42 protein-coding genes (1 of these 42 running past the window's edge) are annotated in these 57,671 nt (G+C 39.9%); 35 read left to right on the top strand and 7 right to left on the bottom strand.

Translation table 11 applies throughout. The features are described 5' to 3' along the window. Window positions 1-30, top strand: the final stretch of a protein-coding gene (locus tag FYJ25_RS08430) for a DUF1858 domain-containing protein (protein ID WP_021908344.1). It extends 183 nt beyond the left edge of the window; only the last 30 of its 213 coding nucleotides appear in the window; its start codon lies beyond the left edge, outside the window; it ends in the stop codon at window positions 28-30. A gap of 112 nt (window positions 31-142) precedes the next feature. On the opposite strand, the gene FYJ25_RS08425 is transcribed toward FYJ25_RS08430, so the two are convergent. Both FYJ25_RS08425 and FYJ25_RS08420 read right to left on the bottom strand, forming a co-directional pair. Continuing rightward, window positions 143-1,027: an adaptor protein MecA gene (locus tag FYJ25_RS08425; protein ID WP_154581044.1), complete on the bottom strand. Its 885-nt coding sequence runs from the start codon at window positions 1,025-1,027 to the stop codon at window positions 143-145. A gap of 548 nt (window positions 1,028-1,575) precedes the next feature. Beyond that, a complete protein-coding gene (locus FYJ25_RS08420; RefSeq protein ID WP_154581043.1) occupies window positions 1,576-2,301 on the bottom strand; it encodes an N-acetylmuramoyl-L-alanine amidase in 726 nt (241 codons plus the stop codon). A 249-nt stretch (window positions 2,302-2,550) separates the two neighbouring features. Between FYJ25_RS08420 and FYJ25_RS08415 the strand changes: the two genes are divergently transcribed. The 19 genes from FYJ25_RS08415 (at window position 2,551) to FYJ25_RS08325 (ending at window position 26,178) form a co-directional block, all read left to right on the top strand. Next, entirely contained in the window at window positions 2,551-3,612 is a 1,062-nt protein-coding gene (locus FYJ25_RS08415) for an L-threonylcarbamoyladenylate synthase (RefSeq protein ID WP_330578317.1), read from the top strand. Window positions 3,613-3,623: 11 nt separating this feature from the next. Then, the gene (locus FYJ25_RS08410; protein WP_154581042.1) at window positions 3,624-4,106 is read left to right on the top strand and encodes an arsenate reductase/protein-tyrosine-phosphatase family protein; all 483 of its coding nucleotides are present in this window, start codon (window positions 3,624-3,626) and stop codon (window positions 4,104-4,106) included. Then, the gene (locus FYJ25_RS08405) at window positions 4,103-4,321 is read left to right on the top strand and encodes an AtpZ/AtpI family protein (RefSeq protein ID WP_021908339.1); all 219 of its coding nucleotides are present in this window, start codon (window positions 4,103-4,105) and stop codon (window positions 4,319-4,321) included. The genes FYJ25_RS08410 and FYJ25_RS08405 overlap by 4 nt, the downstream gene beginning before the upstream one ends. 70 nt (window positions 4,322-4,391) lie before the next feature. Then, window positions 4,392-4,808: an ATP synthase subunit I gene (locus FYJ25_RS08400; protein WP_167513796.1), complete on the top strand. Its 417-nt coding sequence runs from the start codon at window positions 4,392-4,394 to the stop codon at window positions 4,806-4,808. 4 nt (window positions 4,809-4,812) lie between these two features. After that, window positions 4,813-5,505, top strand: a complete 693-nt coding sequence (gene atpB / locus FYJ25_RS08395) for a F0F1 ATP synthase subunit A (RefSeq protein ID WP_021908337.1) — start codon at window positions 4,813-4,815, stop codon at window positions 5,503-5,505. Window positions 5,506-5,565: 60 nt separating this feature from the next. Continuing rightward, window positions 5,566-5,832, top strand: a complete 267-nt coding sequence (gene atpE, locus FYJ25_RS08390; RefSeq protein WP_021908336.1) for an ATP synthase F0 subunit C — start codon at window positions 5,566-5,568, stop codon at window positions 5,830-5,832. A gap of 35 nt (window positions 5,833-5,867) precedes the next feature. Next, a complete protein-coding gene (gene atpF / locus FYJ25_RS08385) occupies window positions 5,868-6,410 on the top strand; it encodes a F0F1 ATP synthase subunit B (RefSeq protein ID WP_021908335.1) in 543 nt (180 codons plus the stop codon). Beyond that, the gene (gene atpH, locus FYJ25_RS08380; RefSeq protein ID WP_021908334.1) at window positions 6,395-6,967 is read left to right on the top strand and encodes an ATP synthase F1 subunit delta; all 573 of its coding nucleotides are present in this window, start codon (window positions 6,395-6,397) and stop codon (window positions 6,965-6,967) included. Before atpF ends, atpH begins: the two co-directional genes overlap by 16 nt. Further along, window positions 6,960-8,465, top strand: a complete 1,506-nt coding sequence (atpA, locus tag FYJ25_RS08375) for a F0F1 ATP synthase subunit alpha (RefSeq protein ID WP_096241393.1) — start codon at window positions 6,960-6,962, stop codon at window positions 8,463-8,465. The genes atpH and atpA overlap by 8 nt, the downstream gene beginning before the upstream one ends. 15 nt (window positions 8,466-8,480) lie before the next feature. Next, window positions 8,481-9,338, top strand: a complete 858-nt coding sequence (gene atpG / locus FYJ25_RS08370; protein ID WP_021908332.1) for an ATP synthase F1 subunit gamma — start codon at window positions 8,481-8,483, stop codon at window positions 9,336-9,338. Between the two features lie 94 nt (window positions 9,339-9,432). After that, window positions 9,433-10,827 (top strand): F0F1 ATP synthase subunit beta, encoded by a 1,395-nt coding sequence (atpD, locus tag FYJ25_RS08365; RefSeq protein ID WP_147607939.1) that lies wholly within the window; start codon window positions 9,433-9,435, stop codon window positions 10,825-10,827. An 8-nt stretch (window positions 10,828-10,835) separates the two neighbouring features. Then, on the top strand, window positions 10,836-11,240 hold the full coding sequence (gene atpC / locus FYJ25_RS08360; protein ID WP_021908330.1) for an ATP synthase F1 subunit epsilon: 405 nt from the start codon (window positions 10,836-10,838) through the stop codon (window positions 11,238-11,240). A gap of 361 nt (window positions 11,241-11,601) precedes the next feature. Continuing rightward, a complete protein-coding gene (locus FYJ25_RS08355; RefSeq protein WP_330578316.1) occupies window positions 11,602-12,105 on the top strand; it encodes a GNAT family N-acetyltransferase in 504 nt (167 codons plus the stop codon). A 131-nt stretch (window positions 12,106-12,236) separates the two neighbouring features. Further along, window positions 12,237-13,145: a hypothetical protein gene (locus tag FYJ25_RS08350; RefSeq protein ID WP_154581040.1), complete on the top strand. Its 909-nt coding sequence runs from the start codon at window positions 12,237-12,239 to the stop codon at window positions 13,143-13,145. 290 nt (window positions 13,146-13,435) lie between these two features. Beyond that, window positions 13,436-20,899 (top strand): SpaA isopeptide-forming pilin-related protein, encoded by a 7,464-nt coding sequence (locus FYJ25_RS08345; RefSeq protein ID WP_154581039.1) that lies wholly within the window; start codon window positions 13,436-13,438, stop codon window positions 20,897-20,899. Window positions 20,900-21,134: 235 nt separating this feature from the next. After that, window positions 21,135-21,788 (top strand): HAD family hydrolase, encoded by a 654-nt coding sequence (locus tag FYJ25_RS08340; RefSeq protein ID WP_154581038.1) that lies wholly within the window; start codon window positions 21,135-21,137, stop codon window positions 21,786-21,788. Window positions 21,789-21,854: 66 nt separating this feature from the next. Beyond that, window positions 21,855-22,370, top strand: coding sequence for a hypothetical protein (locus FYJ25_RS08335; RefSeq protein WP_096241386.1), 516 nt, complete (start codon window positions 21,855-21,857; stop codon window positions 22,368-22,370). A gap of 60 nt (window positions 22,371-22,430) precedes the next feature. Then, window positions 22,431-23,633, top strand: a complete 1,203-nt coding sequence (locus FYJ25_RS08330; protein WP_154581037.1) for a class I SAM-dependent methyltransferase — start codon at window positions 22,431-22,433, stop codon at window positions 23,631-23,633. Beyond that, window positions 23,626-26,178, top strand: a complete 2,553-nt coding sequence (locus FYJ25_RS08325; protein ID WP_154581036.1) for a hypothetical protein — start codon at window positions 23,626-23,628, stop codon at window positions 26,176-26,178. Before FYJ25_RS08330 ends, FYJ25_RS08325 begins: the two co-directional genes overlap by 8 nt. 569 nt (window positions 26,179-26,747) lie before the next feature. Here FYJ25_RS08325 and FYJ25_RS15160 read toward each other — a convergent pair. Continuing rightward, a complete protein-coding gene (locus FYJ25_RS15160) occupies window positions 26,748-27,449 on the bottom strand; it encodes a TraX family protein (RefSeq protein ID WP_408608962.1) in 702 nt (233 codons plus the stop codon). 336 nt (window positions 27,450-27,785) lie between these two features. Here FYJ25_RS15160 and FYJ25_RS08315 point away from each other — a divergent pair, with 336 nt between their 5' ends. After that, window positions 27,786-30,110 (top strand): transglycosylase domain-containing protein, encoded by a 2,325-nt coding sequence (locus FYJ25_RS08315; protein WP_154581034.1) that lies wholly within the window; start codon window positions 27,786-27,788, stop codon window positions 30,108-30,110. Between the two features lie 956 nt (window positions 30,111-31,066). On the opposite strand, the gene FYJ25_RS08310 is transcribed toward FYJ25_RS08315, so the two are convergent. The 4 genes from FYJ25_RS08310 to murC form a co-directional block, all read right to left on the bottom strand. Then, complete coding sequence (locus FYJ25_RS08310; protein WP_147607948.1) at window positions 31,067-32,260, bottom strand: ribose-phosphate pyrophosphokinase; 1,194 nt, start codon at window positions 32,258-32,260, stop codon at window positions 31,067-31,069. 75 nt (window positions 32,261-32,335) lie between these two features. Beyond that, window positions 32,336-33,337: an ATP-binding protein gene (locus FYJ25_RS08305; protein ID WP_096241380.1), complete on the bottom strand. Its 1,002-nt coding sequence runs from the start codon at window positions 33,335-33,337 to the stop codon at window positions 32,336-32,338. 2 nt (window positions 33,338-33,339) lie between these two features. Further along, entirely contained in the window at window positions 33,340-34,437 is a 1,098-nt protein-coding gene (locus tag FYJ25_RS08300) for a DnaD domain-containing protein (RefSeq protein WP_162290871.1), read from the bottom strand. Between the two features lie 558 nt (window positions 34,438-34,995). Then, window positions 34,996-36,378, bottom strand: coding sequence for a UDP-N-acetylmuramate--L-alanine ligase (murC, locus tag FYJ25_RS08295; protein ID WP_154581033.1), 1,383 nt, complete (start codon window positions 36,376-36,378; stop codon window positions 34,996-34,998). A gap of 424 nt (window positions 36,379-36,802) precedes the next feature. On the opposite strand from murC, the gene FYJ25_RS08290 reads away from it, so the two are divergent. The 14 genes from FYJ25_RS08290 to FYJ25_RS08225 all read left to right on the top strand — a co-directional run bounded on the left by FYJ25_RS08290 (window position 36,803) and on the right by FYJ25_RS08225 (window position 57,555). Then, a complete protein-coding gene (locus FYJ25_RS08290) occupies window positions 36,803-38,062 on the top strand; it encodes a glucose-1-phosphate adenylyltransferase (protein WP_154581032.1) in 1,260 nt (419 codons plus the stop codon). 19 nt (window positions 38,063-38,081) lie between these two features. Further along, entirely contained in the window at window positions 38,082-39,206 is a 1,125-nt protein-coding gene (glgD, locus tag FYJ25_RS08285; RefSeq protein ID WP_147607955.1) for a glucose-1-phosphate adenylyltransferase subunit GlgD, read from the top strand. A gap of 30 nt (window positions 39,207-39,236) precedes the next feature. Further along, a complete protein-coding gene (gene spoVG / locus FYJ25_RS08280; protein ID WP_021906930.1) occupies window positions 39,237-39,536 on the top strand; it encodes a septation regulator SpoVG in 300 nt (99 codons plus the stop codon). A 230-nt stretch (window positions 39,537-39,766) separates the two neighbouring features. Further along, a complete protein-coding gene (locus tag FYJ25_RS08275) occupies window positions 39,767-40,951 on the top strand; it encodes a CDP-glycerol glycerophosphotransferase family protein (protein WP_167513795.1) in 1,185 nt (394 codons plus the stop codon). 283 nt (window positions 40,952-41,234) lie between these two features. Further along, window positions 41,235-41,825 carry an aminoacyl-tRNA hydrolase gene (gene pth, locus FYJ25_RS15155; RefSeq protein ID WP_154581054.1) on the top strand — a complete coding sequence of 197 codons (591 nt, stop codon included), beginning with the start codon at window positions 41,235-41,237 and terminating at the stop codon, window positions 41,823-41,825. A gap of 90 nt (window positions 41,826-41,915) precedes the next feature. Then, window positions 41,916-45,431, top strand: a complete 3,516-nt coding sequence (gene mfd / locus FYJ25_RS08265; protein ID WP_243145716.1) for a transcription-repair coupling factor — start codon at window positions 41,916-41,918, stop codon at window positions 45,429-45,431. A 513-nt stretch (window positions 45,432-45,944) separates the two neighbouring features. Continuing rightward, on the top strand, window positions 45,945-46,421 hold the full coding sequence (locus tag FYJ25_RS08260; protein WP_096241374.1) for a CBS domain-containing protein: 477 nt from the start codon (window positions 45,945-45,947) through the stop codon (window positions 46,419-46,421). An 84-nt stretch (window positions 46,422-46,505) separates the two neighbouring features. Next, window positions 46,506-47,927 carry an RsmF rRNA methyltransferase first C-terminal domain-containing protein gene (locus tag FYJ25_RS08255; RefSeq protein ID WP_096241373.1) on the top strand — a complete coding sequence of 474 codons (1,422 nt, stop codon included), beginning with the start codon at window positions 46,506-46,508 and terminating at the stop codon, window positions 47,925-47,927. Between the two features lie 705 nt (window positions 47,928-48,632). Continuing rightward, complete coding sequence (locus FYJ25_RS08250) at window positions 48,633-50,306, top strand: ammonium transporter (RefSeq protein WP_154581029.1); 1,674 nt, start codon at window positions 48,633-48,635, stop codon at window positions 50,304-50,306. A 764-nt stretch (window positions 50,307-51,070) separates the two neighbouring features. Beyond that, window positions 51,071-51,607, top strand: a complete 537-nt coding sequence (locus FYJ25_RS08245) for a restriction endonuclease (protein ID WP_096241371.1) — start codon at window positions 51,071-51,073, stop codon at window positions 51,605-51,607. Window positions 51,608-53,116: 1,509 nt separating this feature from the next. After that, a complete protein-coding gene (locus tag FYJ25_RS08240) occupies window positions 53,117-54,838 on the top strand; it encodes a histidine kinase N-terminal 7TM domain-containing protein (RefSeq protein WP_243145715.1) in 1,722 nt (573 codons plus the stop codon). Next, on the top strand, window positions 54,838-56,127 hold the full coding sequence (locus tag FYJ25_RS08235; protein WP_154581028.1) for a sensor histidine kinase: 1,290 nt from the start codon (window positions 54,838-54,840) through the stop codon (window positions 56,125-56,127). Before FYJ25_RS08240 ends, FYJ25_RS08235 begins: the two co-directional genes overlap by 1 nt. Then, complete coding sequence (locus tag FYJ25_RS08230) at window positions 56,124-56,771, top strand: response regulator transcription factor (protein ID WP_021906771.1); 648 nt, start codon at window positions 56,124-56,126, stop codon at window positions 56,769-56,771. The genes FYJ25_RS08235 and FYJ25_RS08230 overlap by 4 nt, the downstream gene beginning before the upstream one ends. A gap of 124 nt (window positions 56,772-56,895) precedes the next feature. After that, the gene (locus FYJ25_RS08225; RefSeq protein WP_154581027.1) at window positions 56,896-57,555 is read left to right on the top strand and encodes a hypothetical protein; all 660 of its coding nucleotides are present in this window, start codon (window positions 56,896-56,898) and stop codon (window positions 57,553-57,555) included. The last annotated feature ends 116 nt before the right edge of the window (window positions 57,556-57,671 follow it).

Here is a 57,671-nt window from a genome sequence, read left to right as displayed (position 1 = left end):
AATGATTACCTTGCAAATAAAGACAAATAATCTCTAAGTTGTAGATTTAAATTGTAAATTTAGTACAGACGAAAATGACCTATTCCGGATACAGCTTCGAAGCATCTGGGGTAGGTCATTTTTTAGCATATGTGATGAAATCTTAAACCAGCTCACAGAGCATTTCAATGGCATTCTCTGCGAGTATCGTCTGAAAATGCTCTCTGAAATATGCTGGTGTCGCATAAGATGCGGAGATTCTCACACCAAAGTCTGCGGCAATATTGCAGGCGCGGTGGAAGGCATCTTCCTGACTTTCTGCCTTCCGCAGGATCATATAGTAATTATTAGAAACAGAATCTTTATACAGGGAACTTTCTCCTTCATAGAATGGAGCCAGGAAAGAACCAAGCTGGGATGCCTGGGAGAAGTTACGGAAAGAGTAATACTGACAGTCGTGAGCGGCTGTTTTCTTTTCGTTCTTTTTCTTGAGGGCATCTTTTTTAGCCTGGGCAATCGCCTGTGTGAAAGGTGCGATCAAATCCAGTGCTTCATCGATGGCAGAGCGTTCCTTGGAAGAGTCTGCTTTAGAAGAGCTGGTCTGATAGGAATCAGAACTGTCTAAATCTTCTGAAGAAGAGAAGGGAAGAGGTTCATCATCTATCTCGTCGTCATCTTCTTCGTCATCGAGAAAATCGATGGTATCGAAATCATCATCGTCTATCTCAGAAAAGTCTTCGTCAAATGAGTCATCCATATTTATTTTAGAGAATCTTGAAAATCGAGTATCAAGTTCGTCAGGGTCTTCTACTTTAGTAACTACCAGAACGAGGCAGTCATTAGATATTGGGATTGCTTCGATCATAAGTGGGATATTCTCTGCTTCAAATCCAAGCTCAGCGGATGCCTGCTGCATCATGTCGCGGAATAACTCTTTCGCTTTTTCGGAACCATAGGCAAGCTCGGAAAGATGAAGCTGTCTCTGGGTTAAATCTTCTTTACTTAAAGTGCAGCGTATCTGGGTGTCACTTAATTTCTCTAATTTCATAAAATCACTTCCTTTTTCAAAAAATAATCTGTCAGCAGGTACGGATAGGCAATGCTGTGATATGCCACAGATGCCGGCTTTTTCTAAAATATGTGCAGATATATGCTGACAGATATCTGTGTGTGTATAGTATAAACATTATTCCCCAAACTGTAAAGTGTTAAAATGTGCCGCAGATAGCGGAATATTGCACTTTAAGAAAAAGGAAAGAAAATACACAAGGAAAATATTGTAAAATAAAAACAAAAATGGTATACTGTGCTTGCGCTGGTATTTCCGGCGGTGAAGAGAGGATACAGAGCAAACAGGCAGTAACATAGTTAGTAATATAGCTAGTAACAGATGAATACAGGATGATCAGTCAGCTGGTAACAGGTAAGTGAGATATCAGTTTCGGAATAGGAACGTATTTTGCAGTAAGAATGTGAGGTATTCTTGCGTATATCCATAGTCATATCAAAAGATACTTTATATCAGAAGATATTTTATTCAGATGGTACTTTTGACAAAAGAGAAGGCTTTAGAGAAGACGATGCATTCTTGAATAGTTAGGTTTCGGATAATATCGATGGTGAATTCGTCGGATGAACGTGCAGAAACTGCATAATTCCCATAGCAATTTGAAAGGCTGCCTTTTCCTGTATCGTCTCTTCTGCAATCATAGCAGCTTCAGATGGATTCGAGAGGAAACAGACTTCAGCAATCACAGTCGGAGTATCATTATCCCGAAGAAGATAATAGTCAGTATTTGCTTTAATTTTCCGGTGGTTTTCTATTCCTGTAAGGCTGTGCATCTGTGCTTGTATCAGACCGGCGAGACGTTTGCTTTCGGGATAATTTGGGTGATAGAATACCTGGGCTCCGCAGGAAGAAGAATCAGGGAAGCTGTTTTGATGTATACTTACTGCACAGTTTATTTTACTTTCTCTGATAAGCGCTTTTCTTTTTTTTAGATCACTGGATTTTTTATTGGAGGAACTGCCATCTTCGAGGCTTCGGTCTTCACTCCGGGTCAGGATAACCTTAATACCATTCTGTTCCAGGACAGATTTACATTTTAGAGTAATAGCAAGATTAATATCTTTTTCTTTAATACCGGAAGCACTTACTTTCCCCGGGTCAGCTCCGCCATGTCCGGCATCAAGAAGAACATAGAAGTTTTCTGTTGCCTGGAACGTAGCATAAGAAAGAGCCATATGACCGACAAAGAATGCGCCGGCAGCAAAACAAAACAGCAATATAGATAGAATAATGGGATGCGTATGTATCTTCATAATGCAGATCCTTAATTATTATATATATCATTATATATATGAGAAAAAAAGAGAGTACATAACCGGTAGGGAGTGTAAAAGTGCTGAAAAATACAGACGTAAAGGTGGCTTTTTTGACTTTATAGCCAAAACGTGATATGATGCAAAAGTCAGTTAATATATTTTTAGATAGTCGATTTTATAATGTGCTAAGTGCAGGAACGCGGTCGTTTAGGCAGCGTTTGATCAATATATCAGAGGTGAACATTTGTGGAGACAGAATTATTAAATATAGAGAGTGTGTCGTCAGAACAGAAGACGGCAGCACTGAGAAAGGCCGGAGAGATTATCCGGGAAGGTGGTCTGGTGGCTTTTCCAACAGAAACAGTATATGGTCTTGGAGCAGATGCCCTGAATGCAGAGGCGGCAGCTAAGATCTATGCGGCGAAGGGAAGACCTTCGGACAATCCTCTTATCGTGCATATCCACGATATCAGCCAGGTGTATGAGATTGCAGAAGAAGTTCCGGATGAGGCGAAGGCAGTCATGGAGAAGTTCTGGCCGGGACCTTTGACAATTATTTTAAATAAAAAGAGTTGTGTACCGGACGGGACAACCGGAGGACTTCATACGGTCGCGATTCGTATGCCGTCTCATCCGATCGCAAGAGATTTTATCCGAGAGAGTGGAAGAATGATCGCAGCTCCGAGTGCGAATACATCGGGAAGACCGAGTCCGACACTTGCATCCCATGTATATGAGGATATGCAGGGCAGAATTCCTCTTATTCTTGACGGAGGAGCTGTCGGAATAGGGATTGAATCCACGATCATTGATATGAGTACAGGTATTCCGACCATTTTAAGACCGGGATATATTACGAAGGATATGTTAGAAGAAGTTTTGCCGGAGGTGAAGATTGATCCGGCAGTTTCCGGACGTACTATGAAGAAGGACGTTGTAGCTAAGGCACCGGGAATGAAGTATCGTCATTATGCGCCTAAAGGCCAGCTTACTCTGGTAGAAGGTGATAAGGATAAAGTGATCGCTAAGATTAATGAACTTGTCAGAGAGAAGAAGGAAGAGGGATATAAAGTAGGTGTGATAGGAACTGACGAAACGTTGGATGCTTATCATGCGGATATTTTAAGAAGTATTGGAAGCAGACAGAAGCCGGAATCTGTTGCGGCAAATCTGTACCGCATTCTCAGGGAATTTGATGATCTGGAATGTGATTATATGTATTCAGAGAGTTTTTTTGAGCAAGGTTTGGGGAATGCTATTATGAACCGTATGCTAAAGGCAGCCGGCTATCATCTGATTACACTATAGGAGGGATTAGTTTGGATTATCGCAAGATTATTATAGTGGGAGAGACTAATATAGGCCGGAGCTTTATGGCAGAATGTATTTTACGAGGTATATTGCAGAAGAGAAACTGCCAGAATATAGAGGTAGTGTCAAGAGGACTGGTTGTACTTTTCTCAGAGCCGGTTGCTCCGGGAGCAGCAAAGATCTTAAGAGAAAAGGGTTATAGCATAGAGAATTTCCGGTCTGCTCAGCTTACGGAAGAAGATCTTGTATCAGCAGATCTGGTGCTGACTATTACAAAAGGACTGGCAGAACAGATCAAAGAATCTTTTGATGTACAGACAGCCAGCTATATGTCAATAGGAACATTCATAGATATAGACAGTACAGAAGCAGAGGAGAAGATTCCGAAGGTGACAGAAGAAGACCCAGAGACATATCAGCAGTGTTTTGACATACTAGAGCCGTTGATGGAAGCGGTTGCAGACAGAATTATCGGAGAACTTCTTGTATGATACGAAGAAAGAAGGACTATACTTTTTTAAGGATGCTTGCGTTGATCACTCAGTTGGGAATCAGTATGCTGACCTGTATATTCCTTTGTATGATCATTGGAAAGTTTTTATCTGAGAGACTGCAGATCAGCTGGATTTTTCCGCTGTTTCTTCTGTTGGGAATATTAGCGGGATTCCGTTCCTGCTATATGATGATCATGCGTTTTATAAAGTAAAGATTTGTGTGCAGCTGGCAAAGATTTTTCACTTGCATCAGTGGGAGAAGGAAAGGAGAATCAGATAAAGGTGAACTGGAGAAGATGGATAAATAAAGACAATGAGACTTTATTTGATTTGATTTTCGGATGTATTGTATACAGTATTGTTTTTGAAGTAATAGGACTTCTTGTCGTGGAGAATAAAGGCAGCTACAGTATGGGACTTTTGCTTGGAACAGCTGTAGCGGTCGGACTTAGTGTGAGCATGTACAAAAGCCTGAACCGTTGTCTTGTGATGACAGAACAGAAGGCGGGAAGAAGTATGGCACTTGGCTCACTTTTCAGATCAGCGGTTATATTGTTGGCTGCATGGATCGGAATGCGCTCAGGATATTTTAGTTTTCCGGGAATCATCATTGGAATCCTTGGGTTGAAGATATCTGCACATTTCCATGCATATACTAATGTATATATAACAAAAAAATTATATAAGAAAGGAAGGTAAAGGTATGGGAAGCAGCGATGTGGATTTTTTTATCCATAGTTATTATGAATTTAAGCTGTTTGGGACTACCCTCTCTATTAATACTACTATGGTTACAACAGTGATCGTCTGTCTGATATTACTGGCATTGATATTGTTCGCCAGACATGAGATCATGAAAAATTATGACGAACCGAATGTTGTACAGAATGTAGTAGAGATGATCGTAGAGAAGATGGATGCCATGGTTGAGAACAACATGGGTATTCATGCGAAGAAGTACCTGAATTACGTAGAGGCGCTGATGGCGTTTATCTTTTTATCCAATATTTCAGGACTTTTCGGACTACGGCCGCCAACAGCAGATTTTGGAACCACATTCGGTCTGGCGCTGATCACATTTGTGATGATTGAATATGCGTGGATAAAGACAAAGGGATTTGGAATCATAAAAGATTTATTAGATCCGTTTCCAATCTTTCTCCCAATTAATATCATCAGTGAGTTTGCCACGCCGGTCTCCATGTCACTGCGTTTGTTCGGTAACGTAACAGCAGGAACCATTATGCTGGGCCTGTGGTACGCATTGATGCCGTGGTTTGCAAAGATTGGAATACCGGCATTTCTACATGCATATTTTGATTTCTTTTCCGGAGCAATCCAGACGTATGTATTTGGAATGTTGACAATGGTATTCGTAGCGAACCGTTATGAGTAAGAATTTAGAAGAAATGGTTTGCTGACAAAAGAGTGAAGTGTATTTAAGGAGGAGTTTATTATGACAGGAATTACAAACGAAGGTTTAGTTTTAGCTTGTTCCGCGATTGGTGCAGGTCTTGCGGTTATCGCAGGTATCGGACCTGGTGTTGGTCAGGGTATTGCAGCTGGTTATGGTGCTTCAGCAGTAGGACGTAATCCGGGAGCAAAAGGTGATATCATGTCTACCATGCTTTTAGGACAGGCCGTAGCAGAGACAACAGGTCTTTACGGATTGGTTATCGCGCTGATTCTTCTGTACGCTAACCCATTGATCGGAAAGCTGTAAGATGAGTCCTCGAGAATTCGAAAGGAGGCCATAAAGTGTTATTAGAGGCCCTAAAGTATGATAACAGAATATTTGGTCTGGACCCACAGCTTTTATTTCAGGTAGCATTTCAGATGCTCGCTATCTTTATTTTGTTCTTACTTGCAAGTTATCTGCTTCTTGATCCGGTAAGAAAGATTTTGAATGACCGTAAAGAGCGGGTAATGAAGGAACAAAAAGAGGCGAAGGAGAGTCGGGAACAGGCAGTTCGTTTTAAAGATGAGTATGATACGAAGTTAAAACGAATCGATAAAGAGGCAGAACAGATTTTAAGTGATGCCAGAAAGAAGGCCATGCAGCGGGAGAATGAGATTATCGCAGATGCACGAGCGGAGGCGGCCCGTATCATGGATAATGCAAAGAAAGAAGCAGAGCTTGAAAAGAAACGTGTCAAAGATGAAGTGAAGCAGGAGATCATTACGGTTGCTGCGCTTATGTCTGAGAAGATTATTGCGGCATCTGTTGATGAGGAGACACAGAATGCTCTGTTTGAGCAGACCTTAAAAGAGATGGGGGATAAGACATGGCTAAACGAGTAAGCAGTATTTACGGCAATGCTTTGTTTGAGCTGGCAGCTGAGGAGAACAAGATGGATGCCCTTTTATCCGAAGTGCAGACATTGCAGCAGATTCTTCTTGAGAATGCGGACTTACTCTCTCTTTTAAATCATCCGGAAGTAAGCAAGATAGAGAAGTTAGACTTGCTGAAGAATATATTTTCCGGGCGGGCATCGGATGAGATACTGGGATTTTTAAATATTATTGTGGAAAAGGACAGACAGAAAGACATTCCAAAGATTTTTGAATATTTCGTAGATAAAGCGAAGGAATATAAGGGAATTGGTAAGGTAAAGGTCGTTTCCGCAACAGAACTTTCTGCCCGTCAGAAGGAGAAACTTACAAAGCGTCTTTTAGAGACGACAAAATACACTTCCTTTGAAGTTGATTATCAGGTAGACCCGTCTGTACTTGGCGGGCTGATTATCCGAATAGAAGACAGAGTGTTAGACAGCAGTCTTAAAACGCAGATTGAGAAGCTCAGCAAGGGATTATCAAAGTTGAGTGTGGAGAAAGAAGGTGTAGTTGGGCTTGGTTAATTTAAGACCGGAAGAAATCAGTTCCGTAATCAAGGAGCAGATTAAGAATTATACGGCGAAGCTGGAAACCACAGATGTCGGTACCGTCATCCAGGTGGCAGATGGTATTGCACGTATTCATGGTCTGGAGAATGCAATGCAGGGAGAACTTCTGGAATTCCCGGGTGAAGTGTACGGTATGGTCATGAACCTGGAGGAAGACAACGTAGGTGTTGTACTTTTAGGAGATTCCCGCGCAGTCAACGAAGGAGACGTAGTAAAAACTACCGGAAGAGTAGTAGAAGTTCCTGTTGGTGATGCACTTACCGGACGTGTTGTTAACGCATTAGGACAGCCGATTGATGAAAAGGGACCGATTGATACAGAAAAGTATCGTCCTGTAGAAAGAGTTGCTTACGGTGTAATCGACCGTCAGGCAGTAGATACTCCGGTACAGACCGGAATCAAGGCGATTGACTCTATGGTGCCGATCGGACGTGGACAGCGAGAGCTTATTATCGGTGACCGTCAGACAGGTAAGACTGCCATTGCGGTTGATACGATCATCAACCAGAAGGGGCAGAATATGCACTGTATTTATGTAGCCATCGGTCAGAAGGCTTCTACAGTAGCAAGTATCGTAAAGACATTAAAAGAACATGATGCAATGGAATACACCACTGTTGTTGCTGCTACAGCCAGTGAGTTAGCACCGCTGCAGTATATCGCACCATATGCAGGATGTGCGATCGGTGAAGAGTGGATGGAACGTGGAGAAGATGTACTTATCATTTATGATGATTTAAGTAAGCACGCTACGGCATATCGTACCCTGTCCCTGCTCCTGAGAAGACCGCCGGGACGTGAAGCATATCCTGGAGATGTATTCTATCTTCATTCAAGATTATTAGAGAGAGCATCAAGACTCTCTGAAGAACTTGGCGGAGGTTCCCTTACTGCACTTCCGATTATCGAGACACAGGCAGGTGACGTTTCTGCTTATATTCCGACAAACGTTATCTCTATTACAGACGGACAGATCTATTTGGAGACAGAAATGTTCCACGCAGGTTTCCGACCAGCGATCAATGCGGGTCTTTCCGTATCACGAGTAGGTGGAGCCGCACAGATTAAAGCGATGAAGAAGATTGCAGGTCCAATTCGTACAGAACTTGCACAGTATCGTGAACTTGCAGCATTCGCCCAGTTTGGTTCCGAACTTGATGATGATACAAGAGAGCGTCTTGCACAGGGTGAGCGTATTAAAGAAGTATTAAAGCAGCCACAGTATCAGCCACTTGCTGTAGAGAAGCAGATTGTTATCATTTATGCGGTAACAAGAAAGTATCTTCTTGATGTGCCAGTAGAACGTATTGCAGAGTTCGAAAAGGGACTCTATGAATTTGTGGAAACAAAGTATCCGGAAATCTATAAAGCAATCCGCGAAACAGGTGAAATCAACAGCGAGACAGATGCATTAATTCAGAAGGCCATTACAGAATTTAAGAATCAATTTTAAGGATGGTGATTGAATATGGCATCAATGCGAGATATTAAGAGGCGGAAAGAAAGTATTCAAAGTACGCAGCAGATTACCAAAGCAATGAAGCTGGTATCCACTGTAAAGCTCCAGAAAGCTAAGACCAGAGCAGAGAGTGCAAAGCCGTATTTTCAGAAAATGTACGATACGGTACAGTCGATTCTCTCCAGATCAGGCAATATAGAACATCCATACTTGACATCGAATGGTTCTAAGAAGAAGGCTGTGATTGTTGTAACCTCAAATCGTGGACTCGCCGGCGGCTATAACAATAATATTGTAAAGCTTGTTGCAGAAAGCGGGCTTCCAAAGGAAAGCGTTGAGGTTTACGGAATTGGTAAGAAGGGTATTGAATCATTTGAGCGAAAAGGATATTATATTGCTTCTGATGATTCGGAGATCATCAATGCACCCCTCTTTTCTGATGCAGTAGAGATTGGACGTAAAGTGCTTGATGCCTATGAGGCAGGAGAAGTAGGTGAGATTTATCTGGCGTATACCAGCTTTAAGAATACGGTTGTACACACTCCGGAGTTTATCAAGCTCCTTCCGGTAGAAGTGAAGGAAGAAGAGAGTGCAGATAAAAAGAGTGAGGCACCGATGAATTATGAGCCGGAAGCAGAAGAATCTTTAGATTTACTGATTCCAAAGTATATAAACAGTATTGTATATGGAGCATTTATTGAGGCGGTAGCAAGTGAAAACGGAGCCAGAATGCAGGCAATGGATGCTGCTACCAGTAATGCGGAGGATATGATCTCCACGCTGTCCCTTGCATATAATCGTGCAAGACAGGGTGCGATCACACAGGAACTGACCGAGATTATTTCAGGTGCGGAAGCTCTGAATTAACAATATGTAATTAGGAAAAGGGATGAAGAGGTCATTTGTGCCCAGACATTCATACCTTTAATCCTGTTTACACGAATATTAAAGGAGTAAATAAATGGCAGCACAGAATACAGGTAAAATCACGCAGGTCATCGGTGCGGTACTCGATATCCGATTTGACAAGGGTGTTCTTCCAGAAATTAACGATGCCGTTGAAATCCGTAGAAAAGATGGCTCCACGCTGGTTGCAGAGACAGCACAGCATCTCGGTGACGATATTATCAGATGTATCGCAATGGGTCCGACAGACGGACTTATAAGAGGAATGGAGGCCATTGCCACAGGAGGACCGATTAGTGTACCTGTGGGTGAGGTTACTTTAGGACGTATTTTTAACGTTCTTGGAGAGCCGATTGACAAAAAGCCAATGCCGGAAGGAGTGAAGAGAAATCCAATTCACCGTAAGGCACCGACTTTTGCGGAACAGGCAACAGAAACAGAAATCTTAGAGACAGGTATCAAAGTAGTAGACCTTCTCTGCCCTTACCAAAAGGGTGGAAAGATCGGTCTTTTCGGAGGTGCCGGTGTAGGTAAGACCGTACTTATTCAGGAATTGATCCGTAATGTAGCAACAGAGCATGGTGGATATTCCGTATTCACTGGTGTAGGCGAGCGTACACGTGAAGGTAACGACCTCTACACAGAAATGAGTGAGTCCGGTGTTATTGATAAAACAGCGATGGTATTTGGTCAGATGAACGAGCCGCCGGGAGCGCGTATGCGAGTTGGTCTTACCGGACTGACAATTGCAGAGAACTTCCGTGATGAAGGTGGAAAAGATGTTCTTTTATTCATCGATAATATTTTCCGATTCACGCAGGCAGGTTCCGAGGTATCCGCCTTACTTGGACGTGTACCAAGTGCGGTAGGTTATCAGCCAACCTTACAGACAGAGATGGGAGCGCTGCAGGAGCGTATCACTTCGACAAAGAACGGGTCGATCACATCCGTACAGGCAGTATATGTGCCGGCCGATGACTTAACTGACCCGGCTCCGGCGACAACTTTTGCCCATCTTGACGCAACAACCGTACTTTCACGTGCCATTGTAGAACAGGGTATTTATCCGGCAGTAGACCCACTGGAATCTACTTCCAGAATCCTTGATCCTCGAATTGTAGGAGATGAGCATTATCAGGTAGCACGTGGTGTACAGGAAATATTACAGCGTTATAAAGAATTACAGGATATCATTGCCATTCTTGGTATGGATGAACTTTCTGAAGAAGAAAAGATTCTTGTAGCAAGAGCAAGAAAGGTACAGAGATTCCTTTCTCAACCATTCTTCGTTGCAGAACAGTTCACAGGAACAACAGGACGTTACGTTCCGCTTGGAGAAACAATCCAGGGATTCAAAGAGATTCTTGAGGGTAAATACGATGAGATTCCGGAAGGAATGTTCTTGAATGCCGGAAATATCGATGACGTATTAGCCAGATATAATAAGTAGGTGATTCTATGGCAGACAAAACATTCCGACTCGAGATTATTGCGCCGGACAGGATTTTTTATTCCAATGACATCTACATGGTAGAATATAATACCGTAGAAGGACAGGTAGGCGTATATGCAGACCACATCCCGATGACTCAGATTATTGCACCTGGCAGACTTATCATCACCGAAAGGAATGAAGAGAAGCAGGCAGCACTTCTTTCCGGTTTTGTGGAGATTACTCCGGAAAAGATGACCATTCTCGCGGAAGCGGTAGAGTGGCCACAGGATATTGATATCAAACGTGCCGAAGAAGCCAAAATACGTGCACAAAGAAGAATTTCCTCCGAGCAGGGAGGCGTTGATATCGGACGTGCAGAACTGGCACTCAAACGAGCACTGATTCGATTAGAAATCGCAGGAAAGTAATAGATAAGACAGACGAAAACCTGGGAAATATATAATATAATGTATTATATGTTTCCCGGGTTTTTTGCGTTTTCTCCTCCTACATCGCATGATGTTAGAGGAGAAAAGTATTTTGAGATTTCAAAGTCAAACACCTTATCGTGTGAGCCCGAACGGAGTTTTTACCCTTTTAATTCTGACATCATCACATTATTATAGCAATGAAATATCTGTTTTCGCAAAAAATGAACATTGAAATTTTGTAAAAGTAATTTATAATATGCTATAAACATATAAAATGAGTACCAAATGTGTATTATATACCAAACGTGTTGTGGTATGGTAAATAAATAACGATAATTAATAAGGAGAGACTTTTACAATGGAACATATGCAGATTCGAATGGCGACGATAGATGATTTAGATGCGATTACATCAGTAGAGGCAGACTGTTTTCCTCCTGCTGAGGCAGCGACAAAAGAGGAATTTGCAAGAAGGATTAAGGCATATGGCACGTATTTCTGGCTATTGTGTGAAAAGGGTTACGAGGGAGAGAAATTAATCGCATTTGTGGATGGGATGGTAACAGATAAAAAGGATCTGACAGATGAAATGTATGAAAAAGCAGAGCTTCACGAGGAAGGGGGAGCATGGCAGATGATTTTTGGGGTAAGTACGCTTCCTGCTTACCGGAGAAATGGTTATGCAGAAAAGCTCATTCGTTATGTGATCAATGATGCAAGGGCACAGGATAGAACAGGTATTGTCTTAACCTGTAAAGAGCCCCTTATTCACTATTATGAGAAGTTTGGTTTTCAGAAAGAAGGAATTTCGGAATCCGTTCATGGTGGAGTGACATGGTATCAGATGCGTCTGACATTCTAAAAGGTGCCATTTTCACTGGACAAATAGTATAGAATGTTTATAATAAATAGTAAGAAAAGATTTTAGAGAAGACTGGATTTAATCGTATATACATACTGCACGATACGAACCAGAGAAAGAGGGGAACCGCCATGAATATGCAGGAATTATTAACCTATGTAGAAGAACTGACATTTAAGACATCAATGTTTGGTTACGATAAAGATGAAGTCGATATTCAGCTGGATAAGATCTGTGATGAGGCAGAGGCGATCATCTTAGCAAAAGAAAAAGAAATCGAAGAATTAAAGAAAGAGAGCAAGACAGCTCTCGGAATAGCAGCAGCGGCAACTGGTAAGACGATGGAAGAGTTAGAGAAGGATACAAAGGAAGACATCGTTGATGCAGAAGAAGACAAAGAAGAGCAGGAAACAGAAGCAGAAGCTGCAGAAGAATCTGCACCAGAAACAGCTTATAAAACAGCAGATACACCAGAGGCAGTAACAAGTGCAGATGAAGCGCAGGATGAGATTGAAGCGGCAAAGGCACAGTTAGCTGCAGCCCAGAAGAAGATAGAAGCATTAGAAGCACAAATCAAGGAAGAGAAGGCAAAGACAGCAGCAGCGCTTGCAAGAGCACAAGAAGCTCAGACCGCTGCCGAAGAGGCAAAAGCACCGGAAACAACGGATCAGGCATACGAAAGATACATGAAGAATGCAGACTTACTTTGCAAGCAGCTTTCTGATTTAGAAGGCAGACAGAATGCCATTCTTGATGAAGCAAGAGCCCAGGCAGAAAGAGAGAGAGAGCAGGCAAGACAGGACGCAGCAGATATTATCGGAGAAGCACGTAAAACTGCAGAAAGACTCTTAAAAGATGCCCAGGAGAATAAAGATAATGCGATTGAAGAGGCGAAGAAGATTCATGAAGACAGCCTGCGTAAAGTAGAAGAAGAGAAGAAACAGTGTGATGAGCTGGCAGCTCAGAAGACAGCAATGGTTAATTCCCTGAAGAAGCTTACAGAAGACACAGCACGTCTTATGGAGAAGATGCAAGGATAACTATTTGATTCATTGAGAGGAAAACAGACGAAAAAAGAAATAATATCATATCCCACCTGCTCTGTAGTCGCTGTATTTAAGATGCTCATCCGCATCTTAAATACGCTCCGAAGCCGCATCTGGGATATGATATTATTTTTTTATTTTCGTCTGTTTCCTTCTAAATGAAATAGTAAATATGTTTGCAAAAAGAAATGAAATCAAGTATTATTTCTCTATGTATCGTTATCAATAAAGACATGAGGATACAGTAATATAAACACAGTAGCACAGATGAAGGGAGATTTACTATGAAACGTGCGGGGAAATTGTTTTTAGTAGTTGTTCTTGTATTGTCTATGTTTTGGACCTCTACAGGAACATCGAATGTCATGGGAGTATTTGCAGAGAATCTCTCAGGGACACAGAATGTAGACGGGGACAAAGAAAGCACAGAGGATAACACAGAAGAAAAGGACGAAGAGACACAAGAAGCAAAGAAAGCCTCTAAAACAGAGACAGCTGATTCGGAAGAGGTGCAGAAGACGACTTCTAAACAGAAAGAAACGAAGTCAGCGACAGCAAAATCAGAGAAGAGAACAATAAAGTCAACACAAGCGACAACCGCGATGAAAAAGGATACTGACGAAAGTGTTTCTGTACAGGCAGAATCGAATGAGTCTGACAATCTGAAAACACAGGATGCAGAATCAGGCAGTCCGACGGTAACGGAAGTTTCTCTTGATGATTATATTAATACAAGTGCATCAGGTATTTGGATTACGATTAACGGACAGAAAGAAACGCTGGAAGATATTCAGAAGAATAATATAAAGGTTCCGAAGGAGTCTCCGGTAGAAATTAAACTGGAATACGGTGCTATAAGTAATCTGACAGAGAATACGAAGCTCGTTTATCAGATCCCGAATGCGATTACCGTCACGGAAGAAAAGAATGATGGTGAAGTAAAAGATGGAAAAATTATAGCGGGAACTTACAGTATAACAAAGGATGGCAAAGTAACGATTACTCTTAATAAAGAATATCTGCAAGACCGGGAAGGAAAGATTGATGGCGGTACATTTATCGTAGAGGGTAATTTTAAGAAAGACTGGGGCGGAACACCCGGTGGGGACAAGATTGTCTTTGGTAAAGCAGAAGTAACTATCCCATTTGAAGAAAATCAGGTAGTTACAAAGGCAGAACTTTCTTTAAATAAGAAAGTGAAAAAATATAATAAAGATGACAACACCATTACCTATCAGGTTACAGTAAAAGCACCTTCAGATAATACGCAGGATGTACCTGACGTCACAGTGCAGGATACATTTATCACTAATGGAGATAAATTGATTCTGACAGACGGAAGGAAATACGAGATTGTTACTGTACCGGATGGAACAGCATTCGACACATCTTTCGGACAGTGGACAGTTGGTACGATGCATCCGGGAACAAGTTATACATTAGAGTATAAAGTAAAGATCAATCCGACATTTTTCAATGAACTCAGTGATGTAAAAAAAGGAATTAAAAATAAGGCAATTGCCTATTCCGGAACAACTGAAATGAAGAGCGACACAGCCACACAGACTTTTCAGAATAATCTGAATATTGAAAAGTCCAAGGGTAGCGGAGTGATCATCGACAGTGAGACAGGAAAGACATATATTGATTATACGGTAACAGTAACGGCACCGGCAGATAATACAAATGACATGACCAATGTTGTGGTTGATGATGTATTTGGTGATGCAAAGGAAGAAGTAAAATCCTACTCCAACATAAAAGCAACATTGAATGATGGTACAACAACGACAGAATTAAAGAACAGTGTAAATACAACAGTAAATGATGCGACGAATACAAAGTCTTTGAAATGGACAATCGGGACAATGAAGCCGGGTTCCACTGCAACACTTACATACCGTGTAGAATTAAAAGACGATGTATGGGAGCGTGGAAGTGGCTGGGAGATTAATAAGAACCTGGTAAATACTGCAACAGTTAATGCTGACAACATGGATAAAAAGGATGCCGTTGCCACAGTGAATCTCCGTAAAGTATGGATTTGGAAAAGTGCAGATGGAGGCTGGGATGCTAATAAGGACTGGAGCAATGGAAAAGGAAAAGGTTTGTTGCGTTTTACAATTCATGCCAATGAAAGCACTGGTGGTGGTCCGGTACTCGATAAGAATTTTACATTTACCGATGAACTTTCTGGCAATTATGTTTATGATGGAAAAGTTATTGTAAAGGTCTATCAAAAGGGACCTGCTGATAAAGGGAATCTGATTGCAACCAAGGAATTTGGAGTTGACGGCAAGAAAAGCTGGACGTATACCCCAACGGGAGAGATGAGTGGTCCATACTATTATGAGTTTGAATATTATGCCCGTCCGAATACGAATGGTCACGGTGGAGCAGTTTCAAACAAAGCAGGAATTATTGGAAGTGATGGAAGTAACTTTAATCATGAGGTAACCTGGAAGGGAACCGGAAGTAATGAATATTCTTTAAAGAAGGAATATGTCGGTGGAGTTGGTGTTGGAGCAGCCAGATGGAAAACAACGATTCCAAGTAATGTGTATGCAGGGACACACTATGAAGATTATTTATATTATAAATATGATTCGAATACAAAAGTAGATTCTTATCATACATTTACGCAGGAACAGTTAGATGCGATTGTTGTAAAGCTTGGTACAAGAACATTTATAAAGGGAACAGATTATAATGTAACGCCGATACTTGCAACAATTAATAAAGTTGATAAAATAATTGGATTCAATCTGAAATTCCTGACAGACACAGAAACAGTAACGAAAGATAACCCAATTACGATTGAGTATGCATCAACCCCGAACTTAAGTGGAATTGCGACCGGAAAAAATCGTACATTTAAAAACACAGGAAGAATTTATTACGGAAATCTGTACTTAACTGCAAAAGCAGAAACAACATACGCACAATATGCGGATTTCTCAAAAGCTGCCGGAGACTATGATGCGGCAAACAAGCAGCTCGCCTGGTACCTTACACTGAATGAGAACAGCAAGATGAGCGGCAATGCGACAATCACAGAAAATATTCCAGAAGGTCTTAAGTTTGTTAGTGCAGAAATCTCAGAAAAAGGTTCTGAAGCAGCAGGAACAACAATTCAGGTTGATGAGAGGACAAAAGACAGCAAAACCGTCAGGATTAACGTAAGTGGTCTGGTAAGTAATGATCATAGAAACAGAAATGGTTATATTAAGATTAAAGTTATTACAGAAGTAACGGATGTGAATTTCCTTCAGGAAAATAAAACAAAGCAGTTTACCAATTCAGCAGAGCTTGCATACGGTACAGACGAGAAACGTATAGCATCAGCCGTCGCCAATATTACAAATAAGGCATTAAGCAAGGATGCAATTCATAATTCCAGTACGTACCCATATGTGAAATATACAATTAAAGTAAATCCAAACGGATATAACCTGTTAGAGTCAAAAAACACGATTGATGTAGTGGACAGTATGACAGAATACATGATTCTGATGGAAGACAGTGTGGAAGTAAACAGTAATGGAAAGAATCTTTCTTCTGAAGAATGGAGTCTCAGGAATGATGCAGACAATCACCGTTTCATCCTTACTGTACCGGACGATAAACCACTGACAATCACCTATCAAGTGTCAGTCAACAAGCCAACAGGAGAGAAAATAAAGCTTTCCAATGCGGTATATTATTCCGGACATGAGCAGGCAGGAAAGACAGATGAGAGAACCGTTACGGTAATGGATTCTGCGGCAACAGTAACGGGAAGTCTTCTTCTCTATGTAAAGAAGAAAGATTCTTTAACTAAGTCCGTTCTTTCCGGTGCAGACTTCGCTTTGGCAGAGGTTGTGAGAAATGCAGATGAAAGTATCGTATATGAGAATGGAGAGCCAAAGCTTTCTAATACAATGAATGCCACAACAGATAAAGACGGAGAGGCAACGTTCAAAATCAATCAGAATACAGGTAGTGATAAACTGTACTGCTTATATGAAAAGAAAGCACCGGCAAATTATAAAAAGTCAGAAAAGAAAGTTTACGTAGCATTTAAGACACAAAATAATACCGACAATCTGAATATACAGTATGTGCAAAACGGTGGTTCCGTTGAAATGGAAAACACTCCGGTCGGCAGTCTGTCTGTTGAGAAAAAGGTAGTAGGAAACCAGATTCCTGCCGGTGATACAGAATCCGGCTATGAGATGCAGGTAACTGCTGCAGAATCTAATGCCGACAAAGATCTTACAAAAGCCACAGTAACAGCTACAAAAGTTGCAACAGGAACAACAGGCAGTGAGACAATTACACCAGATTCAGCTACTACAGAAGGAACACTTACCTTCCACTTAAAAGCCGGTCATAAAGCAAAAGTAAGCGGACTTCCAGTAGGGACTTACAGCGTGACAGAGAATGTCGCAAACCGAACAGAAACAGATAAAACAGCTTATACGGCAAGTTATTCTGTAGATGGCAATTCTGTCTCAAATGTGGAAGTTACAGTGGCACAGGATGCGGATTCAAGTACAGTTCCAAATGTAACAGTAACCAATACATATAAGACAGAACTGAAAGTTCTTAAGAAAGATATCGGAACAGATGAACCTCTTTTGGGAGCACAGCTTGCAATCTACAATAACTCTGATGTAACTTTTGACAGCGAAGGCAAAGCCACAGTAAAAGCTGGCGCAACAGCCGTAGCATCCTGGACCAGTGGAACAGATGCAAAAGACCTTACCGGAAAGGTAGTGGCAGGTGGAAACTATGTTTTAGTTGAGACAGCCGTGCCAACGAGCGATTATGTTCAGGCAGCGGCCATTCCATTTACAGTGGATGCAGAAGGTCAGATTCAGGTTACTGGTGATAACGCGAAGTATTACGATAATAAGACACATACCATCACATTAAATAACCAGAAAAAGACAGGAAGCCTTACTGTCAAGAAGATTATCGAAGACGGTGAAGCAGACACAGCATTTGACTTTACAGTTACATTTACAAACTTTAATAATGGCAAAGGTGGTGATGTTACTGTCACAAGAAAAGGTAAAGAGGGAAAAGACCAGCCTGAAACAAAAACAGTTAAGCCAGATGCAGATGGAAGTCTTAAATTAGAGCTGAAAGCGTTAACAAATAATGAGGCAGTTAAGATTTCTGGAATTCCATACGGTACATCTTACACAGTAACAGAGACACAGCAGGAAGGCTATCTCGAGACAGCAAACAGCAATCTTACCGGTGTCATTGGAGATAACGGAACAGCGGCGAATGGTGTAGAGCGAGCAACAGATGCAGAAGCTTCTATCACTAACACAAGACTGACCGGATTCACTGTTAAGAAGTTAGCAGAGTACGGACAGTACACACCAGATGCAGAAACAAAGGATAACAAGCAGTTCAAGTTCAAAGTAACTTTAACAAGAAATGATGCGGTTTATACACGCAAGTTCACAATCAAGTACAGCGATAAAGAGCAGAGTGAAGAAGTTAGAGCAACGAATGGTGTATATGAATTCACATTAAAGGATACACAGAGTGCAGCATTCAGCGATCTTCCTTCTGGTACAAAGTACACAGTAGAGGAAGTAGCAGATGCCAATTATGATGCTTCTGTAAAGGTAAATAATACAGCTCAGAATGTGGACAGTAACAACAATGCAGATAACAATAAAAATGTTGCAGCTACAGCAGAAGGAACCATTGATAAAACAGGGGATACCGTAGAATTTACCAACACAAGAAAGCTCGGCGCTTTCTCCTTTACAAAGACTGTAAAAGGGAATATGCAGGATAAGGAGCAGTCCTATGACTTCTATGTTGAAGTAGATGGCAAACCATTCAACAGTAATGCAGCAATCACACAAAAGGACACAGAGAAGTCAGATGATGCAGACACTCAGGATAAGACCAAAGAAGACAAGAGTGAGAATACTGCAGGAACAACTGTTCAGATTACTGACGGCAAGCTCAGCCTAAAAGACGGGCAGACCGCAACAATCGAAAATATCCCAGCCGGTGTATCCTACAGCATTAAAGAAACAACCGGTGACCGTTACGTAACCCTTATCAATAATACGGTTACTGCAGAGACAGCTGGCACAGTAGAAGAAGGAAAAACAAGCGAAACACAGTTTGTCAATCAGGTAATCCATCTTAACGTTACAAAGACAGACTTAACCGGACAGAAAGAAGTTGCCGGTGCAACAATGACGCTTTATAAAGCAGAAGATGTCAACGAAGACGGCACAGTAAAAGACGGTGCCAAAGCGCTTGACAGCTGGATATCCGGTGAAGACAGTTTCTATGATTTTGGTCCGGTTATAAGAGCCGGAGAGTCCTACGTACTTATCGAAACTGCAGCACCAGATGGATATGCTTACGCAAAAAATATTACATTTACTGTGAATGAAGATGGAACGATTAAGACGGATGCAGAGAAGATAACGGATAAAGAAACAGGCGAAGATGACATTTACCTTGTAAAAGATGATGTGACAAGAGTATCTGTCAAAAAAATGGATATTACAGGACAGAAAGAAGTTGCCGGTGCAAGATTTCTCTTAAAAGATAAAGACGGTAATGTAATCGAAAGCTGGATGTCCACAACAGAAGCTCACGTATTTGAACAGAAACTGATTGCTGGTGAAACGTATACTCTTACAGAAGTTACTGCACCAAGTGGTTATGAAGTTGCAGCAGATATTACATTTACAGTAAATAAAGATGGAACTGTTTCTGTTGACGGCAAAGCAGTGGATGGTAACGAAATTGTCATGAAAGATGAGACAACACCGGTTGGAGAAGAAGGAAAACTTGTTGTAAGTAAGCTTGTTACTTTCCAGGGAAAGAATCAGGCAGTTAACAGAACATTCTACGCTGCGTTATTCAGTGATGCGGATTGTACAAAGAAAGTTTCTAATGTAAAAGAACTGAAATGTGAAGGCGCATGGTCGGCATATACCGTATTTGAACACCTTAAAAACGGAACCTACTATGTAGCGGAAACAGATGAAGATGGTAATAAATTAGAATCTTCTGAAGCTTGTAAGATTAAAGGAAACGGAACAAAGTGCGAGATTACTCCAACACAGAAGACCGCCTATACAGTCATTGAAAACCAGCTTCTCATACCGGGAGATGACTTCTTAAATACCTTACATGACCTTACTGTAACGAAAAATGTTACATTAGACGGCAATCCAATTTCTGATAAATACAATGGAACATTCTATGTAAGTCTTTTTACAGATCCTTACTACACAAATCGTATCGATGATGTGAAGGCATTACAGATTCAAAATGGTAAGAGTACATCTGTAAGCTTTATAGACTTGGCAGATGGAACCTATTATGTGGCAGAAACAGATAAAGATGGTAATCCAGTAGAAAATACAGACTTTGGATTTGATGTAACCTATGATGGGGACATTGCCGTTTCCTTTACAGAGGAGAATACAGACAGTGCATTAGGAATCACAAACAATATGACTGAGAGAAATCCGGAATATGATAAATATTTAAAGGAAAAAGATGATAATAATGGAGATAATGATAAAAATAATACCAGCAATCATTCTTCTAATAAAACAACTAAAAAAGGTAAGAACTCAAAGACCGGAGATTACTCACATATCCTGTTCTATGCAGCATTAGCAGCCGCAGCCCTTGTAGTGGGAAGTGCAGAAATGTACCGCAGAATGCACAGGGCAGCAAGAAGAAAGAATAAACACGACAGATAGAATAGTTTGAAATAATTTGACGGACAAAACTGTAAATTAGCAGAAGAAACCGAAAAGGATATCGTATTGCAGATGTAAAAATCCAATAGGATATCCTTTTTGATTTCTCCTATTAACTTTCTGTTTACTCTATGTATGATACTGGACTTTTTATATCGCAAATGATATAGTTTTATCGCAAATATAGCATGAAAAGAACTCAGAAAGCAGAAAATTAAAAATTGGAGAAACACATATGTTAAAATTAATAATCTTTGATATGGATGGTTTAATGTTCGCAACAGAACAGGTAAATTGCAGAGCATTTATGGAAGTTGTAAAAGAAGAAGGATATCACCCGACATTTGAACAGTTTACAAGTTTTCTTGGAATGAATGCGAGAGATATTCAGAAGAAATATTATGATTATTACGGTGAAGATACAGATGCGGAAGGCATTTATAAAAAGGTCGGCAGCCGGGCAAAACAGATTATCAAAGAAGAAGGAGTTCCAGAAAAAAACGGATTGAGAGAGCTACTGAACGCTGTTAAAGAAAAGAAGTTACATACAGCGGTAGCGAGTGGTTCGGATACGTCTGTAATTAAAGAATATTTAGAAAAGACTGGTTTGACAGAATATTTTGATATGGTTCTTTCTTCAAAAGATGTAAAAAGAGGGAAGCCATATCCGGATATTTTTTTAGAAATATGCCAAAAGTTTGATGTAAAACCAGAGGAAACATTAGTATTAGAAGATTCCTCTAATGGTGTACACGCAGCCTTAGCGGGGAATCTTCCTGTTATAAACATTCCAGATCTGCTTCCGATTCCGGAAGAACAACAGGAAAAATGCGTGGCAGTAGTGAGCGATTTAGTTCAAGTGATTCCGTTGCTTGATTTAAAAAAATAGAAATCGAACCTCATCTATTTTTTTGCATATGATAAATAAAACCGGGTGAAAGCAGGAAGTGTTTTCATGGATGACATGAATAAAGATGACATGAGTAAAAAAGAAGATTTTAATTTTGAGTGGCTGCCGGGATTTCGTGAAATGATGGTATGCCAGAATGACAGTCAGACACAATCGTTACTCCCGCCAGAACAGTTGCAGCAGGAAGAACAGAAATACTGGAAAGATTATGAATATCTTATTCAAATGCTGCCGATGGTTGTTCGGGAAGTATGGATTGTTGCGGATGCCTTACTTGACCGGTATGAATATGCGGGAAGCTCTATTTATTCCGAATATCCGGATAAGGTAACTATTTTAAAAATTGCAGATATGGTGTATGATAAGTTAAAGTATCGTGAAGAACAGGAGATGATACAGACGAATGATGAGGCAATGATAAAAAATCCGTATTTTATCGAAGTCTCTCTTCGGGATGGGAACTCTCCGTTTCGTACATTAATACAGGTAGTATTGCACTGGAATATCAATCATCGCAGGCAGCGGTATTATCGCAGACAAAAAGTATTTTCAAATAGATAATTAATATAGATAATTAATATGGAAAAGCGCTATGCGCTTTTCCGCAACAGGAGATGAATTATGGAGTTTTTACTCACGAAGATCAAAGAGAATTTAAATGAACAGATGCTTCTTCTTACCATAAGCAATCCAAGAAAAACAGAGGAGATAAAGAAGTATAATATCCGTCCGGTTTTAGTAAAGGACAAGCTTATGTTTCAGAGTGCGGCATACACAAAAACACAGGTTTTTCATAAGAATCTAAAGAAGAATGAATTAGTGGAAGAATTAGAACGTCTTCTCCCGTCCTATAAACAGGTACAGCTTCAGACGGTGTCTTCCGAACTTACTGCACTCATCAATAAAAAAGGGAAGGCAGCGATCAAAGTAAAGAAGCAGAATAATGTAGTGAAAGCGCAGATGCAAATGGATAAGAGTCATTTGCTGCATAACCGGACAAAGAAGTACATTTTACCGGAAGGGACGGTCGTACCATTTTTAAAAGATCTTGGTGTGATGACAGCAGAAGGAAAGATCGTCCGTACAAAGTATGATAAATATCGACAGATTAACCGCTTCCTTGAATTTATTGAAGATATTCTGCCGCATCTGCCGCAGAATCGTGAGATTACGATATTAGATTTTGGCTGTGGTAAGTCATATCTTACATTTGCCATGTACTATTATTTAAAAAAATTAAAAGGATATGATATCCGCATTATCGGGCTTGATCTTAAGAAAGATGTCATAAAGAACTGCAGCCGTCTGGCAGTGAAATACGGCTATGATAAATTGAATTTTTATGAAGGTTCCATAGAAGAATTTGAAGGAGTAACACAGGTAGATATGGTCGTAACTCTCCATGCCTGTGATACGGCAACAGACTATGCGATGTATAAAGCATTGCGATGGGGAGCATCTGTTATCTTATCTGTTCCATACTGCCAGCATGAGTTAAATAAGCAGATTGCCGCCTCAGAATTTGAACCAATAACAGACTATGGTATTTTAAAGGAGCGTTTCTGTGCACTGGCAACAGACGGTATTCGAGCTAAAATCTTAGAAGAGCAGGGGTATGATACGCAGATTCTTGAATTTATTGATATGGAGCACACGCCAAAGAATCTTTTGATTCGTGCGATACATCGCAAAAAACAATCGGATAAAAAGAAAGAAAAAGCAGCACAGCAGGTAGATGCCTTCTGTAAGCAGTTTGGATTTACCCCAACATTGTGGAAACTTCTTCAGGAAGAAGGAGAAGAAGGAGGTGCGGACGATGAGTAAAAATGTACGGATGGCCATTTTACATATTGCAGTAGCAGCAGTGTGTTTTATTGGCGCATTGATTTTTTTTAACGGCCGTATCAGCATGGAAAAAGGAAGTGCTGTGGCAGAACTTGCCAATCCGTCTTATCCGGTCCTTGAAATAGGGAACGACACAAGCAGTTATAATTTGATGGCGGGATATAAAGAAGATATTGATTTATCTTTAGTGAGAAATCAGATTACATTGACCAATAATAAAAATGCGGTAATTTTAAAGTTGCACGATTATGATTACGACATTACAGCCATTCAGTATACACTATTTGAAAAAACACCGGATAAGCCAACAGAAACCGGTACGCTAAATCAGTTAACCTCAAATAAAAAGAAAAATATTAAGCTGGGAACACTGACCTTTAAAAATACCTTATCGGAAAATAAAGTATATTATCTAAAGTTTGGTGTGCGTCTGGATAACAATACCCGAATTAATTTTTATACGAAGATACAAAGTGGTTCAGGGTATCATTTAGATGATTATCTTGCCTTTGTCCTGAAGTTCCATAATAATCTTTTCAGTAAAGAAACAATGACAGAGAATGCCAGCTATCTGGAAACTTCCGCAGATACGATAGAGGATAACCTTGAATCGGTGAATATCCATTCCGGAAGTGAAGCAATATCCTTTGGCAACATGGAAGTAAAGCAGGAGACAAAGCCAAGAATCACACTGCAGGAAATCAATAACACATACACGGTAATACAGGTAAGTACAATTCTGTCTACAGAAGTCAGTGAAGGTGTCGTTCAGTACTATGATCTAAAGGAGACATATAAACTGCGTTATACAGCAGAAAGGATGTATCTGCTTGATTATGAGCGAACAATGGATGCCTATTATAATTCCTCTATTATAGATTCCGCAAACAATCTTCTCAGTCTGGGAATACAGAACAAGAAGAATATAAATTATGTTTATGCAGACAAAGGTTATAAAGTATGTTTTGCCGTACAAGGACAGCTCTGGTACTATGATTATCAGTCTTCAGATATGTACAAGATATACAGCCTTTCATCAGAAAATCTGCCGGATATAAGGAATGCGGCAAGTAATCATGGAATAAAGTTATTAAGTATGGACAAGAAAGGAAACATTTTTTATCTTGTTTACGGCTATATCAATCGCGGCAGACATGAGGGAATGAATGGAATTCAGATCATGAAATATAATGCCGGAACAAACTGTAACGAGGAGATATCCTTCTTATCAACTTCGCTGCCATACGACAGTATGAAAGAAGATCTTGAAAAATTCTCCTACCTGAATTCAAAATCCGTATTTTACTGTATCCTTGAAGGAGATTTACATGAAATTGATCTGGAAAAGAAGTCAGATAAAATCGTAGAAGCCGGACTTGTAAACGAAAGCCTTACGGCATCCAAAGATCAGAGCATCATTGCCATAGAAAAAGAGCAGGACATTTACAAGAATAAAAAGATAGAGATGATAGACTTAGAATCCGGTAAAAAGCAGAACTTTACATGTAATTTTGATAAAAGAATTCGTGCAGTCGGATTTTTATCAAATGATTTCATTTACGGTGAAGCAGATGCCGCTGATGTGTCAAAAAGCAGAAATGGAATGATTAACTTCCCAATCACAAAGATCCATATCGTTGGTATTGATGGAAAAACGATCAAAGAATATCAGAAAAGCGGACGATATATCATGGATACCGAAATAAAAGGCAGCATCCTTGAAATGACACTTGGTAAAAGATCAGGAAACAAGATTCAAAAAACAAACACAAAAGATTACATCCGTTATAAAGAAGAGGAAGCGGAAGATGCGGTAACACTCACTTCCAAATATACAGATACCTATTGGACACAGCTGTATTTCAAATTCCCGAATTACATATACATTCAGGTAGTTCCGGACTTGCTGTTAACGAAAATAATGGTAAATGAAGACGATGTAACCTTGAAACTTTCCAATAGCGGCGAGCAGGTAGAACAGTACTATGTATATGCATCCGGTGTACAAAAAGCAGTCTATACGAATCTCACAGAAGCAATCGCACGAGCATATGAAGAGCGGGGAAATGTAATCGACAGCAAAGAAAATATCCTGTGGAAATGTATTTACGCAGACTATGCACAGGTAGCCGGAATGGATAATGTCATAAAAACTGGCACAGACAGTACATCACTCGCAGGATGTCTCTCCATGATCGCCGCAGTCAATGGAAAAGAAGTAACACCAGGCAGTATAAACATCGAAAAAGATAATATAGAAGAACTCATGAAAAAATATAGCGGTCACACCACACGCAACCTCATCGGCTGCACAGTAGACGAAATACTCTATTACGTCAGTCAGGGAAGCCCGGTACTCGCCAAAATAAGCAGCAGCCGCTACGTTATCGTCATGAGCTATAACGCAACCAAAATAAGATACTTAGACCCTGTAACTGGACAATCCACAGCAGTCTCCAGAACAGAAGTCACAAATCGATTAGAAAAAACAGGAAAAGTATTTTATTCCTATTTGATTCATTAGGGGAAAACAGACGAAAATAAAAAGAATAGACCATAGGAAATGTAAAGATATCACTGCGCAGAAAATGCCTAATCGGCATTTTTACTTGCTCTCACATTACATTTCCTATGGTCTATTCTTTTTATTTTCTGTGTTTTGGCTCCACGTGGAATGAATGCAATAGTCTTAGGGGATGAGGGGAGAAGTCAGAAGGCTACTGCTACTCAGAAAGTATGCCTGATCGGCATTTTTACTTGCTCTCACATTACATTTCCTATGATCTATTCTTTTTATTTTCTGTGTGTTGGCTTCACGTGGAATGAACAAAATAGGCTATATCGAAATAAGCCACAACCTTCCGTCCCCTTCCCCATCTCTTTCTCAAATACTACTGGCATTCATTCCTTTTGAAGCCCAAACACAGAAAATAAGAATCCCCAGGTCCTCTCATTTTGTATTTATCAAAGTCAGAAAAACGGAAAAAAATAATATAACAGATGTGGCTTGGGAGAGGATTTTAAGATGTGGATGAGCATCTTAAAATTCACGACGATAGAACAGCTGTTATATTATTTTTTTCCGTTTTTCGTCTACTTGACTAAATACAAAACCACCAAATGTAGGGGGTAGAAGAGGTAAAAGAAGTATTTATGATTTTTCCCTTTTTCTCCGCTATATAAGCGTAAAAGCAAGCTGTCTGCGAGGGCAGATATCTGTACCGGAAAGGGTGGGATATAAGTTAGAAGCACAGTGGGTGCGATGTCTATAAGACTTTCTTTTATTGTAAGTCCGGTATTATTTTCTCTTTCCTTATAAGATGAGTAAAAAAGAAAAATGCACAGAATCCCGGCGGCTCCGCAGTCTGTCTGGAAAATTTCACTAAGGCAGCAGAAAAGGATCAGGGTGTCGATATTTTTATAGATACTATATTGGCCGTACGGCTGTTTTCTTTCCATTAAGAGCATGGCAGTAAAACCTAAAAATAAAGTAAATAGTACATTTTGCTGTTGGAAGGCTGCTGAAAAAACAGAAAGCGGATGCTGCAGCTGTGCGAGAAAATCTGGTCTGTCAACGGGCAGATATCGGAATGCCAGATCATAAGGCAGTTCAGATAAAACAGCAAAAATAAATAATCGCTGCTGATATCTTTTTTTATTCCTTGTGTGGAAGAAGCCTTCAACAAGAAGAAAACAAAAGAGTGGAAAGGAAAGTCTGCCAGCTGCCCGTAAAATAAAGTAGATACTTTCAGACAGGGAAGCTTGAAAAAGAACAGCGATATGGTCAATAAGCATGGAAATAACAGCAATAAATTTCAGATGATATCCAGATAATTTTTTCAAGTTCACAATCTCTCCATTTCTTTATGGTATACTTTAACGATATAATGTTTCAGAATTACGGGAGCTGCATTAGCTGCGGAGTAATTCGTGACATCATGATATTTAAATTTTATAACAGTCTGATTATAACGGAAAATACAGCAAAAGAAAAGGAAGAATCCATGGTATTTTATTCAGAGTACCATATTAAGATATCTTGCAATTTTTTTTGAAGAATGGGAAAGATAAAGAAAAGGTGTTATAATAGATTGCATAACAACGGTAAGATACAAAACCGCGGAGGTGACTATGAGTAAGAAACATAACGGATTATTATGGCGGGTGCTTAAAATATGGGGTACCTGTCTGGTAATTGCTTTTTGTGTACTTGGTGCAATCGCAATAAAAAGAGTAGGTGTGCCAGTCGTCACGATGTATAAAGAGGCGAGCAGGGATGTATCAAAAAGCAGTAAGGACACATTTAAGGCAGAACAGACATCGATCGTATATGATGCAGATGGGAATGAGATAAAGAAGTTAAAACAGGAAAAGGATGTCTCTTATCTTGATTATGAAGATATTCCAGATGCAGCAAAGCTTGCGATTATTTCGATCGAAGACAAGAATTTTACGACACACCATGGAATTGATATCGAAGGTGTGGCTCGTGCCGGACTTTCTCTTGTCTTAAATCGAGGAAACATTACGATGGGTGGAAGTACGATCACACAGCAGCTTGCAAGAAATATCTTTCTTGGCTATGAAAAGACGTACAGCCGTAAAATAAAAGAAATGTTTATTGCCGTAGCGTTAGAGCAGAAGTATACCAAGCAGGATATTCTTGAATTTTACCTGAATAATGTATACTTTGCAAACGGTTATTACGGAATAGAATCCGCTTCTGAAGCATATTTTAACAAAAATGCAAAAGATTTATCTATTTCCCAGATTGCATTTTTATGCTCTATTCCGAACAGCCCGGGGCGCTACGATCCTTATAAACATAAAGATTCTACAATAAAGCGTCGTGACCGTATTTTAAAAAATATGTATGAGGACGGTTATATCAGCCAGAGCCAGTATGAGAAGTCTGTTGATGAAAATATAACGATCATGCCAAAGAAAGAAACAACGACGAATGACTATGCGGAGACGTATATTTTAAAATGTGCAACAGAAGCACTGATGAAAGAACAGGGCTTTGAATTTAAAACAACATTTTCCAGTACTTCAGAAAAAGAAAGCTATAACGATGAGTATGATGAACTGTATAATACATGCAAAAAAAGCTTATATTCCGCAGGGTATCGTATTTATACATCCATTAATATGGAGAAACAGAAACAGCTTCAGGATTCTGTATCCTCTCAGCTTTCCATGTTTACAGAAAAAACAGATGATGGTGTTTACAAAGTACAGGGTGCAGCCGTCTCTATTGATAACTCTACCGGAAAGGTGGCAGCAATCGTAGGAGGTCGTGAAGAAGATCAGGAAGGATATGGCTTAAACCGAGCATATCAGAGTTTCCGTCAGCCAGGAAGTGCGATAAAGCCTCTCCTCGTATACACACCGGCACTGGAAAAAGGCTACACACCAAACAGTACATTAGATGACAGCCGAATGACTGGAAACGATGCAGTATCCAACGCAGGATATTCCTATTCTGGCTCTATTTCCTTAAGAAGAGCGGTAGAGAAGTCCAGTAATGTAGCGACCTATCGTCTGTATGAAGAACTTGGAACCCGTACTTGTATGAAGTACTTAGAAGCATTGAACTTTAAAGGTCTTGATAAGAAAGATTATAAATATAATACAACCTGCCTTGGTGGATTTACAAATGGAACAACCGTTGTAGAAATGGCAGCAGGTTACGCTACGATTGCGAATGATGGAGAGTACCGTACACCAGACTGTATCATAAAAATAACCGATGCAAAAGGAAATGATATTGTACCGGAAGATACATCCACCAAATCCGTATATTCCAGCAGCGCATCCAGAATGATGACAAGCGTTCTGCAAAGTTGTGTAACAGAATACGAAGGAACAGCCCATGTCTGTCAGTTAGATGTAGATATGCCGGCAGCCTGCAAGACAGGAACAACCAATAATTATGTAGATGGATGGCTCTGCGGCTACACACCATACTATACAACAGCAGTGTGGGTAGGAATGGATGTCTATAAATCCGTAGATAATTTAAAAGGAAATACTTATCCGGCAAGCATTTGGACAAACTACATGAATAAGATTCACCAGGGATTACCTCGCAAAGAATTTGAATCCTATTTAGGAGATACCGAAAGCACAACAGAAGCGACTACGGAATCTACCGAAGACGACACCGAAAGCACAACAGAAGCAACAACGGAAGCTATCGAAGATGATGACACAACATCTAACACAACAGAAGCCGACGATTCCGGCAGCGACTCCAACGATTATTATGATCAAGATGATTATAATAACGATGATAGCTATAATGATAATAACCATAATAATAACTATAATAATGGAAATAACAATAATGGAAACAATGACAGCTATGATAACGGCTATAACGGAGACGGTGGTGCTGATAGCGGAAACGATAGCGATAGCGGAGGAAATAGCGATGGAGAAGAGGGCGAATAGACCCCACTGAAAAGGAAGATGTTGAGAGCTGAATTGTAGTTGGTCTTCTAAAGAAAAAAGAATGATTATAAGTTTGATTTTGTTTGGTTGCGCTAAACGCTTCATTTTGCCTCAAAAAACGAAAACTTCGGAAAAACGAGTCCGAAGTTTTCAGAGTCAAAATTCCACAGCGCAAAGGCACAAAATGCAATACTTATAACCATTCTTTTTTCTTTACCATAGTTTTCTTACAATTCAGCATGAAATTTTGTTTGGTTGCGCTAAACATTCCATTCTGCCCAGAAAAACAGGAACTTGGGAAAAACGAGTCCCAAGTTCCTATGGTCAAAATTCCATAGCGCAAAGGCGCAAAATGTTAAAGTGCCTGTTAAAACCTGTTTGACAATAGGAAAGGAATAGAATATACTATACTTAACAGGAAAGCCGGAAGGTAAACGCAACTTACCCGTCCCGGCGAATTAAAACTATTTGTTAAATAGCCGTTCTATTCTTTCCAGGGAGCAGGACGGCTATTTTTTATGTGTATAATCAAGTATTGCAACAATAAGCACCGCAACGGATACAATGAGCTGTAATTCTTCATATGTACTCATATAGCACCACCTCCGAACAGGCTCGGAACGGGTGCGGCACGTCCCCCGGCTTCCCGATTAAGTATATTATATATCAAAACCATCCAGCCGCTGAAACAAAATTATATGCGGAATTGTAAGAAAACTATGGTAAAGAAAAAAAGAATTTTTATAGGTATTGCATTTTGTGACTTTGTGCTATGGAATTCTGACCGTAGGAACTTGGGACTCGTTTTTCCCAAGTTCCTGTTTTTCTGGGCAGAATGGAATGTTTAGCGCAACGGAACAAAATCAAACTTATAAAAATTCTTTTTTTCTTTAGAAGACCAACTACAATTCAGCTCAATATCTTCCTTTTCAGCGGTGTCTGTTTCCAGGAAAATTCTATTTTTCTTCTTTAATTGTATGGAACTGTTTGTACTCCTCTAATCTCTTTGTAATTCTGTCATGAGGATTTAAGATTGCACTGATAGAAGCCTCATGGTTGATAGAATCAATTAAGAGAGCAATGTACTTGGCAACATCACAACTTACATACCATGGACGCTCAAAGAGGTCTGGGCGCTGGTAAGTACAGTTTGTAGTGATCACCTTATAAATAAGTCCTTCTTCGTAAGCTTTATCGAAAGATTCCAGTCCGTTAGTGAACATACCAAAAGTAGAGATGCAGAATACACGACGTGCCTTTCTTCTCTTTAACTCTCTTGCAACGTCTAACATACTTTCACCGGAAGAAATCATATCATCGATGATCATTACGTCCTTACCTTCAACAGAAGAACCTAAGAACTCGTGAGCAACGATCGGGTTACGTCCGTCAACGACAACAGAATAATCTCTTCTCTTATAGAACATTCCGATATCTACACCAAGAACGCTGGAGAAGTACATTGTACGGTTCATAGCACCTTCATCCGGGCTGATTACCATTAAATGTTCGTTATCAATCTCAAGATCGTTTGTAGAGCGAAGTAAAGCCTTGATGAACTGATAAGTAGGCATGATATTGTCAAAACCTTTCAGTGGGATCGCGTTCTGTACACGAGGGTCATGTGCATCAAATGTAAGAACGTTATCAACACCGATTGCTGTAAGTTCCTGCAATGCGTAAGCACAGTCTAAAGACTCTCTGGAGCTTCTCTTATGCTGACGGCTCTCATAAAGGAACGGCATGATAACAGTAATGCTCTTTGGCTTACCGGAGGCAGCGCCGATGATACGCTTAACATCTGCGTAAATATCATCAGGAGACATATGGTTTTCATGACCACATACTTTATATTTTAAACTATAATTAAGAACATCTGCAAGGATATAAAGATCTACGCCACGAACAGAATCGGAGATGAGTGCCTTTGCTTCACCGGTTCCGAAACGGGAACAGGTTGCATCGATAATATAAGTATCCTGCTCGTAATCTTTAAATACAACATTCTCTTTGTGTTCATGTTCACGCTCTTTACGCCAGTTTACAATATACTGGTCGATTCTCTTTCCAAGCTCTGCACAGCTAGGGTGAACAATAATTCCAAGCTTACCTACAGGAACGGTTGCAAATTTGCTATCATCTGGTCTCATGTGTTTTACTCCTTTAATCATATAATTATTATGTGAGATAAATCATATTACAATTCCTTTATAACATCCCTTCTCTTATTCGTCAAGGGAGGAGAAAGCCTTTTTAATGCGAATGTCTTCTCCGTAAATATGTAAAAGGGTGTAGGACTGTATGATTCTTGAAAAAACTCTTTCTGTGTAAGAACGGTTAATCTGTTCTAAAGAAAGATTTGTACTTATAATAGTAGATTTTTTATTGAGAATTCTCTCATTAATACATAAAAAAAGCTGAGAATTAATAAAAGAATTATTCAGCTCTGTACCGAGATCATCAATTATAAGAAGATCACAGTGTAAAAAGGCGGGAAGGGTCTGCGCATTATTTGTCCCGCGGCGAAATGTATAGTCGGCAAGCTGGTCAAAAAACTGATAGGCAGTCAGATAAATAACTCCTTTTCCACGACTCAGCAGCTCTCCGGCAATACAGTTCGAAAGAAATGTCTTTCCGACACCGGCATTCCCATAAATAAAAAGATTCTGTCCGGGACGGGAATCAAAACATTCGATAAAAGAACGGCTTACCGATAAAACATTTTCAATATTCTCGCGAGGAGAAAGTCGTTCTCTTCCGCTTCGCTGCGAAGAATAGTAATCTGTGCGGAAAGCGGAAAAACATTCGTTACCGGCAGAATCTTCAATATTAGATTGTCTGTAAAGAATCTCGCGAATCTTCTGCTGGAAACAATGACACTTTTTATCTCCGATATAGCCGGTATCCTTACATTCTGGGCAGTCATAGATCGGATCAAGATAATCTGCCGGATAATCATGAATCGCCAGCAGGTTGACCTTTTCCATGGAAAGATCGTAAATGGTACTCTGCAGCGACTTCTTAGCATCCGCATTCGATATCTTTTTCAGAAGCATCTCCTTTGCTTTTGCGACAGAAACATGAGCAATCTCCTCATCAATACGGCGAATCTCCGGAATAAGAGCATAGATTCGTTCTTTACGTTCCTGTTCCGCCATATAATTACGGCGGCGTACTGCATCATATTCATTCATAATATCCTGATATTGTCTGGTGGAAATACCCATAGTTACCTCCTGGTCTTATCAAGAAGACGAGATTCTAAATCGCTGTAATCATAAGTTCTTTGCTCAAAATTATGGAACTGATTTGCCGATGTATTGGATGTATTCTTCCTGGCAGCAGTGCCGGTCATTCCTTTACGTGGCTGTCCCTGCGCATATCCAGCAGAAGAAGCCGAGGTAGGAGAGGCCGCATTCGAAGAACGGTGTTTATCATCTAGATGCTTAATATCTGAAGTGCTTCTAACACCAAGACGCTTCCAGTCTTCTAAGATCTTATTAGCATATGGAAAACTTGCCTGGTGTGTGGCAAGCAGGGTCCGGCTGCAAGCCTCAATAATAATATCGGTGCCAAGACCAAGAGAATTCCACTTCTTTATGTAGTCAAGCTCCGCTGAGCCCGGATCACGATTCGAAATGCCGAATGCCTTCATAATAGGAAAAACATTCTGTGAATATAATGTACTTTGCTCCTTTGCTTCCTGAACACTTGTGATGCCCTGCTGATACCAGTTGATCGCTACACTTTCGATATAACGGACACTCTTCTTTCCGCGGGAGACACAGTATTCGATCAGATACTCCATCAGATCAGAAGAAAAGTGAAGCTGGTCGTTAATGTAGCAGAAGCTATTCAGCTCTGATGTGGAAAATGGACGACCAATATAAGTTTCTGCCATATAAATCGTACGTTCAAGATCGGTATCCTTCATAGAATTCTCCACATCCGTAGGACTTAATGTAGTCTTCTCCGGTACAGAAGTAATCGTTGGTGAAAGAGTTCCTTGTTGTGAAGAAGCCCCTTTTTGTGTCCCTGTAGAAGCCGCAGAAGCTGTCTTCTCCGGCACAGAAGGCTCGGAAGCCTGTAAAAGACCAGCTTTTTCCCAGTAGGAAAGTGCACGCAAAACATCTTTTCGTGTCAGTTCCAGATGATCCGCAAGATGATCCACATCTACGGGAAGCCCCATACCCTGCAGACGAAGAATCAGAAGATAAATCTTAACATATTCTCCATCCGCTTTTATCATATATTCATCAATAAATTTGTTTGGCAGAACAGTAACTTCATTCTGTACATTGTAAAGTAAAGTAATCTTATCGCTCATTATACCCCTTATTTCTATCATCTGTAGTCTATATATGTAGTCTGGTGATTATCTTGTGCTTCTGAGTATAGAATAGCACACCCACAACAAAAAATACAGTTTCAAATCTGGGGATAATGTGGATAGAATTGGGGATAACCCCTGTATAAAACCTTGATAGATTGTGTGGATAGTTTTGTGGATAATGTGGATAACTTTGTGGATAGGTGGGTAAAACTCGATATTTTGGGGAGAAAACTGGTCAAAAAGGGTGATGAGTTCCAAGATATAGGTGTGAACTTACAAAAATACAATGTGGACAAAATGTAAACAACTTGGGGAAAACCTCAAAACTCCCTCAGAAAAAAATTTAAAATTGTGGATAATGTGGATAACTTATTCTGGATACCTATCGAGCCAGAGAAAGCTTCCAAAAAGAAAAGATACCCTATCTCTGTGGCATTAGAACGAGGATTGAATGCGAGCGTTTAAATGAACATTCAACCCACAGTGACAGAGCCATAGATATAGGGTATCTTTTTTAGGAAACATCTACTTTATCTGTTAATAGTTTAGAACTTATTTTTCAGCCAGAAGTTCCTCTCCGATTTCTACGACATTTCCTGCGCCCATCGTAATCAGGAGGTCATGTCCTTTTACGTGAGCCTTTACGAAATCTTTGATTTCTTCGAAGCTTGGGAAATAATGTACGTCCTGTCCATCTTCCTGTAAAAGCTTCATAACATCTCTAGAAGAAACTTCTCCGGTATCTACTTCTCTTGCGGCATAAATATCAGCTAAAATCACATGATCTGCCTGCTCTAAAGCCTTTGCAAACTCAGGGAGAAACGCCTTTGTACGGGTGTATGTATGAGGCTGGAAGATAACCCAGAGTTCATCATGCGGATAATCCTTTGCAGCAGATAAAGTAGCGCGGATTTCTGTTGGATGATGTGCATAATCGTCAATTACAGTTACATCGCCAAGAGAACCTTTGTATTCAAAACGACGGTGTGTGCCGCCAAAGGATAAAAGACCTTTGCGGATCGTATCGAAAGGAAGACCGATTGCTTCTGTACATGCGATGGCAGCTAAAGAGTTCATAACATTGTGGCGGCCTTTTACTTTTAAAGCGATACGGCCCTTTTCCTGTCCATGTGCGATAAGGTTATAAGAAGCATTTCCCTCTTTATCAAATGTAATATCTGCTGCAGTGTAATCATTGTCAGGGTTTAAACCAAAAGTAACGTGCTTCTGGCTAAGACCGTTTAAGATGAAGTCTGTGTGGTCCATATCTCCGTTAATAATGATAAGTCCGTCTTTTGCAGTCTGAGAAGCGAACTTATGGAAAGAATTCTTAATATCTTCAATATCCTTAAAGAAATCCATATGGTCTTCTTCTACATTTAAGATAATAGAATATAATGGATAAAATTCAAGGAAACTGTTCGTATATTCACATGCTTCCGTAAGGAAGAGGTCAGAATGGCCGACACGAATATTTCCACCGATACGGTCTAACATACCTCCGACACTGACCGTAGGATCGGTATCTGCCTGAAGAAGAATGTGAGTAAGCATAGAAGTTGTTGTTGTCTTTCCATGTGTTCCGGCAACGGCGATAGACTTCGCAAAGTTTGCCATGATCTGTCCAAGGAGAGCTGCACGGGTCATCATAGGGATTCCTTTATTCTTTGCAGCAGCAAATTCTTCGTTAGATTCGTGAATGGCAGCAGTATAAACAACAAGATCGATATCATTGGTAATATTCTCTGCTTTCTGTCCGATAACAACCTTTGCACCTGTTTCTTCAAGATGCTTTGTCATGTCGGAAGCCTGCATATCAGAACCGGTCACTGTGAAATGTCTGTTTAATAAAATTTCGGCAAGACCGCTCATGCTGATGCCGCCAATACCGATAAAATGAACATGAATCGGCTTTTGAAAATCAATTGTATACATATTTACCTCCAGTGCCACAAGATGTGTCCCAGAAAATCCGTCATATAGGACTTAGTGAGTACATATAAATAAATATGGCGAAAAAAATCAGTTTAATTATTAAAAAGTCGTTTATAGTATAGCGCACAGATAAACGAGATTCAAGAAAGAATTGCGATACTTAAGGTCTCTTCTGTACACATCTTATAGTAAGGGTACCAGGGTATCTTGAAAAATTCCCAAAACAGCCAGTAATAGGGCACTTTTCATTATAATGTCCTATTGTTTTCGTGGGATTTCTACATTTAAATGTAAAAGATAACCATATGGGCAATACAAAATATATAAAAAAATAAAAAATATATTTTGTTTTTTGTGCTAAACTGCTTTCCATTTGGGAATTTCAGTGCTATAATAAGTATTATGTGACAAAGGGGTGATTATTATGATAAAAAAAGAAATGATAGCAATGCTCTTAGCTGGTGGACAAGGAAGCCGTCTTGGCGTACTAACCTCTAAATTAGCGAAACCGGCAGTAGCATTCGGCGGAAAGTATAAAATCATTGATTTTCCGTTAAGTAACTGTATTAACTCTGGAATCGACACAGTAGGTGTTCTTACCCAGTATCAGCCATTAAGACTGAACCAGCACATCGGTATCGGTATTCCTTGGGATTTGGATCGTAATATAGGTGGGGTATCTATTCTTCCTCCATACGAGAAGAGTCAGAATACGGACTGGTATACAGGAACAGCGAACGCGATTTATCAGAACATGGAATTCATGGAGTACTACCATCCGGATTATGTAATTATTCTTGGTGGAGACCATATTTATAAGATGGATTACGAACTGATGCTTGAATTCCATAAGAAGAACAATGCGCAGATCACACTGGCTACTTATGAAGTACCTTGGGAAGATGCCAGCCGTTTTGGTCTTGTAATCACAGATGAGAATAATCAGATTCTCGAATTTGAAGAGAAACCAGCTAACCCAAGAAGTAATAAAGCATCCATGGGTATTTATATCTTTAACTGGGAAGTATTAAAGGAAGCTCTGGAAACTTTATCTGAACAGCCGGGCTGTGACTTTGGTATGCACGTAATTCCTTACTGCCATAAGCGTGGTGATAAGATTATGGCTTACAACTATCAGGGTTACTGGAAAGACGTAGGAACACTTTCCGCATACTGGGAAGCAAACATGGAATTAATTGATATTATACCTGAATTTAATCTTTACGAAGAATTCTGGAGAATATACACAAAGACAGATATTATTCCACCACAGTATTTCTCAGCAGACTCTAAGGTGAATTCCTGTATCGTCGGAGACGGAACAGAAATTTACGGAGAGATTTCCAACTCTGTTATCGGAGCTGGTGTTGTTATCGAGGAAGGTGCAGTAGTTACGAACTCTATTATTATGAATAATACCGTAATCAAGAAGGGCGCTAAGGTAGAGAAGTCTATCATCGCAGAGCGTGTAGAAGTTGGAGAGAACACAGAACTTGGTGTATTTGAAGAAGCAGAGAACAAGTATAAACCGAATGTTTACAGTGGCGGATTAGTTACTATAGGTGAAGGTTCTGTTATCCCAGCCAACGTTAAGATTGGTAAGAATGTCGCAATCGTAGGAAAGACAACAGCAGAGGATTATCCGGAAGGCATTCTGGCAAGCGGCGAATCCATTATCAGATAGTAGAGGGCAGGTGACATAAATGAAGTCTATAGGTATTATTTTAGCAGGCGGTAATAATAACAGAATCGGAAGATTATCCGATAAGCGTGCGATCGCAGCCCTTCCTGTAGCAGGAAGTTATCGTGCGATTGATTTTACATTAAGTAATATGAGCAATTCACGTGTATCTAAAGTAGCGGTATTACCACAGTTTAATGCCCGCTCTTTAAATGAACATTTAAGCTCAAGTAAGTGGTGGGATTTCGGAAGAAAGCAGGGGGGACTTTATGTTTTCACTCCTACTGTTACAAAGAATAACAACTCCTGGTATCAGGGTACAGCAGATGCTCTTTACCAGAATATTGATTTCCTTAAGAGGAGCCATGAGCCTTATGTAATTATTGCAACAGGTGATGGCGTATACAAGATGGATTACGGTAAGGTTCTTGAAGCTCATATCGCTAAGAACGCAGATATTACTGTCGTTTACACAACACTGAAAGATACAGATGATGATCTGACACGTTTTGGTGTTCTTAAGTTAGATGAGAACGAAAGAATCACAGAGTTTGAAGAGAAACCACTTGTTGCTTCTTCTAATAATGTTTCTATCGGTGTTTATGTGATCAGAAGACGTCATCTGATCGAGATTCTTGAGCGTTGTGCAAGAGAAGACAGACACGATTTTGTACAGGATGTACTTGTTCGTTATAGAAATGTCCGTAAGATTTACGGTTATAAGCTTGATACATATTGGAGAAATATTGCAACAGTAGATTCTTATTATAAGACAAATATGGATTTCCTGAAGAAGGACGTAAGAGATTACTTCTTCAAACAGTATCCGGATGTATACTCTAAAGTAGACGATCTGCCACCAGCAAAGTATAATGCAGGAGCAGAAGTGAAGAACAGTATTATTTCTTCCGGTTGTATTGTTAACGGTAAAGTTGAGAATTCTATCATCTTTAAAGACGTATACATTGGAAATAATTGTACAATCAAGAACTCCATCATTTTGAATGATGTATATATCGGAGATGACTCCTATATTGAAAACTGTATTGTAGAGAGTAGAGATACTCTCCGTCCAGGAACGAACTATGTCGGAACCGATGATGAGATTAAGATTGTAATTGAGAAGAATGTGCGGTACATTCTGTAAGTAGTAATAACATTATTGGGAGGACAGGTCATGCAGATTACCGATATAAGAATCAGAAAGATAGCAAAAGAAGGAAAGATGAAAGCGGTTGTATCCGTAACATTTGATAACGCGTTTGTTGTACACGATATCAAAGTGATTGAAGGAGAAAAGGGCTTATTTATCGCAATGCCAAGCCGCAAAGCATCTGATGGGGAGTATCGTGATATCGCACATCCGATTAATTCTGATACTCGTGACATCATCCAGAAAAGTATTCTTCAGGAATACGAAGCAATCATGGCCTCGGGGGAAGAGGAAACAGTAGGAGAAGCAGAGGTAGCATTATAAATATAACTGTAGCAAAACTTAGAAGATAAAGGGGCTGACGCAAAACGGCTCTTAACCTTATAGCAGGAATTTCTGTATAATATATGGAATTCCTGCTATATTTTTATGAAGATTTTTGAAAATTGCAAGAGTCGTTTTGCTATTCGAAAAATTTTCTTTTTAGAAAATGCATAATCTATGATATACTAAAAAACATATGTTGTGATTACATGTATGGAGGATTAGATACATTGAATACAAATAAAATATTTGCAGGCTTTTTTAATTTCTTTCGCAAATGGAAGGTAAAGAAGAATCAGATCACCCTCGTGGAGAAGTTAAACACCGGTGGAACAGGAAGCCTGTTTGAGATAAAAAATGAATGTGAAAAAAGAGGGTTACCTTTTCATTTTAATATTATCACGCATGCAGATTATGAAGTGAGTCCACGTAATCTGGGAGGCTTGCTAAAGCTTTTTACTATAAAGGCTTTTCGAATGGCGACTTCATCCCATATTTTTTTGAATGACAATTTTTTGCCGCTTGGATATATGAAGCTGTCGGATGAGACAAAGGTAGTTCAGCTTTGGCATGGGATGGGATCTTTTAAGAAGTTTGGCGGTTCTTCTGAAACGGATCCGGCAGTGTTAAAAGAGTTAGAAGCAGCAACCCAAAATACAGATCATATACTGGCAAGTTCTAAAAATATCAGAGATAATTATGCAGAGGCTTTTATAGCACCGAAAGAAAAGGTAATCTGTATCGGATGCCCACAGGTGGACTATTTTTTCAGAAAGCATGATATTGCTGCGTGGAAGGAAGAACTTAGTGAACAATATCCGGAAATGAAAGGAAAGAAGCTTGTTCTTTATGCACCGACTTTTCGTGGGGAGGAAGAACATGATAAAAAGCTTTTAGAAGCGTTTGATTTTGATGCATTTCAGAAAGAACTTGGGGAAGACTATTTCTTAATGGTACGTCTTCATCCACAGATTCAGTCTGCCAAAGTACCTGAAACGGTAGCAAATATGACCGATTATCCGAATGTCCGTAAGCTGCTTTGCATGACGGACATTTTAATTGCGGACTATTCTTCGATTGCAGTAGAATATTCTCTTTTAAACCGTCCGATCATCCTTTATGCATTTGACAAAGACTGGTATTTAAGTAAAGACCGAGGTTTTTATTTTGATTATGAAAAGACAGCACCCGGTCCGATCGTAGAAAATATGCAGGATTTGATTGACTGCATGAAAAATGAGCAGTGGGATTTGAAAAAAGTAGAAAGCTTTGCGCATTTGCATAATGATTATTTTGATGACAAATCTGCGGAGAGAGTGGTAGACTATTATTTTGGCAATGGCAAAAAGCTGCCGAATTCTGTGTCAGAACCGGAACCAGTATCGTCCGAAGCATCGCAGAAAGAAGAATCCTGATAGCATCAGTCAGAATATATTCGATAACGCTTCTGGTAAGGGGCAAAACGGAAAGCTTCCGGAAAAGTGGGCAACACAGGATGCCGAGGCAGCCGTAAGTTCCTGGGAATCGGAGCGTAAAAAGCAAAGAAAAAAGCAGCAGCAAAAAGTAAAAATGCAGGAACAGTTAGAGAGACAAAGACAGAAGCAAGAAGAAAAACAAGAAGAGAAACAAAAGGAACAGACACTACAAAATCGAGAAAAAACAAACACAGAAGAAATAAAATCAGGAAAGGAACATAGAATGAAAGTAATTGTAGGATTAGGGAATCCAACAGATCAGTATAAAGGAACAAGACACAATGTAGGATATATGGCGATCGACCGTATCGCAGAGGCAAACAGAATCAATATGAATCAGCATAAGTTCAAAGCAATGGTAGGGAGTGGCTTCATTGGCGGCAGTAAAGTACTTCTTGTAAAACCGTTAACGTATATGAATTTAAGCGGGGAGAGTCTTCGTCCGATCATGGATTTTTATAAGCTGGATTTAAGCGATATCCTTGTAATTTATGACGATATCAGTTTAGAACCCGGCATGCTCCGCCTGCGCACGAAGGGAAGTGCCGGTGGGCATAACGGAATGAAGAGTATTATCAAACATTTAGGTGGAGACACTTTTCCACGAATTCGTGTCGGTATTGGCGGGGAAAAACATCCGGGACAGGATCTTGCAGACTATGTACTGGGACATTTTAAAGACGATGAAAAAGAATTACTCGCAGAGTCTTTAGACAAGGCAGAAAAAGCAGCAGAACTTTTTGCACAGGATGAATTCGCAGAAGCAATGAACAAATATAGTGTAGGAAAGAAGAAGAGAAAAACTTTGGAATAGAGAGAAAATATTTTTCTATACTTGATTTTTAGAAGACCACGCTCTAGAATGCAACAGAAAAGTGCAACAACCAAAATGAAAGGAGGTATCATGAAAACTTTATCTAACCCTCTTTTAAAATTTGATACTTATATTGATATGAAAACTGCAATGGAAAAGAAGGCTTATCCCATTGTCCTGAATGGTTGTGTTGATTCTCAGAAAGCACATTTTATTCCAAACCTTGGAGAGGACTTCCCATGTCGGCTTGTACTGACTTATAAAGAAGATAAGGCGAAAGAACTCTATCAGGATTTACGTTTTTTTGATTCTAATACCGTTCTATATCCTTCAAGAGATGTACTGTTTTATAGCGCGGATGTACACAGTAATCATATCGAGAGGCAGCGAATGGATATCTTAAAGAAGCTTATGGCGGGAGAGCCGCTGACGATCGTTGCCTGTCTAGATGTGCTTATGGAGAAAATGATTCCCCTTGAGGACTTTAAGGAACACTGTCTTACGATTGATTTTGAATCGATCATTGATACAGATGCACTTAAATTAAAACTTTCGGAGCTTGGTTATGAGAACAGTGGTCTGGTGGAATCACCCGGACAGTTCGGTATTCGGGGTGGGATTATCGACATTTTCCCACTTACAGAAGATCTGCCGGTTCGAATAGAACTGTGGGGAGATGAAGTGGATTCGCTCCGTTCTTTTGATACAGAAACGCAGAGAAGTGTAGAAAAGCTAGAAAAAGTTCAAATATATCCAGCAACAGAAATGATTCTTTCAAGGCATAAGATTGGCGATGCAGTCCGTCGTATGAAGGAAGAATACAAGAAACAGGAAGAAGTATTAAAAAAGCAGAAGCGCCTTACAGAAAAAGAACGTCTCCGCAAGATGACGATACGAACAGAAGAAGAACTTCTTTCTTTTGGAACAGCAGAAGGAAGCGAAGCCCTGCTATCTTATTTTTATGAGAAAACAGTATCCCTGCTTGAATATTTACCGGAAAATACATTATTTTTTCTGGACGAACCGCATCGTATTCTAGAAAAAGGAAAGACATATGAAGAAGAATTTTTCCTCTGTATGCAAAGCCGTTTAGAAGGTGGATATGTTCTGCCGGGACAGGCAGATCTGCTGTTTGGCTATGAAGAGATTTTATCAAAAGTGATGGCGAAGCCACTTATTTTACTAAGTTCCGTCATTCAGGATTATGCCTTTTATAAACCAAAAACAATCTGCGATATCGAAGTAAAATCTATTTTTTCATATAACAATAGCTTTGACCAGTTAATAAAAGATTTAGAACACTGGAAAAAGGAAAATTATCGTATCCTTCTGCTTTCCTCCTCAACAACAAGAGCAAAACGTCTTGCAGAAAACATCAAAGATTACGGACTCCTTGCGTATTTTGCTGCAGATTTTAACCGGATGATCGAGCCGGGTGAGATTATGGTTGCAAGCGGCCGCCTTGAAAACGGATTTGAATATCCGGCAATCCGGTTTGTTGTTTTATCAGAGAAAGACATTTTTAAAGAAAGAAAAGTAAAAAAGAAAAAGAAAAAAAGCCAGTACAGCGGGCAGAAAATCAATTCTCTTTCTGAAATTTCCGTAGGAGATTACGTTGTTCATGAAAGATATGGACTTGGTATTTACCGCGGAATGGAAAAAATAGAGGCCGACGGAATTACAAAGGATTACATCAATATTGAATACAAAGATGCCAGCAACCTTTTTATCCCCGCTTCCCAGCTTGAACTGATCCAGAAGTACTCCAGTCTGAGTGCGAGAAAGCCAAAACTCAATAAGTTAGGCGGTACCGAATGGGAAAAAACAAAGAGCAGAGTACGCTCACAGGTACAGATTGCTGCTCAGGATTTAGTGAAGCTCTACGCAGAAAGGCAGGCAAAAGAAGGATATTCCTATGGAAAAGATACCATCTGGCAAAAAGAATTTGAAGAATTATTTCCATATGAGGAAACAGAAGATCAGTTAAATGCGATCGAAGATACAAAGCGGGACATGGAGAGCCACCGCATAATGGATCGGCTGATATGCGGAGATGTTGGTTACGGCAAGACCGAAGTTGCCATACGTGCGGCATTCAAAGCAGTCATGGACAGCAAACAAGTCGTTTATCTTGTCCCGACAACTATTTTAGCACAGCAGCATTATAATTCATTTAAGGAAAGAATGGAACATTACCCAATCGAGATCGCCATGCTTTCCCGCTTCTGTACGCCAAAAGAACAGAAACGTATTTTAGGCGGTCTGAAAAATGGAAGCATTGATATTGTGATCGGTACACATAAAGTTCTCTCAAAAAGCATCAAATATAAAAATCTTGGTCTTCTCATCATTGATGAAGAACAGCGTTTTGGTGTAAAACAAAAAGAAAAAATCAAACAATTAAAAAAAGATGTAGATGTACTGGCATTATCTGCAACCCCGATTCCAAGAACCCTGCATATGAGCCTTGCCGGAATCCGCGACATGAGTGTCCTCGAAGTTCCCCCGGTAGACCGCCGGGCCATTCAGACCTATGTCATGGAATATAATGAAGAACTTGTTCGAGAGGCAATCGAGAGAGAGCTTGGCAGAGGCGGACAGGTATACTATGTATACAATCGAGTCAACAACATAGATGAAGTCGCAGCGCAGCTACAAAAACTGCTTCCCGATGCAACCGTAGAATACGCACATGGACAGATGGGAGAACGTCAGTTAGAAAGTATTATGACCGGCTTTATCAACAAAGAAATCGATGTACTAGTATCGACAACAATTATTGAAACTGGACTAGATATCCCAAACGTCAACACAATGATCATTCAGGATGCCCAGTTATTCGGCCTCTCGCAGCTTTACCAGTTAAGAGGTCGTGTCGGTCGTTCCAACCGAACCGCCTACGCCTTCCTAATGTATCGAAGGAACTCCGTTTTAAAAGAAGAAGCAGAAAAACGCTTAAAAGCCATTCGTGAATTCACCGACTTAGGAAGCGGCTTCAAAATTGCCATGCGCGACCTTGAAATCCGCGGCGCCGGAAACCTTCTTGGCGCAGAACAATCCGGTCATATGGAATCTGTAGGATACGACCTCTACTGCAAAATGTTAAACGAAGCCGTCTTAACAATGAAAGGCGAACAACAAGAAGTCGATACCTTTACCACATCCATTGATCTGTCCATCAACGCCTATATACCGGAAACTTACATCAAAAGCGAAGCAGAAAAACTTTCCTGGTATAAACGAATCGCAGCCATTGAAACAGAAGAAGAATATGAGGATATGATCGAAGAACTGACCGATCGCTACGGAGACCCGCCAAAACCACTCCTCAGCCTTATGGACGTAGCACTCCTTCGAGAAGAAGCACATCAGGCATGGCTCCTTTCCATCGAACAAAAAGGAAGCAAGATTCTCTTCACCATGAACCCACGCGCCAAAGTCCGCGTAGAAGAAATCGATGACTTCCTCAAGCAGTATCGCAATAAAATGAAAATAAAACCAGAAGCTAACCCGGTATTCGTATTTGAATCCGAAGGAACACTCAAAAAAGAATTACTTGCAAAAGTACGGGAAATTATAAAAAATATTCATAAGCTAGAAAAATAGACGAAAACAGACGAAAAGCAGAAATTTACTATAAAAGAAAATGTGAAGATAGTCGCTTTGTAGAAAATGCCTGACCGGCATTTTTACTTGCTCCGACATCACATTTTCTTTTATAGTAAATTTCTGCTTTTCTGTTTTTGGGCGAATTAAAACTCATATTCGAGTGATTTATAACGTATAGATTGCATTCTCACATTTTTTGGAGACAACACAAGTCCTTTCAGGGATTGGATTACACAGAAAAAAGAATAAAGCCGATATCCCAGATGCGGCTTCGGAGCGTGTTTAAGATGCGGATGAGCATCTTAAATACAGCGACTACAGAGCAGATGGGATATCGGCTTTATTCTTTTTTCGTCTATTCAACCCATCAAATCACAAGTTACATTTTTATGAAGATTTTATGAAGCTTTTGCAAAAGGCTATCTAAATCTCTTTTGGTATGTTATGATGTATATATATTGGAGGAGATTCATGTAAATTGAAACGAAAGCGAGAAGGAGCGATTTATATATGAATATATCATTTTATCTGATTCCTAAAAGTGAAGTAACATACATACATCAGGAAGATACCGTAGCACAGGCATTACGCCTCATTCATAAGCATGGGTATCAGGCGGTTCCGGTTATTGATAAAGAAGGACATTATGTCGGAACGATTTCGGAAGGAGATTTTCTCTGGAATCTGATCGAAGAGTATCACATGGATATGGAAGTGATGAGAAAGTCTCATGTGGAGTCTATGCGTCTTCGCTGGGATTATAAAGCAGTAAGTATTGATGCAGATATCGCACAGTTAGATAAGCACATTCTTAATCAGAACTTTGTTCCGGTTGTGGACGGGCGTAACGTATTTATCGGGATCATTACGAGAAAAGAGATTATTAAGGAATTATTGAAGCAGAAGAACAGTAATGTGATTCAGAAGAGTCCACTGGTAGAACAGCGTGCGGACAGTGCGCAGCAGGCAGGACAGGCTTTTCATTAATACACAGAATTATTTCGAGAATGTTTTGGTGTTCTCAAAATAATTGCATATAATCATATAATTAAGTAATAAGGAGATTTTTACATGGCAGATTTACCACAGTCTTTTCTTGATTCTATGAAGGAGATTTTAGAAGAAGATTATGAAGCGTTTCTTGCCGGATTTGACGGACAGAGACAGTATGGTCTGCGGGTGAATACTTTAAAGATGAACTTGGAGGAATTCGAAAGAATTGCTCCTTTTCATTTGAAAAAGGTTCCGTGGATTTCAAATGGATATTTTTATGAGGCAGAAGATGTACCGGCAAAGCACCCATTTTACAGTGCCGGACTTTATTATTTACAGGAACCGAGTGCGATGACTCCGGCATCAAGACTTAAGGTGCAGCCGGGCGAGCGGGTTCTTGATCTGTGTGCGGCACCGGGAGGGAAGGCAACGGAACTTGGAGCAGCCTTACAGGGAGAAGGCCTTCTGGTGGCAAATGATATTAATACAGCAAGAGCGAGAGCACTACTTCGTAATCTTGAGCTATTTGGTATTTCTAATAGCTTTGTGACGAATGAGCCACCGCATGTGCTTGCGGAGAGATTCCCGGAATTTTTTCACAAGATTATGGTGGATGCGCCTTGTTCTGGTGAAGGAATGTTTCGAAAGAATCCGGCGGTTGTGGATTCCTGGCAGGAAAAAGGACCGGAATATTTTTCAAAACTGCAGCGGGAAATCATTGTACAGGCGGCAGATATGCTGCTTCCAGGCGGCATGATGTTTTATTCTACCTGTACATTTTCACCATTGGAAAATGAAAAGACGATCACACATCTTTTAAAGGAACGCCCGGATATGGAAGTTATTCCGATGGAAGATTATGAAGGCTTTGCAGAAGGACTGACCTCCTACAGAGGAGAAGTTTTCGATGAAAGCTGTAAGCTTTGCCGCAGAATCTGGCCACATAAGATGTCCGGAGAGGGGCATTTTATGGCACTTCTTCATAAAAAGAACGGTACACAGCAGCAAGTACAACAGACAGTCTCGCAAAGTTCTATCTGGTGGGAAAAGTGCAAAGGCTTAAATAAAGAACAAAAAGCAGCCGCAGAAGACTTTTTCTCCCATGTAAATATCGCATATGATGAGAAGCGAATCGATGTGCGAGGAGATAATCTGTACTATCTTCCAGCACCAAAATACGATGGACGAGGATTACATTTCCTTAGAAATGGACTCTTCATGGGCGAATTTAAAAAGAAAAGATTTGAACCATCTCAGCCATTTGCCCTGGCACTCCACGCACAGGACTTTGATCAGGTACTTGACTTCCCGGCAGACGATGAACGCCTGTCACGTTATCTTCGCGGAGAAACCCTCGATGTAAGCGACTTGATCGCCGGCGAAAAGAAACGAAAAGGCTGGCAGCTAGTCATGGTGGCAGGACATCCATTAGGATTTGGAAAACTCGTAAACAATAATCTGAAAAATAAATATCCTGCGGGATGGAGAAAGAATAATTAACTATTTCATTTGTTTGGAAAAAACAGACGAAAAAAGAAACCATACCATATCCCATCTGCTCTGTAGTCGCTGTGCTTAAGATGCTCATCCGCATCTTAAACCTGCTCCGAAGCCGCATCTGGGATATGGTATGGTTTCTTTTTTCTGTGTTTTGGCTCCAGAAGGAAGGAATGTAATAGTCTTTGGAGAGAGAAGGGGAGAAATCAGAAGCCTCCTGCTTGCTCGAAAGGTATACCGTCCAGAAGATTAGGAGCTTTCTTTAACTTATTATCATTGACAGCATCGCGAAGACAGTATCAGAATAAGCTACGACCTTCTGTCCCCTTCCCCATCTCCCTCCCAAAGACTATTGAACATATTTCTTCTGGAGCCAACAAGCAGAAAATAAATTCTACTAAGAAAATTAAGTAAAAAAGATAGAGAATTTAAGATAATTAAGCATTATTTTTTTCCGTACAATCTGACTGTCACAATATAATAAAATTTCACCCGGACAGCTAAAAAAATTAAGTTAAAACTGACATTGACTTACTGGTTAAAAAGTGCAAAAATAAATGCATGAAAAGCAAGGGCGCTGAAACATAATCGTTTTGGCGTCCATTTTTTATTTTATAGAAATTTATAAAATAAAAACACTTCGCGAGTGAGAAAGCATTTTCTTGAAAAAGCAGGAAAGACCTGCAAAAAAAGTTAGGAGTGAAAAGTATGGATATGAGTGTTTGGTACCTTTTAGGTGCAGTATTAGTATTTTTTATGCAGTGTGGTTTTGCGATGGTGGAAACAGGATTCACCAGAGCGAAAAATGCCGGAAATATCATTATGAAGAATCTGATGGACTTCTGTATTGGAACGGTCGTATTCTTCGTTCTTGGTTACGGTATTATGAACAGTGAAAATTATTTCTTTGGACTGATCGGAAGACCGGAATATCAGATGTTCACAGACTTTGCAAACTTTGACTGGTCTAATTTCTTCTTCCAGTTAGTATTTTGTGCAACGGCAGCAACAATCGTTTCCGGAGCAATGGCAGAAAGAACAAAGTTCTCTACATATTGTATTTATTCCGCAGTTATCAGTGCAATCGTATACCCGATTGAAGCTGGATGGGTATGGAACAGTGCAGGATGGCTCGCAAAATTAGGCTATGTTGATTTTGCAGGTTCTTCTGTAATTCATATGGTCGGTGGTATTGCTTCTGTTATCGGTGCCGCAATGCTTGGACCTCGTATTGGTAAATATACAAAAGGAAAAGATGGAAAAGTTGTTGTAAATGCATTTCCGGGACATTCCCTTACACTTGGCGCACTTGGATGCTTTATCTTATGGTTTGCATGGTATGGATTCAACGGTGCAGCAGCATCAGATCCTGCACAGTTAGCACAGATTCTTGGAACAACAACTATCGCACCGGCAGTAGCAACTTTTGCCTGTATGCTGTTTACATGGATTAGAAATGGAGCACCTGATGTTTCCATGTGTCTGAATGCTTCTTTAGCAGGTCTTGTAGGTATCACAGCCGGCTGTGCGAATGTAGATGCCGTTGGTGCAACAATTATCGGACTTGTTGATGGTATTCTTGTAGTAATAGTTGTAGAATTTATTGACCAGAAATTAAAAATTGATGACCCGGTAGGTGCCGTAGCCGTTCATGGATGTAATGGTCTTTGGGGTACAGTAGCAGTCGGACTTTTCGATTATAACAATGGTGTATTCTATGGCGGCGGATTCCACCAGCTTGGAGTACAGGTACTTGGTGTTGTATGTATCGCAGCATACACAGCAGTTGCAATGACAATTGTATTTACGATTCTTAAGCATACAATAGGACTTCGTGTCAGTGCAGAAGAAGAAATCATGGGCCTTGATATCGCAGAACATGATCTTGCATCAGCATACGCCGACTTCCTTCCAATTTCCGCAACAACAATGGGCGGTGTAACAACAGAAACAATCGATGTAACCGACTTAAGAGACAAGAAACTCGCTCCAATCATCGGCGGTGCAAAAGAAGCTGGCGGACGTTATACAAAACTTACAATTATGTGTAAAGAAGACCGTTTTGCCATTTTAAAAGATGCCATGAGCCAGATTGGTGTAACAGGTATGACAGTATCCCATGTAATGGGTTGTGGAACACAGAAAGGAAAAACTGGACAGTATCGTGGTGTTAAGATTGATATGAACCTTCTACCACAGCTTCAGGTAGATATTGTCGTATCTACAGTACCACCGGAATTAGTTGTAGAAGCCGCAAAGAAAGCACTTTACACCGGCGAGTACGGCGATGGTAAGATCTTCCTTTATGATGTAGAAAATGTAGTAAGAATCCGAACAAATGAAACAGGAATCGCAGCCCTTGATAATGATGTAGCTCATTAGATTCGTTGAGAGAAAAACAGACGAAACAGACGAAAAAAGAAATAATGCCATATCCCATCTGCTCTGTAGTCGCTGGATTTAAGATGCTTATCCGCATCTTAAATCCGCTCCGAAGCCGCATCTGGGATATGGCATTATTTCTTTTTTCTGTGTTTTGGCTCCGGAAGGAATGAATATAAAAGCAGTAGACATCTGTCGCCTCATCCTTAATCGCTCCCAAAGACTATTGAATTCATTCACGTGGAGCCAATAAACAGAAAATAAAAAGAACAGACCATTGTAAATGTAATGTGAGAGCAAGTAAAAATGGCGGGCAGGAATATTTTCTGAGTAGCAGTAGCCTTCTGCCGCCTCCCCCTTAATCGCGCCCAAAGACTATTGAATTCATTCCTTCTGGAGCCAACAAACAGAAAATAAAAAAAATAGACCATTGCAAATGTAATGTGAGAGCAAGTAAAAATGGCGGGCAGGAATACTTTCTGAGTAGCAGTAGCCTTCTGCCGCCTCCCCCTTAATCGCGCCCAAAGACTATTACATTCATTCCTTCTGGGGTCAAAACGCAGAAAATAAAAAGAATAGACTATAACAAATGTAATGTAAGAGCAAGTAAAAATGCCGAACAGGCATTTTCTACGCAGTGATATCTTTACATTTGTTATAGTCTATTCTTTTTATTTTCGTTTGTTTTCTCTAATGAATAAAATAGTAAAATAGTGTATACTTTGAGATATCATTTTAAAGGCATTAGAAAGGCAAAAGATAAGATGCGATATTTCGATATTAAAAAGTGGCTATGGTTAGCGGGTGTTCTATATACGTTTCTGCAAGGATATACATTTTATACAAGGAGAGAGGGAGAGGCGGCAGTCGGCTGTGCTTTACTCTGTGCTATTTGTATTTATCAGTTTATTAGACGTTTATGTACCTTGTATTATCTTCATATGACAATGAAAAGAATAGATAAGCTGAGTGGACGGGCATTTGAGCGGTATTTAACTATTCAGTTCCGGCATCTTGGATATCGTGTGAAACTCACAAGTTACAGTCATGATTACGGGGCAGATCTTGTTCTTCGTAAATGGGGAAAAAAGACGGTTGTTCAGGCAAAGCGTTATGAAAGGAATGTTGGGATTGCTGCCGTACAGGAAGTTGTCGGTTCTATTGCGTACTATAAGGCAGATAATGCCATGGTGGTTACAAATAGTAATTTTACGAAAAGTGCCAGAAATCTTGCCCACCGGAATGAAGTGGAATTGTGGGGAAGAAAGGAGATACAAAAAAAGTTCCATATAAAAGAATGATTGAGAAACATATGACAGAAACATACGACAAAAGAATTTCCTATTATACTCATTGTAAAGATATCACAGCGAGAAGAATGCCAGAAAGCATCCTTCTCTTGCTCTCACATTACAATGAGTATAATAGGAAATTCTTTTGTCTGTTTGTTTATTAATTGATGTGATACTAGGGTTAAAAGTTCAGAATACCGTTTGCCTTCAATATCTTGATTGATTCGTAAAATAAAAAAGCCAGCCAATGAAGGCTGGTTTTTTAAAAGAGAGGAAAGTATGAAAAAAATCTATCAAAAATAAGTTGTTGTTTTTGATGGTTTTATGATACCGGAAATTTGTGAACAGTCTGTGAGAAAAAAATGGAGAAAACCTGACGAAAAAGGAACAGTTATCTGTGATGTGGGGAATAAGCTGGTTTTGAAAGGTGTTTGATCTTGTACTTTGGGTTTGTGAAAAGAGTAAATATTCTGAAAATTATAAATAAAACATAATAAAAACTAAAAAGAATCGGATTCAAAGAATAAAATTAGAAAATCAATAAAAAATACAAAAATAGTGTTGACAAAATAAGAACTCTGCATTATAATACAGACATAAACAAAGAACGGACGGCACAGTCCATCATATAGATTTTGAAATTAGAGGTTTTGCTTTTATCATGAAAAAGAGGTGAGAGTGCAAACAGATTAAAATTAATTTCAGAATTTAAATAAGTCAGAAGGAGGTACAGACCACCAAAAACATAATTTTTATTTAGGAAACGATATTATAACAGGAGGTACAGACCACCAGAAAGTTAAGTTAAGATTCAAGAAACGATACTAACCAGGAGGTACGGACCAACAAAAACTTAAGCTAAGACTCGAAACGATACTATAGCAGGAGGTACAGACCACCAAACAGTTAAGTTAAGATTTAAGAAACGATACTAAACCAGGAGGTACGGACCAACAAAAACTTAAGCTAAGACTCGAAACGATACTATAGCAGGAGGTACAGACCACCAAACAGTTAAGTTAAGATTTAAGAAACGATACTAACCAGGAGGTACGGACCAACAAAAACATAAGTTTTAGAATTTAAGTGAGATTGCAGATTTAAAGATTCGAAGATTGTGAGTGATAATATCAGATAGATAGCACTTTAGGTAGTAGTAGGAAGAAGAATTGAAGAATCTAGGAATCAGCTTAGAATTCAAAGGAATAATCGCCCAAAGTTGAGATGAATCATATGACCGGAGATTTTAAGGAATCAGAAGTAAGTGTATTAAGAATCATAATCCTTTTGTAGAAGATAGAAGGAATGACTGATTACAATACAAACTGTGGATGGTTAGCTTAAAGTTAAAAGGGAAACAGGAGGTATAGTCCGTTGGACATAATTGAAAATTCAAATTACTAGAGAGAGCATCTAGAATAGTAGTCGAGGTGCTCTCTTTTTTGCTGTGCAGAAAAATATAAATATAGTACAATGAATCTTAAGAGATGGACGATACGATTCAGTAAAGGAAGTGACATGAGCGCTGTGATGCAAAAAGTACGACAGAAACAACAAAAACAACGGAAACAAACACAACGAAAACAACAACCACAGGAACAAATACAACAGAAAAAACAAAGGAATTGGAATCAAGTTATTTTTGCGGGGCTGGTTATCGCTGCGCTGCTATGCCGTATTGTAGGGAAGGTAAGCCCTAGATATCTTTTTTGGGGGATTTTACGAACCTTGATATATATTGGATTATATATTGGGTGGGGAATCAGTATTCATAAGCGGGTCGTTCAAAAAGCGGCGAAAAATACACTGATTTTTATATCGGGGTTAATGATTTTCTGGTTTGTTGTACGCAGTATAAAGTATTTTTTTGCGATGGATGTAAATGTAGAGCGTTATTTATGGTACAGCTATTACCTGCCGATGCTGTTTATTCCGCAGGCGGCGGTACAGACAGCAGTTCTGCTTGGGCAGCCGGAAGAGTACATTTTGCCGAAGTGGTTAAAGTTTTTATATGTTCCTACAACGCTCTGTTTTTTATTGGTATTGTCAAATGATTTTCATCAGTGTGTGTTTTCTTTTGCGGCAGGAGAGGTATGGACGGATAAAGGCTACCGCTATGCGTGGGGATATTATATTGTGCTGTTGTGGGAAGTTGTCTGCGCGGTGGCTGCGTTTGCTTTAATGGTTTATAAGTGCCGGCTGTCTCAGAGAAAGAAATATTTGCCGGTGATCGGAATCGGTATTTCTATTCTTTATGCGATTATTTATGCAAGCGGTGCAGAGTGGATGCAGGTTATTGGTGGAGATATTACAGCGGCGTTATGCCTGATGTTTGTATGTATATTTGAGAGTTGTATTTACTGTGGGTTGATTCAGACGAATACAGGGTATGAAGAACTATTTGAAGTATGTACGATGGGAGCGCAGATTACGGATCGAAATTATCGTGTCCGGTATACTTCTGCTAATGCAATGGAGCTTTCGGAAGCGGTGATGAGGGAAGCGGAGAAGGGAGGCGTTGTTGTTGATAAGAAGACGCTGATCCAAAACAGACCGATTCAGGGCGGACATATTTTATGGCAGGAAGATATTGAATATATTATTATGCTGCTTGAAAGAATGGAAGAGAACAGGAAAACAATAGAGGAGAGTAATTGTCTGGAACAGGAGAATTATCAGACAAAGGCAAAGATTAATATGCTACGGGAAAAGAATCGTTTATATGATAAGTTACAGACGCAGACTGCCGGACAGATCGGGCTGTTAAATGAGCTGCTTAGCCGATACGAAGTGGAGGAAGATCTGGTAAAGAGCCGCAGGCTGCTTGCGAAGATCAGTGTGATCGGAACATACATAAAAAGATATGGAAATTTGATTTTTATTGGAGAAAGAGCAGAGATATCCGATGTTGCGGAGCTTGGAGCTTGTCTGGAAGAGTCTTTTAGCAGTTTAAAGATAATGGGGATAGAATGTGCCCTGACTGCTCCTGCGGGTGAGCGCATTTATGTGCGGGATGCGGTTCGTATTTATAGTTTTTTTGAATCAATAGTAGAAGCCAGCATGGATTCTATTCAGTTTATGTGGGTGAAGATTCGTCCTTGTGGAGAAGAACTGATTGTTTGTATGGAAGTAGAAAGTGAAGCGAATCTGAGCTCATTTTTTGACAAGACAGAGAAAGGCGAGTGTGAAGACGGTGTATGGAAATTTACATTTACTGTAAAAAAGGCAGGTGAAAAGTAATGCAGACATTCTATCTTTCATATAAGGCAATGCAGACGCTGTTAATGACAGCGGTGCTGCTCAGCTTGATCGTCACCTTATTTTTGCTTCTTATGTTTTATGATATGCGGATAGATAAAAGAAGATGGCATTGGAATATTTTTGCATTTCTATTCTTGTTTTTCCTGTTGAATCATCTGGCGTATTCATTTGGGCAGATAGATAAGGGGGAAAACTATTATGAAGTGCTGCCTGTTCCGATCTGGGTAATCTGGTGCATTGTCAGCATCATTGATTTTTTACTTATCTGGGAAGGTATCCGGCTGAGAAGGATAACAAAGGAGCAAGTGGGACAGAATTCTATACAAGAAGCGATGAACCTTCTTCCGATAGGCATTTGCTATTTTAACTCCAATGGTGCAGTGAAGCTTGCCAATACGCAGATGTATCGGCTTTTCCGGGTTCTTGCGCATAGAGATCTGCAGAAACTCAGCGAATTGCGGGATGCTCTTCATACGAGTACGCAAAATGGTGTGACCAGACTCACAGATAAAAAAGAGATGTACCTTTTTCCTGATGGAAAGGCGTGGGATTACCAGGAAAATGAAGTAAAAGATAGCGATGGAAATGTGTATACAGAAGCTGTTTTTATGGATATTACAAAGCAATATCATGAAAAAATAAATTTGACAAAGCAGACGGAAAAGTTAAAAAAAATCTCAAAAGAACTCCGCTATCTTTCGGACAATGTACTGATCTTGACAAGGGAAAGAGAAGTGCTTGCCGCGAAGACAAAGCTGCATGATCAGATGGGAGCGGGACTGACGGCTATCCGGCAGAGCTTAATGCAGGAGAGTGCAGATTACAGCGATGCGGTCAGATTACTCCGCCAGGCGGTAAATGCAATCTGGAACGATAATCAGTACCCGTTAGATGAAGGAGAATTTGAAAGATTTCTGCAGGATGCGAAAACGCTTGGCGTAAAGATAGAGTGCCTTGGTTCTCTGCCAAAGGACGAAGAGTACGCCAATATATATATACTTGCTATGAGAGAGTGTCTGACGAATGGCGTCTGTCACGCCGGTGCGACAGAACTTTCTATCGCAATGCAGGAAAATAATGATTTTTATCGTATTCGTATTACAAATAATGGGGTGGCGCCGGAAAAAGAAGTTGTTCCCCAAGGAGGACTATATAACCTTTCCCGGCATATATTTGATTATAGTGGGGAAATGCATATACAATCCATGCCGTATTTTGCATTGACAATAACATTTCAAAAGGAGAGGGAGAGTAAGGAGAAAGAATGAAAAAGGTATTGATCGTAGAGGATCAGAGGATGCCTCGAGAAAATATGGAAAGAATACTTTTAGATAGTGGGAAATACGCACTTTCCGCCAGTGTAAATGGAGCAGATGTTGCGCTTGCTGTATGCAGACGGGAGAAAATCGACCTGATTTTGATGGACGTATGTACAGCCGGGAATAAAGATGGTATAGAAGCGGCAGCAGAAATCAAAGCAGAATTCCCGGATATAAAAATAATTATCGTCACTTCCATGGTTGAAGTCGGCTATTTAAAAAGAGCAAAGGAAGCGAAAGTTGACAGCTTCTGGTATAAAGATATCAGCCCGGAGAACCTCATTGATGTCATAGAACAAACGATGGCGGGAGAACACATTTTCCCGGATAAAACACCGAGTGTAAAGCTGGGGCTTGCGGACAGTTCAGAACTTACTGCCAAAGAAATCGAGGTGCTGCGCTTCGTCTGCGAAGGACTGGAATATAGTGAAATTGCTGAACGAATGCATATATCCCAGAGAACAGTAAAGTTTCATGTATCCAATATTTTATCCAAAACCGGCTATGCCAATAAAACACGACTTGCAATCGCAGTCACCAATAAAAACTTTATTATTCCAAGCAGTCCGGAAAAAAATCCACCTTCTTTGTGAAGAAAACCTGTACTTAAGGACAGTGTGAAAAATGAGCATATTTGTTATAATTTTCTTAGAAAACTTAATGGTTTAAAAACGACACTCCCGCAACTTCGTTGGAGAATAAACAGGAGGGATCATTATGAAAAAAGAGAGAACGAGACGAATATGTAACTATTTCATGAAGGGATTATTGTTATGTGCTTTGGTGTTTGGGTTCTGGTTTATGGCAGATGCCGGGGTGAATGCTAGCGAAAATAATATTAAAATTGACGGAACCGGTAATGTAGAAATAGTCTCTTTATCACGAAAGGATGATGATGAGATAAATTATTTGAATGTAACGAATTCTACAGGAAAAGCAATCAAAGTAACTTTTGAGGATACCACTCCTTCTACTGCCTCCAAAAAAGGAGAAATATGGGTAGGTAATCATCGTTATCAATGGGGTAAGAGCGTACGGAATTTTATTTATATGTATCCTGGACAGACTATAAAGAGAGCTTGTAAAGTCGAGTTTGGTGTGTATGATCGTAGAGCTGAAACGAGCATTACTGTTAAAGCAGAAGTTTTACCGAAAGCACAATATATAAAAACGAAAGAGCAGTCTTTTGCTCCTGCAAAATCCAAAGCATTAAAAATTCTATTATCCGGTATGCAGTACAGTCTTTATGATGGTATTACCTATGGTATAGAAAGTATGGATAAAAATGGTATCAGTGCAGATGTTAAACCAGGGGAAGATGAACGTTGGTATAAGTTTGATGTTAAGGATAGAGCAGTAATTAATCGTACACGGTAAATCATGAGTACCATGACACAACTCTTTTCCTATGAGATAATAACCCCAGGAGGTTATGTTATGGATAAAATCACACACAAAGTACGCTGTGAACAATGGACAGCTATCATCAATGA

Source organism: Anaerobutyricum soehngenii, from assembly GCF_009697165.1.
Taxonomy (GTDB): domain Bacteria; phylum Bacillota; class Clostridia; order Lachnospirales; family Lachnospiraceae; genus Anaerobutyricum; species Anaerobutyricum soehngenii.
The sequence above is the reverse complement of the archived record's forward strand: the minus strand, read 5'-3'. Positions and strand labels throughout refer to the sequence as shown.

Bases quoted from the DNA above. Each gene is read 5' to 3' on its own strand.
- FYJ25_RS08425 (WP_154581044.1), bottom strand. From the start codon at position 1,027: ATGAAATTAGAGAAATTAAGTGACACCCAGATACGCTGCACTTTAAGT.
- FYJ25_RS08420 (WP_154581043.1), bottom strand. From the start codon at position 2,301: ATGAAGATACATACGCATCCCATTATTCTATCTATATTGCTGTTTTGT.
- FYJ25_RS08405 (WP_021908339.1), top strand. From the start codon at position 4,103: ATGATACGAAGAAAGAAGGACTATACTTTTTTAAGGATGCTTGCGTTG.
- atpB (WP_021908337.1), top strand. From the start codon at position 4,813: ATGGGAAGCAGCGATGTGGATTTTTTTATCCATAGTTATTATGAATTT.
- atpE (WP_021908336.1), top strand. From the start codon at position 5,566: ATGACAGGAATTACAAACGAAGGTTTAGTTTTAGCTTGTTCCGCGATT.
- atpH (WP_021908334.1), top strand. From the start codon at position 6,395: ATGGCTAAACGAGTAAGCAGTATTTACGGCAATGCTTTGTTTGAGCTG.
- atpG (WP_021908332.1), top strand. From the start codon at position 8,481: ATGGCATCAATGCGAGATATTAAGAGGCGGAAAGAAAGTATTCAAAGT.
- atpD (WP_147607939.1), top strand. From the start codon at position 9,433: ATGGCAGCACAGAATACAGGTAAAATCACGCAGGTCATCGGTGCGGTA.
- atpC (WP_021908330.1), top strand. From the start codon at position 10,836: ATGGCAGACAAAACATTCCGACTCGAGATTATTGCGCCGGACAGGATT.
- FYJ25_RS08355 (WP_330578316.1), top strand. From the start codon at position 11,602: ATGGAACATATGCAGATTCGAATGGCGACGATAGATGATTTAGATGCG.
- FYJ25_RS08350 (WP_154581040.1), top strand. From the start codon at position 12,237: ATGAATATGCAGGAATTATTAACCTATGTAGAAGAACTGACATTTAAG.
- FYJ25_RS08345 (WP_154581039.1), top strand. From the start codon at position 13,436: ATGAAACGTGCGGGGAAATTGTTTTTAGTAGTTGTTCTTGTATTGTCT.
- FYJ25_RS08340 (WP_154581038.1), top strand. From the start codon at position 21,135: ATGTTAAAATTAATAATCTTTGATATGGATGGTTTAATGTTCGCAACA.
- FYJ25_RS08335 (WP_096241386.1), top strand. From the start codon at position 21,855: ATGGATGACATGAATAAAGATGACATGAGTAAAAAAGAAGATTTTAAT.
- FYJ25_RS08330 (WP_154581037.1), top strand. From the start codon at position 22,431: ATGGAGTTTTTACTCACGAAGATCAAAGAGAATTTAAATGAACAGATG.
- FYJ25_RS08325 (WP_154581036.1), top strand. From the start codon at position 23,626: ATGAGTAAAAATGTACGGATGGCCATTTTACATATTGCAGTAGCAGCA.
- FYJ25_RS15160 (WP_408608962.1), bottom strand. From the start codon at position 27,449: ATGCTTATTGACCATATCGCTGTTCTTTTTCAAGCTTCCCTGTCTGAA.
- FYJ25_RS08315 (WP_154581034.1), top strand. From the start codon at position 27,786: ATGAGTAAGAAACATAACGGATTATTATGGCGGGTGCTTAAAATATGG.
- FYJ25_RS08310 (WP_147607948.1), bottom strand. From the start codon at position 32,260: ATGAGACCAGATGATAGCAAATTTGCAACCGTTCCTGTAGGTAAGCTT.
- FYJ25_RS08305 (WP_096241380.1), bottom strand. From the start codon at position 33,337: ATGGGTATTTCCACCAGACAATATCAGGATATTATGAATGAATATGAT.
- FYJ25_RS08300 (WP_162290871.1), bottom strand. From the start codon at position 34,437: ATGAGCGATAAGATTACTTTACTTTACAATGTACAGAATGAAGTTACT.
- murC (WP_154581033.1), bottom strand. From the start codon at position 36,378: ATGTATACAATTGATTTTCAAAAGCCGATTCATGTTCATTTTATCGGT.
- FYJ25_RS08290 (WP_154581032.1), top strand. From the start codon at position 36,803: ATGATAAAAAAAGAAATGATAGCAATGCTCTTAGCTGGTGGACAAGGA.
- glgD (WP_147607955.1), top strand. From the start codon at position 38,082: ATGAAGTCTATAGGTATTATTTTAGCAGGCGGTAATAATAACAGAATC.
- spoVG (WP_021906930.1), top strand. From the start codon at position 39,237: ATGCAGATTACCGATATAAGAATCAGAAAGATAGCAAAAGAAGGAAAG.
- pth (WP_154581054.1), top strand. From the start codon at position 41,235: ATGAAAGTAATTGTAGGATTAGGGAATCCAACAGATCAGTATAAAGGA.
- mfd (WP_243145716.1), top strand. From the start codon at position 41,916: ATGAAAACTTTATCTAACCCTCTTTTAAAATTTGATACTTATATTGAT.
- FYJ25_RS08260 (WP_096241374.1), top strand. From the start codon at position 45,945: ATGAATATATCATTTTATCTGATTCCTAAAAGTGAAGTAACATACATA.
- FYJ25_RS08255 (WP_096241373.1), top strand. From the start codon at position 46,506: ATGGCAGATTTACCACAGTCTTTTCTTGATTCTATGAAGGAGATTTTA.
- FYJ25_RS08250 (WP_154581029.1), top strand. From the start codon at position 48,633: ATGGATATGAGTGTTTGGTACCTTTTAGGTGCAGTATTAGTATTTTTT.
- FYJ25_RS08245 (WP_096241371.1), top strand. From the start codon at position 51,071: ATGCGATATTTCGATATTAAAAAGTGGCTATGGTTAGCGGGTGTTCTA.
- FYJ25_RS08240 (WP_243145715.1), top strand. From the start codon at position 53,117: ATGAGCGCTGTGATGCAAAAAGTACGACAGAAACAACAAAAACAACGG.
- FYJ25_RS08235 (WP_154581028.1), top strand. From the start codon at position 54,838: ATGCAGACATTCTATCTTTCATATAAGGCAATGCAGACGCTGTTAATG.
- FYJ25_RS08230 (WP_021906771.1), top strand. From the start codon at position 56,124: ATGAAAAAGGTATTGATCGTAGAGGATCAGAGGATGCCTCGAGAAAAT.
- FYJ25_RS08225 (WP_154581027.1), top strand. From the start codon at position 56,896: ATGAAAAAAGAGAGAACGAGACGAATATGTAACTATTTCATGAAGGGA.